At 64.2% G+C, this 53849-nt stretch carries 65 protein-coding genes and 1 tRNA gene (2 of these 66 only partly in view); 32 read left to right on the forward strand and 34 right to left on the reverse strand.

Annotation, left to right across the window (positions count from 1 at the left end; all coding sequences use genetic code 11):
• Window positions 1-417, forward strand: partial view of a CAP domain-containing protein gene (locus AV929_RS17985; RefSeq protein ID WP_064288901.1) — the 3' portion only. The gene continues 333 nt to the left of window position 1, outside the view; 417 of the gene's 750 nt are visible here — the last part of the coding sequence; the start codon falls outside the window, past its left edge; the stop codon is at window positions 415-417.
• A 19-nt stretch (window positions 418-436) separates the two neighbouring features.
• On the opposite strand, the gene AV929_RS17990 is transcribed toward AV929_RS17985, so the two are convergent.
• Entirely contained in the window at window positions 437-2440 is a 2004-nt protein-coding gene (locus tag AV929_RS17990; protein WP_064288902.1) for a PKD domain-containing protein, read from the reverse strand.
• Window positions 2441-2486: 46 nt separating this feature from the next.
• Window positions 2487-3068: a DUF2150 family protein gene (locus AV929_RS17995; RefSeq protein WP_014040970.1), complete on the reverse strand. Its 582-nt coding sequence runs from the start codon at window positions 3066-3068 to the stop codon at window positions 2487-2489.
• Window positions 3069-3281: 213 nt separating this feature from the next.
• On the opposite strand from AV929_RS17995, the gene AV929_RS18000 reads away from it, so the two are divergent.
• On the forward strand, window positions 3282-3590 hold the full coding sequence (locus AV929_RS18000) for a hypothetical protein (protein ID WP_050007027.1): 309 nt from the start codon (window positions 3282-3284) through the stop codon (window positions 3588-3590).
• 1 nt (window position 3591) lies between these two features.
• Here the strand turns inward: AV929_RS18000 and AV929_RS18005 are convergent, their stop codons facing one another.
• Together AV929_RS18005 and pdxS are read right to left on the reverse strand one after the other, a co-directional pair.
• The gene (locus AV929_RS18005; protein ID WP_008312620.1) at window positions 3592-4815 is read right to left on the reverse strand and encodes a mechanosensitive ion channel family protein; all 1224 of its coding nucleotides are present in this window, start codon (window positions 4813-4815) and stop codon (window positions 3592-3594) included.
• 93 nt (window positions 4816-4908) lie between these two features.
• Complete coding sequence (gene pdxS, locus AV929_RS18010; protein WP_050036890.1) at window positions 4909-5817, reverse strand: pyridoxal 5'-phosphate synthase lyase subunit PdxS; 909 nt, start codon at window positions 5815-5817, stop codon at window positions 4909-4911.
• A 166-nt stretch (window positions 5818-5983) separates the two neighbouring features.
• Between pdxS and AV929_RS18015 the strand changes: the two genes are divergently transcribed.
• The gene (locus AV929_RS18015; RefSeq protein ID WP_064288903.1) at window positions 5984-6754 is read left to right on the forward strand and encodes a DUF1405 domain-containing protein; all 771 of its coding nucleotides are present in this window, start codon (window positions 5984-5986) and stop codon (window positions 6752-6754) included.
• A 35-nt stretch (window positions 6755-6789) separates the two neighbouring features.
• Here the strand turns inward: AV929_RS18015 and AV929_RS22475 are convergent, their stop codons facing one another.
• The 7 genes from AV929_RS22475 to AV929_RS18045 form a co-directional block, all read right to left on the reverse strand.
• On the reverse strand, window positions 6790-6966 hold the full coding sequence (locus AV929_RS22475; protein WP_008312626.1) for a hypothetical protein: 177 nt from the start codon (window positions 6964-6966) through the stop codon (window positions 6790-6792).
• 96 nt (window positions 6967-7062) lie between these two features.
• Window positions 7063-9735: a valine--tRNA ligase gene (locus AV929_RS18020; protein ID WP_064288904.1), complete on the reverse strand. Its 2673-nt coding sequence runs from the start codon at window positions 9733-9735 to the stop codon at window positions 7063-7065.
• Between the two features lie 230 nt (window positions 9736-9965).
• Window positions 9966-10883, reverse strand: coding sequence for a DUF6293 family protein (locus tag AV929_RS18025; RefSeq protein ID WP_014040964.1), 918 nt, complete (start codon window positions 10881-10883; stop codon window positions 9966-9968).
• A 72-nt stretch (window positions 10884-10955) separates the two neighbouring features.
• A complete protein-coding gene (locus AV929_RS18030) occupies window positions 10956-11381 on the reverse strand; it encodes a DUF2892 domain-containing protein (protein ID WP_008312632.1) in 426 nt (141 codons plus the stop codon).
• A 102-nt stretch (window positions 11382-11483) separates the two neighbouring features.
• The gene (locus AV929_RS18035) at window positions 11484-13010 is read right to left on the reverse strand and encodes a sodium:solute symporter (protein WP_064288905.1); all 1527 of its coding nucleotides are present in this window, start codon (window positions 13008-13010) and stop codon (window positions 11484-11486) included.
• 1 nt (window position 13011) lies between these two features.
• Window positions 13012-13221: a DUF3311 domain-containing protein gene (locus tag AV929_RS18040; protein ID WP_004957724.1), complete on the reverse strand. Its 210-nt coding sequence runs from the start codon at window positions 13219-13221 to the stop codon at window positions 13012-13014.
• A gap of 75 nt (window positions 13222-13296) precedes the next feature.
• On the reverse strand, window positions 13297-13641 hold the full coding sequence (locus AV929_RS18045) for a tRNA-binding protein (protein WP_050036887.1): 345 nt from the start codon (window positions 13639-13641) through the stop codon (window positions 13297-13299).
• A gap of 51 nt (window positions 13642-13692) precedes the next feature.
• Between AV929_RS18045 and AV929_RS18050 the strand changes: the two genes are divergently transcribed.
• Together AV929_RS18050 and dnaG are read left to right on the forward strand one after the other, a co-directional pair.
• Window positions 13693-14403 (forward strand): sugar phosphate isomerase/epimerase, encoded by a 711-nt coding sequence (locus AV929_RS18050; protein WP_064288906.1) that lies wholly within the window; start codon window positions 13693-13695, stop codon window positions 14401-14403.
• 178 nt (window positions 14404-14581) lie between these two features.
• Window positions 14582-15919, forward strand: coding sequence for a DNA primase DnaG (gene dnaG / locus AV929_RS18055; RefSeq protein ID WP_064288907.1), 1338 nt, complete (start codon window positions 14582-14584; stop codon window positions 15917-15919).
• Here the strand turns inward: dnaG and AV929_RS18060 are convergent.
• Together AV929_RS18060 and AV929_RS18065 are read right to left on the reverse strand one after the other, a co-directional pair.
• Entirely contained in the window at window positions 15916-16332 is a 417-nt protein-coding gene (locus AV929_RS18060) for an N-acetyltransferase (protein WP_014040959.1), read from the reverse strand. The two genes, dnaG and AV929_RS18060, sit on opposite strands and share 4 nt — an antisense overlap.
• Window positions 16329-17687, reverse strand: a complete 1359-nt coding sequence (locus tag AV929_RS18065; protein ID WP_064288908.1) for a DUF92 domain-containing protein — start codon at window positions 17685-17687, stop codon at window positions 16329-16331. The genes AV929_RS18060 and AV929_RS18065 overlap by 4 nt, the downstream gene beginning before the upstream one ends.
• Window positions 17688-17782: 95 nt before the next feature.
• Between AV929_RS18065 and AV929_RS18070 the strand changes: the two genes are divergently transcribed.
• A complete protein-coding gene (locus tag AV929_RS18070) occupies window positions 17783-18391 on the forward strand; it encodes an undecaprenyl diphosphate synthase family protein (protein WP_064288909.1) in 609 nt (202 codons plus the stop codon).
• A 4-nt stretch (window positions 18392-18395) separates the two neighbouring features.
• Here AV929_RS18070 and uppS read toward each other — a convergent pair whose 3' ends face one another.
• Window positions 18396-19322, reverse strand: coding sequence for a polyprenyl diphosphate synthase (uppS, locus tag AV929_RS18075; RefSeq protein ID WP_079980806.1), 927 nt, complete (start codon window positions 19320-19322; stop codon window positions 18396-18398).
• 115 nt (window positions 19323-19437) lie between these two features.
• Between uppS and AV929_RS18080 the strand changes: the two genes are divergently transcribed.
• From AV929_RS18080 to AV929_RS18090, 3 genes are all read left to right on the forward strand, one after another.
• Window positions 19438-19632, forward strand: a complete 195-nt coding sequence (locus AV929_RS18080; protein ID WP_004517065.1) for a cold-shock protein — start codon at window positions 19438-19440, stop codon at window positions 19630-19632.
• A 2-nt stretch (window positions 19633-19634) separates the two neighbouring features.
• Window positions 19635-19829 (forward strand): cold-shock protein, encoded by a 195-nt coding sequence (locus AV929_RS18085; protein ID WP_004591449.1) that lies wholly within the window; start codon window positions 19635-19637, stop codon window positions 19827-19829.
• Window positions 19830-20003: 174 nt separating this feature from the next.
• Window positions 20004-20414, forward strand: a complete 411-nt coding sequence (locus AV929_RS18090) for a DUF5778 family protein (protein ID WP_004591450.1) — start codon at window positions 20004-20006, stop codon at window positions 20412-20414.
• 87 nt (window positions 20415-20501) lie between these two features.
• Here the strand turns inward: AV929_RS18090 and AV929_RS18095 are convergent, their stop codons facing one another.
• Window positions 20502-20792 carry a hypothetical protein gene (locus AV929_RS18095; protein WP_014040954.1) on the reverse strand — a complete coding sequence of 97 codons (291 nt, stop codon included), beginning with the start codon at window positions 20790-20792 and terminating at the stop codon, window positions 20502-20504.
• Window positions 20793-20892: 100 nt separating this feature from the next.
• On the opposite strand from AV929_RS18095, the gene AV929_RS18100 reads away from it, so the two are divergent.
• The 6 genes from AV929_RS18100 (at window position 20893) to AV929_RS18125 (ending at window position 25491) form a co-directional block, all read left to right on the forward strand.
• Complete coding sequence (locus AV929_RS18100) at window positions 20893-21948, forward strand: Lrp/AsnC family transcriptional regulator (protein WP_014040953.1); 1056 nt, start codon at window positions 20893-20895, stop codon at window positions 21946-21948.
• A 46-nt stretch (window positions 21949-21994) separates the two neighbouring features.
• Window positions 21995-22642 carry a bifunctional precorrin-2 dehydrogenase/sirohydrochlorin ferrochelatase gene (locus AV929_RS18105; RefSeq protein ID WP_050036883.1) on the forward strand — a complete coding sequence of 216 codons (648 nt, stop codon included), beginning with the start codon at window positions 21995-21997 and terminating at the stop codon, window positions 22640-22642.
• The gene (hemA, locus tag AV929_RS18110) at window positions 22639-23985 is read left to right on the forward strand and encodes a glutamyl-tRNA reductase (RefSeq protein ID WP_064288910.1); all 1347 of its coding nucleotides are present in this window, start codon (window positions 22639-22641) and stop codon (window positions 23983-23985) included. Before AV929_RS18105 ends, hemA begins: the two co-directional genes overlap by 4 nt.
• A gap of 41 nt (window positions 23986-24026) precedes the next feature.
• Window positions 24027-24305: a 4a-hydroxytetrahydrobiopterin dehydratase gene (locus AV929_RS18115; RefSeq protein ID WP_008312658.1), complete on the forward strand. Its 279-nt coding sequence runs from the start codon at window positions 24027-24029 to the stop codon at window positions 24303-24305.
• Between the two features lie 10 nt (window positions 24306-24315).
• Window positions 24316-24735, forward strand: coding sequence for an LWR-salt protein (gene lwrS / locus AV929_RS18120; protein ID WP_014040950.1), 420 nt, complete (start codon window positions 24316-24318; stop codon window positions 24733-24735).
• A gap of 108 nt (window positions 24736-24843) precedes the next feature.
• Window positions 24844-25491: an HAD family hydrolase gene (locus AV929_RS18125; RefSeq protein ID WP_064288911.1), complete on the forward strand. Its 648-nt coding sequence runs from the start codon at window positions 24844-24846 to the stop codon at window positions 25489-25491.
• On the opposite strand, the gene AV929_RS18130 is transcribed toward AV929_RS18125, so the two are convergent.
• Window positions 25479-26405 (reverse strand): molybdopterin-binding protein, encoded by a 927-nt coding sequence (locus AV929_RS18130; RefSeq protein ID WP_064288912.1) that lies wholly within the window; start codon window positions 26403-26405, stop codon window positions 25479-25481. The two genes, AV929_RS18125 and AV929_RS18130, sit on opposite strands and share 13 nt — an antisense overlap.
• 111 nt (window positions 26406-26516) lie before the next feature.
• Between AV929_RS18130 and AV929_RS18135 the strand changes: the two genes are divergently transcribed.
• From AV929_RS18135 to AV929_RS18145, 3 genes are read left to right on the forward strand one after another with little or no spacing between them, the layout of a single operon-like run.
• The gene (locus tag AV929_RS18135) at window positions 26517-27293 is read left to right on the forward strand and encodes a GIDE domain-containing protein (RefSeq protein WP_064288913.1); all 777 of its coding nucleotides are present in this window, start codon (window positions 26517-26519) and stop codon (window positions 27291-27293) included.
• A 49-nt stretch (window positions 27294-27342) separates the two neighbouring features.
• Window positions 27343-27699, forward strand: a complete 357-nt coding sequence (locus tag AV929_RS18140) for an Hsp20/alpha crystallin family protein (RefSeq protein WP_014040946.1) — start codon at window positions 27343-27345, stop codon at window positions 27697-27699.
• Window positions 27700-27717: 18 nt separating this feature from the next.
• A complete protein-coding gene (locus AV929_RS18145) occupies window positions 27718-29436 on the forward strand; it encodes an AarF/ABC1/UbiB kinase family protein (protein WP_064288914.1) in 1719 nt (572 codons plus the stop codon).
• Between the two features lie 21 nt (window positions 29437-29457).
• Here the strand turns inward: AV929_RS18145 and AV929_RS18150 are convergent, their stop codons facing one another.
• The gene (locus AV929_RS18150; protein ID WP_064288915.1) at window positions 29458-29985 is read right to left on the reverse strand and encodes a GNAT family N-acetyltransferase; all 528 of its coding nucleotides are present in this window, start codon (window positions 29983-29985) and stop codon (window positions 29458-29460) included.
• Between the two features lie 220 nt (window positions 29986-30205).
• On the opposite strand from AV929_RS18150, the gene AV929_RS18155 reads away from it, so the two are divergent.
• Together AV929_RS18155 and AV929_RS18160 are read left to right on the forward strand one after the other, a co-directional pair.
• Entirely contained in the window at window positions 30206-31624 is a 1419-nt protein-coding gene (locus AV929_RS18155; protein WP_050036877.1) for a sulfatase-like hydrolase/transferase, read from the forward strand.
• A gap of 6 nt (window positions 31625-31630) precedes the next feature.
• Complete coding sequence (locus AV929_RS18160; protein WP_014040942.1) at window positions 31631-32041, forward strand: GtrA family protein; 411 nt, start codon at window positions 31631-31633, stop codon at window positions 32039-32041.
• On the opposite strand, the gene AV929_RS18165 is transcribed toward AV929_RS18160, so the two are convergent.
• Window positions 32038-32985, reverse strand: coding sequence for a MoxR family ATPase (locus AV929_RS18165; protein ID WP_008312676.1), 948 nt, complete (start codon window positions 32983-32985; stop codon window positions 32038-32040). The genes AV929_RS18160 and AV929_RS18165 overlap by 4 nt on opposite strands.
• Window positions 32986-33070: 85 nt before the next feature.
• Here AV929_RS18165 and AV929_RS18170 point away from each other — a divergent pair.
• Window positions 33071-33155: transfer RNA gene (locus AV929_RS18170), tRNA-Ser, on the forward strand.
• A 227-nt stretch (window positions 33156-33382) separates the two neighbouring features.
• Here the strand turns inward: AV929_RS18170 and AV929_RS18175 are convergent.
• The 4 genes from AV929_RS18175 to AV929_RS18190 form a co-directional block, all read right to left on the reverse strand.
• A complete protein-coding gene (locus AV929_RS18175; protein WP_050036876.1) occupies window positions 33383-35239 on the reverse strand; it encodes a DUF2070 family protein in 1857 nt (618 codons plus the stop codon).
• Between the two features lie 55 nt (window positions 35240-35294).
• Window positions 35295-35864 carry a GMP synthase subunit A gene (locus tag AV929_RS18180; RefSeq protein ID WP_004957654.1) on the reverse strand — a complete coding sequence of 190 codons (570 nt, stop codon included), beginning with the start codon at window positions 35862-35864 and terminating at the stop codon, window positions 35295-35297.
• A 68-nt stretch (window positions 35865-35932) separates the two neighbouring features.
• On the reverse strand, window positions 35933-37030 hold the full coding sequence (locus tag AV929_RS18185) for an ATP-binding protein (protein ID WP_050036875.1): 1098 nt from the start codon (window positions 37028-37030) through the stop codon (window positions 35933-35935).
• Window positions 37031-37101: 71 nt separating this feature from the next.
• On the reverse strand, window positions 37102-37650 hold the full coding sequence (locus AV929_RS18190; RefSeq protein ID WP_050036874.1) for a hypothetical protein: 549 nt from the start codon (window positions 37648-37650) through the stop codon (window positions 37102-37104).
• An 82-nt stretch (window positions 37651-37732) separates the two neighbouring features.
• Between AV929_RS18190 and AV929_RS18195 the strand changes: the two genes are divergently transcribed.
• Both AV929_RS18195 and AV929_RS18200 read left to right on the forward strand, forming a co-directional pair.
• Window positions 37733-38077 (forward strand): DUF192 domain-containing protein, encoded by a 345-nt coding sequence (locus AV929_RS18195; RefSeq protein WP_014040939.1) that lies wholly within the window; start codon window positions 37733-37735, stop codon window positions 38075-38077.
• Between the two features lie 196 nt (window positions 38078-38273).
• Entirely contained in the window at window positions 38274-39782 is a 1509-nt protein-coding gene (locus tag AV929_RS18200; protein WP_014040938.1) for a (R)-citramalate synthase, read from the forward strand.
• A gap of 84 nt (window positions 39783-39866) precedes the next feature.
• Here AV929_RS18200 and AV929_RS18205 read toward each other — a convergent pair whose 3' ends face one another.
• The 5 genes from AV929_RS18205 to AV929_RS18225 all read right to left on the reverse strand — a co-directional run bounded on the left by AV929_RS18205 (window position 39867) and on the right by AV929_RS18225 (window position 45382).
• On the reverse strand, window positions 39867-40835 hold the full coding sequence (locus AV929_RS18205) for a hypothetical protein (RefSeq protein ID WP_050036872.1): 969 nt from the start codon (window positions 40833-40835) through the stop codon (window positions 39867-39869).
• Window positions 40836-41259: 424 nt separating this feature from the next.
• On the reverse strand, window positions 41260-41559 hold the full coding sequence (locus tag AV929_RS18210) for a HalOD1 output domain-containing protein (protein ID WP_014040936.1): 300 nt from the start codon (window positions 41557-41559) through the stop codon (window positions 41260-41262).
• Between the two features lie 99 nt (window positions 41560-41658).
• Window positions 41659-44112, reverse strand: a complete 2454-nt coding sequence (locus AV929_RS18215; RefSeq protein WP_064288916.1) for a bacterio-opsin activator domain-containing protein — start codon at window positions 44110-44112, stop codon at window positions 41659-41661.
• A 90-nt stretch (window positions 44113-44202) separates the two neighbouring features.
• Window positions 44203-44877 carry an HAD family hydrolase gene (locus AV929_RS18220; RefSeq protein ID WP_064288917.1) on the reverse strand — a complete coding sequence of 225 codons (675 nt, stop codon included), beginning with the start codon at window positions 44875-44877 and terminating at the stop codon, window positions 44203-44205.
• A gap of 43 nt (window positions 44878-44920) precedes the next feature.
• On the reverse strand, window positions 44921-45382 hold the full coding sequence (locus AV929_RS18225) for a bifunctional nuclease family protein (RefSeq protein ID WP_014040933.1): 462 nt from the start codon (window positions 45380-45382) through the stop codon (window positions 44921-44923).
• Window positions 45383-45700: 318 nt separating this feature from the next.
• On the opposite strand from AV929_RS18225, the gene AV929_RS18230 reads away from it, so the two are divergent.
• Entirely contained in the window at window positions 45701-46246 is a 546-nt protein-coding gene (locus AV929_RS18230; RefSeq protein ID WP_064288918.1) for a hypothetical protein, read from the forward strand.
• 80 nt (window positions 46247-46326) lie between these two features.
• Complete coding sequence (locus AV929_RS18235) at window positions 46327-46653, forward strand: hypothetical protein (RefSeq protein WP_064288919.1); 327 nt, start codon at window positions 46327-46329, stop codon at window positions 46651-46653.
• Between the two features lie 53 nt (window positions 46654-46706).
• Here the strand turns inward: AV929_RS18235 and AV929_RS18240 are convergent, their stop codons facing one another.
• From AV929_RS18240 to AV929_RS18255, 4 genes are all read right to left on the reverse strand, one after another.
• Window positions 46707-46943: a hypothetical protein gene (locus tag AV929_RS18240; RefSeq protein WP_005537965.1), complete on the reverse strand. Its 237-nt coding sequence runs from the start codon at window positions 46941-46943 to the stop codon at window positions 46707-46709.
• 4 nt (window positions 46944-46947) lie between these two features.
• Entirely contained in the window at window positions 46948-47337 is a 390-nt protein-coding gene (locus AV929_RS18245; RefSeq protein ID WP_004591484.1) for a prefoldin subunit beta, read from the reverse strand.
• A gap of 137 nt (window positions 47338-47474) precedes the next feature.
• A complete protein-coding gene (locus AV929_RS18250) occupies window positions 47475-47984 on the reverse strand; it encodes a hypothetical protein (protein ID WP_014040930.1) in 510 nt (169 codons plus the stop codon).
• A complete protein-coding gene (locus AV929_RS18255) occupies window positions 47981-48283 on the reverse strand; it encodes a UPF0175 family protein (RefSeq protein WP_004517029.1) in 303 nt (100 codons plus the stop codon). Before AV929_RS18255 ends, AV929_RS18250 begins: the two co-directional genes overlap by 4 nt.
• A gap of 144 nt (window positions 48284-48427) precedes the next feature.
• On the opposite strand from AV929_RS18255, the gene AV929_RS18260 reads away from it, so the two are divergent.
• Both AV929_RS18260 and AV929_RS18265 read left to right on the forward strand, forming a co-directional pair.
• Window positions 48428-49264 (forward strand): pantoate kinase, encoded by an 837-nt coding sequence (locus AV929_RS18260; RefSeq protein WP_064288920.1) that lies wholly within the window; start codon window positions 48428-48430, stop codon window positions 49262-49264.
• Window positions 49265-49324: 60 nt separating this feature from the next.
• Complete coding sequence (locus tag AV929_RS18265; RefSeq protein ID WP_014040927.1) at window positions 49325-50053, forward strand: DUF2103 domain-containing protein; 729 nt, start codon at window positions 49325-49327, stop codon at window positions 50051-50053.
• A gap of 21 nt (window positions 50054-50074) precedes the next feature.
• On the opposite strand, the gene AV929_RS18270 is transcribed toward AV929_RS18265, so the two are convergent.
• Both AV929_RS18270 and AV929_RS18275 read right to left on the reverse strand, forming a co-directional pair.
• A complete protein-coding gene (locus AV929_RS18270) occupies window positions 50075-50719 on the reverse strand; it encodes a hypothetical protein (RefSeq protein ID WP_050036867.1) in 645 nt (214 codons plus the stop codon).
• 35 nt (window positions 50720-50754) lie between these two features.
• Window positions 50755-50979, reverse strand: a complete 225-nt coding sequence (locus AV929_RS18275) for a hypothetical protein (RefSeq protein WP_008312705.1) — start codon at window positions 50977-50979, stop codon at window positions 50755-50757.
• Window positions 50980-51054: 75 nt separating this feature from the next.
• Here AV929_RS18275 and AV929_RS18280 point away from each other — a divergent pair, with 75 nt between their 5' ends.
• From AV929_RS18280 to AV929_RS18290, 3 genes are all read left to right on the forward strand, one after another.
• The gene (locus AV929_RS18280; RefSeq protein WP_004591489.1) at window positions 51055-51363 is read left to right on the forward strand and encodes a 50S ribosomal protein L37ae; all 309 of its coding nucleotides are present in this window, start codon (window positions 51055-51057) and stop codon (window positions 51361-51363) included.
• Between the two features lie 26 nt (window positions 51364-51389).
• Window positions 51390-51524, forward strand: a complete 135-nt coding sequence (locus AV929_RS18285; RefSeq protein ID WP_004517024.1) for a DNA-directed RNA polymerase subunit P — start codon at window positions 51390-51392, stop codon at window positions 51522-51524.
• A gap of 107 nt (window positions 51525-51631) precedes the next feature.
• Window positions 51632-51883: a KEOPS complex subunit Pcc1 gene (locus tag AV929_RS18290; RefSeq protein ID WP_014040924.1), complete on the forward strand. Its 252-nt coding sequence runs from the start codon at window positions 51632-51634 to the stop codon at window positions 51881-51883.
• A 64-nt stretch (window positions 51884-51947) separates the two neighbouring features.
• Here the strand turns inward: AV929_RS18290 and AV929_RS18295 are convergent, their stop codons facing one another.
• Window positions 51948-52550, reverse strand: coding sequence for a metal-dependent hydrolase (locus AV929_RS18295; protein WP_023843365.1), 603 nt, complete (start codon window positions 52548-52550; stop codon window positions 51948-51950).
• A gap of 75 nt (window positions 52551-52625) precedes the next feature.
• On the opposite strand from AV929_RS18295, the gene AV929_RS18300 reads away from it, so the two are divergent.
• Both AV929_RS18300 and AV929_RS18305 read left to right on the forward strand, forming a co-directional pair.
• Window positions 52626-53267: a hypothetical protein gene (locus AV929_RS18300; RefSeq protein WP_014040922.1), complete on the forward strand. Its 642-nt coding sequence runs from the start codon at window positions 52626-52628 to the stop codon at window positions 53265-53267.
• Between the two features lie 17 nt (window positions 53268-53284).
• Window positions 53285-53849, forward strand: the 5' portion of a protein-coding gene (locus AV929_RS18305) for a hypothetical protein (protein ID WP_014040921.1). It continues 41 nt past the right edge of the window; only the first 565 of its 606 coding nucleotides appear in the window; its start codon is at window positions 53285-53287; its stop codon lies beyond the right edge, outside the window.

Below are 53849 nucleotides of genomic sequence, written 5' to 3' on the forward strand. Positions count from 1 at the left end.
GGCAACCCGGTTGCCAACGACGCCTTCGACGGCTCCCTCTCGGATGAGACCAAAACCGGACAGACGCTGTCAGCCATGGCCGGCAACCACAGCGAGCGAATGGCCGCGCAGGGGTCGGCCTCACCGATCGCGAACGGGTCAGACACGGCGGACCGGTACGCGGCCGCCGGACTGTCCGAGCAGTGTCGCCTCCGCCACGAAGGAAACGCGTACATCCGCCCGGTAACCGACCTCGAACTGGTCACGAGCGTCGACCCCAACGGCGCGAACGCGACTCGGACGGCCGACGCCGTCGCCGACCATTGGTTCGACCTCTCTGGCCCCCGTGACACGTTGTACGTGGCGAACGCGAACCACATCGGCGTCGGCGCGGCGACCGCTGACGGCGTCGTCTACATTACCGTGAATCTCTGCTGAGGGACGGTGAGAACGGCCGTTACGGAACCTCTTTGCGGACAGTGTCGGCATTCCCTTCCGAGTCAACGACGCGGAGTGCGACCACTGTGCCGGAGTCCACTCTTTTCTTTTCTACTGTCTGGCCGGTCGTTTCGAAGATACCGTCTTCGTCGAAATCCCATTCGTAGGTCACGATGTCGCCTTGCGGATCGCTGGACGGGCTGGCGTCGAAGTCCCACTTGCCATTCGATTCCGACCCGTCAGAGGTTATCGTGAAGTCGGCGTTCGGTTGCTCGTTCGTGTTCGCGCCTCCGGGAGTGACCGTGAACATCTTCGAGTCGGTCCCGCCACTCGACCGCTCGTAGGTCACGGTTATCGTGACGCTCTCGCCGCTCATGTCCACCTCAGAAGAGCCAAAGAAAGTCTCTTCGCGGAACTCGAACAGATGGAACGTCGCAACTGATGTATCAGACAGAACCGGGTTCGGACCGTTCAGGCTGCCATCATCGTCGACGTCAACGGTTCGTGGGACGTCTGTCCCACCACCGAAATCAGTGTACCCGTCAGTGTTTGCCTCGATGTATAGCTCGTTTTCTTGCGGTGCCGGCTCACGGTCGTTGCTAAAGCTATCGCTGAGGCGAATTATGTCGTCGTTGACTGGGTCGATTGCCACTTTCGTTATTGTGATGGTCTCGCCTAATTCATTGGTGACCGTAAACTGGACGCCTCCATCAACGTCCCCGTTGCTGTCGAGGGCAACAGCGTCCTCGTTGTAGATGAGCCCGTTGTTGCCGGACCCGCCCCCGGATCCTGGATTCGCTTCCGTCACCGTCACCGGCACTGAGACGTCTTCAGGAGACTCGCCGTCGAACGAACCGTTGATCTCGTCGAGGCTGAACTGGACGGTGGCTGTTCCAGTTGTCGTCGACTGGCTTGTCTCGTAGACGAACCTGACGCGACCGTCGCTGTCGGATGACTCTGTGTCCGTGGTAAGCGACCCCGCGTTACTCCCATCGACTGAGCCGTTCACTTCGACATCGCTTACGGGGTTGTTGTACGCGTCCCGAACCTCCAGCACAATCTCTTCGTCGTCGCCCTTTGCGACAGTAACGTTCTCACTGCCGACAGTGGTGAGGTACGCGTCACTTTCAGAGGCAACACGAGTGCCGACGCCCGCTTTCGCCATCTTCAGGCGATATGTGGCTCCCCGCTCGAAGACGACTGTGACGTTGTAGAGCGAGCCTGGCCCCTCGGCCTCGATGACGTTTGCGATGTACCGGTCGTTGCTTTTGTTACCCGGACTTGGGTCGATTTCGTCTTCGAGAAGCACTCTCCACTCCTCCGCCGGGAGCCGGGAGAGAAACGAGACCGACACGTTCGACGTCTCTGTCGCGTTCGTGACGCGAACCGTTCGGGACGACTGCGATGTCGGACGCACGTCGACCGTAACCGAATCGCTCGCCGAGCGGCTCATCGACCCGTTGAGTGCGACGAGCGTGATGTCGCGCCCATCGACCATCGCCTGTTCCGAGAGCGTGATGTTCCCCTCGCGGAACTGGTTGTAGACGACCGAGTGCTCGTACACGGTCTCCGGGGCCTCCCCGTAGACGTTGTACTCCGGCTTGTAGGCGATGGCCCCTGTGTTGTAGTGCCGCGGTGCGGTTCCGTCCCAGTAATCTGCCGTCTCGGGGTTAATCGCCTCGGCGTTACGAACCGTGAGGTTCTGCGACTCGTTGGTCGTTCCGTCCGTGTACAGCAGCCCCGACGGCGGCCCGGGATTCGTCGCCACCAGCCGACTCGGGTATCGCGTCCCCAACTGCACTGAGACGGCTTGCTGACTCGGCTGTCCCGGAACGGAGACGATAGCGTTCCGCAGGTCCTGTAAATGCGTCTGTACCTGCTGATTGTGGTTGAACTCCACCTCCCGGTTTTGCTCCGGCACGGCAAACGCCTGGTACGAGGAGAAGGCGATGATAAGCACGCCGAACAGCAGTACAGCCCCGACCTGTACTGACTGCGCGCGCTCATCGCCCGTGAAAGTCATGCCGATGAGTTGCGGAGACGGCGGTAAAAACCTGACTGCCGAATTATCAACTCTCGTCTTCTTCGACGACTTCCGGGTCGCTCATCGCGGTCTGGAGACTGTCGAGTCCGTTGACCCACTCGGAGACGAGTCCGTATTCGAGGTCCTCAGCGACCTCCATCGGGAGCTCCGACCCGCCAATGATCTGCGTGCCGGCCTGCACACAGTAGCCCAGTGCCGCGTCGAGGTCCTCTTCGGCTTCCGCGTCCGCGGCGGCTTCGATGTAGTCCGTGATGGTTGCGTCGTCCGCGGGACCTTCCGCGACGAACTCCTCGGCTGCGTAGAACACGCACAAAAGCGAGGTCTGGACGCCGTCGATCAGCATCACGGTCTCCTCGTCGTCGATGTCGATGTCGTCGAGGACGATCTCCCGGACACCGGTAAGCTCGTCGATGGTCGCCTCTTCGTCGAGCGGTCCGTCCTCGTAGTCCGTGAGGATCTTCGCGACCGCAATCGCGGCGTCGTCCTGGAGGTTCAACAGGAGCCGCGCCGAATCCTCGTCTTCAGGGTCGACTTCTTCTTCCTCGATACGGTCTAGCCAGTTCTGCCAGCGTTCTTCGGTGTAATACTCCCCCGGCGGAGTGCTCATATCACTCCGTTCGTCCCGTTGGGGATAGTAGTTTCGACCGGCGGCCGTTCCGCCGCGGCGTGTCTACCGTCCAGAGCGAACAGCAAACACCATTTTTAGCGCCTAAGACAGCTGTTCTGTGTGATTACCGGATCGGCTGTGCACTCCGAATATGTGTCACGGTCTCCGTCGAGGAACGCACTTTTATGTCATTCGAACATGTTATGAAGTAGCATGGCACAGCGGCAGCCGGTCCCGACTTGTGGCCGATCCCTCGACCCGGCTGTAGTCGCCGCGCTGGCCGAACGTGTCGGTCTGGTGCTGATCGCCGTGGCGTTACCGGTCGCCGTCGGCACATTCGCCGGTATGGTTCTGACCTCTGGGTCGCTCTTGGCCGCGAGCGATGCCGCGACTGCCGCGATGAGTGGGCCGCTGACAACAGAGCATGGGCTGTCTTTGCTGTTCTATGTCAGCACGCTCGGGACCGCACTGGGATGCTGGGTTCTCGGACTGGGACTCCTTCTCGACGGCCTCGACCTGTAGGTCAACCGTCGCCGTCCGGACGCATCTCCACGCCGCCTTCCAGCGACTCCTCGTCCGCCGCGTCCACGCGATTCGAGAGGGTCCGCTGGGGGAACGGGATCGTGATGTCCTCGTCGTCGAAGGTGGCTTTCACACCTCGGACGACCGCCGAGATGGCGCGCCACTTCCGTGGTGGCGTCGGATGATCGATCCAGAACCGGAGTTCCATCACCACAGCGGAGTCCCCGAAATCTTTCGGGACGACGTCCGGCGTCGGCGAATCGACGACGTGTTCGATGTCGGCCATCGCCTCGCGAGCGAGGTCCATCGCCCGGTCAACGTCGGTGTCGTAGTCCACACCGATGTCGACCGTGAGACGCAACAGCCCCTTGCGGCTACGGTTCGTCACCGCGCGGTCACTCACGCGGTCGTTCGGAATGATGACGAACTCGCCGTCGAAGTTCTCCAGCCGCGTGTTGAAGATGGTGATATCGGTCACGATCCCTTCTTGGTCGCCGACGAGCACCCAGTCGCCGATAGTGAACGGGCGGGAGAACATCAGGACGAAGCCGGCGATGAGCGACCCGAGCGTCTGTCTGGCGGCCAGACCGACCACGATACCGAGGAAGCCGGCCCCGACGAGCAGGCCGCTGAGATCGATGCCCCAGACGGCGAAGATCGTCGCGCCGATGGTGACGAACACAGTGACCTGCCCCAGTCGGAGGAGGATCTCTTCCTGGTGTTCGGTGAAGCCAGTGACGGCCTGGCTGAACCGGCCGATCCACCGCTGCATCTGGTCGGACAGGACAAAGGCCAGCATGACGAGGACGACCGTCTGTATCGTCGCCAGCACCGACTGGTCGCTCCCGTCGAGGTACGGACCTACTGTCTGGACTACATCGAGGACTCCCCAGACGATGAGAAACGAGACGACGACGAGGACGACCATCGAGAACTGGGCGATCCGGAGAAACACACCCCGGATGGTCGTCGGCGTGTAGTCGGCCATGACCTGCAGCCAGTCGCCAGTTCGGTCTGACGTGACAGACCGAAGCCGGGAGAGGGCTGCGGGAACGACGACGACACTGAAAAGCAGGACGACCAGGAGGATGAGCGTCGCGACGAGTCGCCCCTGCGTCGCGACCAACTGGTCCAGCGACCGCTGTAACACGGTAAAGAGCTCCAAAAGGCCTTCACCGGTGTCGTTGGCCGCTGGCGTCGGCGTGGCCGTCCCCTGCACAGCCACCTATCGCCGCCGTAGGAACTTGTGTCTTCGTCTTTGAGCGGCCGTCTGTAATGAACCTGACACCGGAGAAAATACGGCTGGTCGCGGCCCCAGTTAGACGCCGCGGCCCTGCAACTGCTCTTCCTCGTCTAGGTCCGCGTTCGCCTGTCCCTTCATGCCCTTGCCGGGGTTCTTCGCGATCTCCTTGAGCTGTTCGGGGTCGTCGTAGTTGTTGACCGCCGCGACGATGGACTCGCCCATGGCCTGTGGGTTCTCCGCGCCGAAGATGCCCGAGCCGACGAAGATGCCGTCACAGCCGTGTTGCATCATCAGTGCGGCGTCGGCGGGCGTCGCGATACCGCCAGCCGCGAAGTTGACGACCGGCAGCCGACCGCGGTCCGCCGTCTCGTGGACGAGTCGCCGCGGTGCGCCGTGTTCGCGTGCCCACTCGTCGCGCTCCTCGTGGGCCATCCCCTCAAGCATCCCGATGGAGCGCTGGATGTTGCGCTGGTGAGTCACGGCCTGGTTCACGTCGCCGGTGCCCGCCTCGCCCTTGGTGCGAATCATCGCCGCGCCCTCGTCGATGCGGCGCAGCGCCTCGGCGAGGTTCCGCGCCCCGCAGACGAACGGCGCGGTGAACTCCCGCTTGTCGATGTGGTAGCGGTCGTCGGCCTGTGTCAGCACTTCCGACTCGTCGACCATGTCCGCGCCAGCCGCTTCCAGAATCTGGGCCTCGGCGGTGTGGCCGATACGGGCCTTGCCCATCACCGGAATCGACACTTCCTCGATGATCTCTTCGAGCTTGCCGGGGTCCGCCATCCGGGCGACACCGCCTCGCTTGCGGATGTCGGCCGGCACCGACTCCAGGTGCATCACGGCGACTGCGCCAGCGTCTTCGGCGATTCGGGCTTGCTCGCGGTTGACGACGTCCATGATGACGCCGCCCTTCTGCATCTTCGCGAAGCCGCGCTTGACGAGGTCAGTCCCGCGACGGAGGTCCTCGAGGTCGGTCTCTTCAGTCATTACCCAGACTTAGGACTGGATTTACTTAACGCGTGTCCTTTCGAGGGACAGAACGGCGTTTGACCCACGCGCAGAGGCCCCGATATCGCGCCAGCGACCACAATATTCTCCAGGGGACGGGGCTGAGACCACTACCGTTTTCATCGCGTCTCCCCACTGCATCGACATGGCTACGGACGAGGGTGTCGGCGGGCGCATCGACGCGGCTGTCGCACGGGTGTTCAGCCGTCGGCTCCCAGACGCCGAAGGGCTCCCGCGGTACGTCGCGCCGCTGCCGGCGTGGCTGGAGAACGTCGGGCTTCGACTCGCCTGGCCAATCGCGCTCGTCAATCTGGTCGGGACGCTGTTCGGCTTCTGGTACTACGCCGGCCGCCCGCTGAACACAGCGCCGCCGCTCGTGGAGGGCCAACTCGGCGCGGCTCCGCTGGCCGCCTACCCCCTGATTCCGGACTCGCCCGTCGCGACGATGTTCATCGGGCTCTCGCTTGTGGCCTGGCGGCTCGACTGGGATACAAAATGGCTCCACATGCTCGGCTTCTTCGGCTGTATCAAGCTCGGTCTGTGGACGCCGTACGTCCAACTCGTTCTCAACGGCCCCGGCGGGATTCCGCTGTGGCTCTACTGGTTCCTGATTCTGAGCCACCTGGCGATGGCCGCCGAGGCCTTCCTCATCCACCGCTACGCGAGCTTTTCCGTCGTATCCGTCGCCGTTGCGGTGTTCTGGTACGGCTTCAACGACATCGTGGACTACTTCGTCCCGGTTCTCGACGGGCCACACCACACCTGGCTGCGGGCCGAGCCGCTGGCCGCAGCTGGCGGGTTCGACCACACGGTGCTGGCCCACGACCTCGCGGCCGGCTGGGCGGTCGTGCTGACGCTCATGGCGACGTTTCTCGCACTGGCGACGCGCGTAGAGAAAGTGAAGCGGCAAGCCTGACCGGCGCTGTCCTCAGCTAGTGGTTTCCTCGGGTCTCAGGTCGTGAACCCGTCCTCGGCCTCGCGCTCGTCGAGGACCCACTCTAGTTCCTCGATAGCGCGCAGGATGGCGACCTCGGCCTCGTCTTCTAGCTCGGTCGACGGCGGGTCGTGCCTGTCGTACTCGTCCTGCAGCGCCTCGATGCGGTCCCGGATCGTCTCCTCTGTTCGCATGGTTCCAATGACCGGACCCACAGGTCTTGATGCTACTGGTCGCGGCGATGGGTGCGACCGGATAGGAGTGCCGGATGTCGGAAAAACGCGGCGAGCTTACCGAACGACGACGACTGCGCTCTCGGTTTCGGTCATCTCGCCCTCGCCGGAGTAGGTCCGGGACTCCTCGACGGCGAACATCTCGTCGTCGAGTTCGACGCCGGCGACCCGCAGCGTGTCGCCGTCGATCTCGTAGTCGCCGCTCTCGATAGCGTCGTCAATCGAGCCGACTTCGCTGCCGAACTCGGGGCCGACGATGGAGTAGTCGAGGTCGATGCCGCTGACTTCGGTCGTGATGTCCGGGGCCTCATCGTAGGTGTCCAGCTGGGTGACGTGCATCGCCTCGGCGACAGCATCCTCGAAGCCGGCGATGTGGCCGAACACCTCGACGTGGTCGAGGTCGGCGTTCAGCGGCAGCCCGTTCTCGGTCTTGTACCGCCGGAGCGCGGAGACGACTTCCATCGCCGTCTCGCCCGCTTCGAGGTCGGCGTCATAGCCGCCTGCGGTCGGCCAGTCCGTCGTGTGGATCGAGCTATCTTCGTCATAGCACCGCTCCCACAGTTCCTCCGTGATGTGCGGGAGGAACGGCGCGAACAACTGCAGGAAGGTCCGGTGGGCCTGCAGCAGCGTGAACTCGGTCGACGCGTCTTCCCCGTCCGAAAGCCGCTGCTTGGCGATTTCGAGGTAGTCGTCACAGAACGTGTTCCAGAAAAAGGACCGGAGTTCGTTCCGAGCCTTCGAGAACTCGTAGTCCTCGAACTTCGTCGTGACCGACTCCACGGTCGCATCGAGTTCGGCAAGCAGCCACTCGTCGACCGCGGCCAACTCCTCGGGCTCGTCGGGCTGGGCGGCCGGCGTGAGCTGGTCGACCAGCCGTGAGGCGTTCCAGAGCTTCTGGAGGAGCCGCTCGCCGGCTTCAAGATCGCCCTCCTTGTACGGGAAGTCGTCGCCAATGGAAGTGCCAGCGGCCCAGTAGCGCGTGGCATCGACCGGGAACTCCTCTAGGACTTCGCTCGGCGGGATGACGTTGCCCTTGGACTTGGACATCGCCTCGCGGTTCTCGTCCAGCACCATCCCGTTTATCATCACGTTCTCGAAGGGCACCTCGCCGGTGTGCTCGTAGCACTTGACGACGGTGTGGAACAGCCAGAACGAGATGATGTCGTGGCCCTGCGGGCGCAGGTCGAATGGGTACAGCTCGGGGTTGTCCCAGGTGAACTCCTCGCTCTCACTGTCCCAGTCCCAGCCAGCGTTCACGAGCGGGGTCAGCGACGACGTCGCCCATGTGTCGAACACGTCCTCCTCGGGCGTCAGCGAGTCGTGGCCGCAGTGGGGACAGGCATCGACCGGCGGGTCGTCAGACAACGGATCGACCGGCAGCTGCTCGCGCTCGGCCATCACGGGCTCGCCGCAGTCGTCACAGTACCACACCGGAATCGGGATGCCGGAGTCGCGCTGGCGGGAGATGCACCAGTCCCATTCGAGCCCCTCGATCCAGTGCTCGTAGCGGGTGGCCATCTTCTCGGGGAACCACTCCATCTGGCGGCCGGCCTCGATGTACTCCTCTTTCTTGTCGAGTAGCTCGATGTACCACTGCTCGGTGACGAGGTACTCGACTTCCTCCTCACAGCGCTCGTGGACCTGCACGGTGTGGTCGTGGTCGCGGCTCTCCAGCAGCGACCCTTCTTCGCCGAGGTCCTCGATGATGGCCTCGCGAGCTTCGGTGGTATGCATCCCCTCGTACTCACCGGCGAGGTCGGTCATCGTCGCGGACTCGTCGATGGCGAGCCGTAGCGGCAGGTCGTGGGCCTGATACCACTCGATGTCGTTCTGGTCGCCAAAGGTACAGCACATCACGATGCCGCTGCCGGTCTCCATGTCGACGCGCTCGTCGGCGATGATGGGCACCTCCTGCTCGAAGATCGGGACCCGCGCGGAGCCACCGACGAGGTGCTGGTTTTCGTCGTCGTCGGGGTGGACGAAGACGGCGACACACGCCGGCAGTAGCTCGGGCCGGGTCGTCGAAATCGTGAACGTCGCGCCCTCGTCGGCTGGTCCCTCGCCGGTTTCGACCAGATCGAAGGCGATGTCGTTGAACTTCGTGTGCTTGTCCTTGTCCTCCTGCTCGACCTGTGAAATAGCCGTCTCACAGTCCGGACACCAGATGGTCGGCGCGCGCTGGCGGTACTCCCGACCCTGCTCGTAGAGGTCGAGGAAGGACAACTGGGAGACTCGCTGCACGTCCGGCGCGATGGTCTTGTAGGTGTTGTCCCAGTCGATAGAAATCGCCAGCGACTGCACGTCCTCGGTGAACTCGTCCTCGAACTCCGTACACACCGTTCGGCACTTCTCCTGGAATTCTCGGCGCGGGTAATCTTGGTGGCGGATGCCGAGTTCGCGCTCGGTGAGCCGCTCCGAGGCGATGCCGTTGTCGTCGTAGCCGAAGGGGAAGTAGACGGTGTCGTCGCGCATCCGGTGGAAGCGGGCGACGAAGTCCTGCAGCGTGAACTGGTAGAGGTGGCCCATGTGGAGGTTCCCCGACACCGTCGGCGGCGGCGTATCGATAGTAAAGCGGGTGTCGGCGTCCTCGTCGTAGGCGTAGGTCTTGTCGGCGACCCACTGGTCCTGCCACTCCGGCTCTACCTCGCGGGGGTCGTACTCCCCGTCGAGGGCGTTTTCTGATTCGTCTGCGGTCGATTCGTCCTGCGGTGGGTCCTGTGTGTCACTCATATTCAAACTGTGGGTGTAACACCCGGGTCGCATCGGACTGCGGCGTGGTTATCAGCGGTGCGTGCGTCGATAGGTGGGGGTGGTGTGGGGCGTGGGGGCCCCTACACCGACGGGCGCGAGAACCAGCGTTCGGGAGAGTCGACGCACCATCTGTACAATACTCGACCTACGGCAGGATTAATGACTTCGGTTTTCGCCAGCGTCCCGACGGGCTCATACCAGCGACCAGCTCACGGCAGGTCGGACTCGCGGTGCTTGCGGTCCTCGGCGGAGTGGGCCCGGACCCACAGTTGCCCGATGCGGGAGAGCGTCGTCCGGTAGGATTTCCCGTGTTCCTCCTGCTCGATGTACCCCTTTCCGCCGGGGCCGAGCCGGTCGACGTTGTAGATGACCTTCGAGCGGAAGGAGTCGGTGTACTCCTCACCCAGATCCCGGGCCAACTGCTGGGCCAGTTCGGAGACGGACTCGAACTCGCCGTGTTCGCCCAGCGTGAAGAGGATGACCTCCTCGAAGGGCTTGACGTTCGAGAAGGAGGCGACCGGCAGTTCGACGATGTGGGAGCCGTCGATCTCCTTCGCGCCGATGGTTGTCCCCCGCTCGTCGAACTCCGATAGCAGGTCCCGCGCGGTTTCGAGTCGGTCGTCAATTCGCTCGTCGACTTCTTCGCCCGTGCGCATGTCCTCTAGCATGTCGATCTGCTTGCGCAGTTCCTCGGCGAGTTCCGTCTCCAGATACTTCTCGGGGACCGTGTAGTAGGTGTGGATGCGGTCCCGGTCGCCCTCGCGCTCGACCATGATCGAGTGGGCTGCGGTCGCAAAGGCAAACGAGACAGTCCGAGGCATCGCGGAGACGTTGACCCACACCTCGCTGCCCGCGTCGAGTTCGGCGTTGATGAGCTCGAAGGCCTGCTCGAAGGCCTCGTCGTAGTCGTACACGTCGGCGACGACGAACCGCTCGGTTTCCGCTCCGAGCAGGTTCTGGTAGTCCTTCTCTAACTTCTCGGCGAGGTTTCGCGAGTACTCGACGTTGGCCTCGCTGCCGACCGCGCCCTCGAGCAGGATGACGCGGTCAACGTCGAGTTGCTCGCGCACGAGCGGCGCGATGAGCCGGTCGTAGTCGAATCCGACCGGGACGATGTGGGTCTGCATACGTGAAAGACTGGGACGGTGATTATAAAAAGAACCAGACTCGGGCTGCCGAGCGCGTATCGGGGCGGCGCGTTACTCGCAGCTTTCGTGCACGATAGCGCCGTCATCGTTCGGCCCACGGCGCTCCCCGGGAACAATAGGGTCCTCGCAGACGGCGCAGGTCAGCTTACCGCTGGCGTGGCCGTTCGAGGCCTCGGTATCGCCGGAGGAGGTGAAGTCCACGCTCACGTCCGTCGACTCGTCAGCTGCCGGCTCGTCGTCCGCATCCGGGGCAAACACGTCGTCGTCATCGGCCGACGTGTCGATGTCGAGCGTATCGTTGAACCCACAGTAGCCTGTCGAGGCGTTGAATCCCAGGCCGAGCGCGCCGATTCCGGCGAGCAGGCCGCGCTTGCGCTTCCCGCTGCGAAGCCAGCGCAGGGAGACGATTGTCAGAACGACTGCCAGCACCGCTCGGATCAGGCGGTCGCGACCGCCGACGTTTTGGTCGGAGTCCATACCGGCACATTGGTCTGGACGCTTTTGTAGGTTTACATGTCTGCCGACGGCCGCCGTCCAGTGGTTGCCGTGCCGGAGGGCGGCACGCAGACCGACCGTGTCTCAGTCGCTTTCGATACCGGTGACGGCGTAGGCAGTGCGATTCTCGGCCGCGGCGGGGGCAGTCACCAGCGAGACGGCGACTGTCAACACGAGACCGACCAGAATGCCGACGATGCCGGGCGTCCAGCCCAGGTACGCTGTCGGCAGGGCGACGTCGAGGCCGACCAGTCCCCCAACCGTCGCAATGACCGGGAAGACGTGCAGGCCGTAGAACACCTGACTACCCACCACGCCGGCGTACATCCCGGTGCGTGTGGTTCCCTGCCAGTACAGCGCCAGCGCGACTGGGACAGTTAGCTGGGCGAAGCCGCTGAAGGCGGTGTCACCAATCTGGACCAGTGTCCCCGGCGTGTAGAGGCTCGCAATGAACGAGAGGGTGGCGAAAGCGACCACACCGAGGCGGGCGACGAGCGCCTCGCGACGGTCGGTCGCCTCGTCGCTGGCATCGTTGCGGCCGGTCAGCGGCCGGTAGAGGTCACGGGTGAGGTACGACGACCCCGAAAGCAACATCGAGTCGCTGGAGGACATCATCGCGGCCATCGCGCCGGCGATGACCAGCGCGGTGAACCACGTCGGCGTGTACTCGCCCAGCAGCGCCGGGATGACGTTGCCGCCCTCTGGGACGGTGATACCAAGCCCGGCCGCCCACGCCCCCAGCATGAACGCCGGGACGAACAGGAGCAGGACCAGTACCGGCCAGAGCGCGAACGTGCGCTTGAGCACCTTCTTCGAGCCGGCGGCGAAGAAGCGCTGATTGATCTGCGGGAACATCGTCACGCCGAAGGCGATACTGACTGCGGTCGAGATGATGTACTGCGGCGTGTAGAGGCCGCCGCCGAGACCGACAAACGCCGGCTTTTCGGACGCCAGCAGGGCCGTCGCCTCGCCCGCGCCGCCGACGGCCGACAGGACCCAGGCGACGGCGACCCAGATCAGCGAGAGCATGAACAGCCCCTGAAGCGTGTCGGTCCAGGCGACGCCACGCATTCCCGAGAGCGCGACGTAGAGAATCATGAACAGCGTGATGCCGCCGGCTCCGACCCAGAACGGAACCGCGCCGTTCGTGAGGCCGACGATGGCCTGGCCGGCCCCCTTCTGCTGGAGCATCACGTACGGGAACAGCCAGACGAGGCTCACAGCGGCGACGACAACGCGGAGCGCCGTCGACCCGAACCGGTCGCCCAGCATCTCGCCGAGCGTCACGTAGCCGTGGCGCTTGCCGACCAGCCACTGCTTGTATCCCAGCACGTACCAGAGGACGGCGAAGATGATACCGTCCATCAGTCCCATCACGAGAATCCACTCGGGGCCGGCGCTGAACGCGAGGTTCGGGCCGCCGAAGAAGGTAAACGCCGATAGTAGCGTCGCGAAGGTGGTAAACAACAGCACGACCGTGCCGAGCGTCCGGCTTGCGAGGTAGTAGTCCTCGGCGGTGCGCTCGGTGAGCCGGTAGGCGACTGCGCCCACCGCGAGCGCGACGACCATGTACGCGCCGACGATACCCAACTGGAGCGCAGTATCGGCCACGTCAGTTCACCTCCTCGACGCCGAGGCCCCAGTCGGTGCGCGCAAAGACAGCAAAGACGACGCTCGCAAGCGCCATCCATCCAACGTGCCACCACAGCCATACGGGCAGCCCGGCCGCGACCGTGCTGGTGTCCCAGAGGAACCACGGCACTGCCAGCGCCATCAACACGAGCGCGACGACTGTCCACCCAGCGGCCCTGACTGTACTCATATTACGACAGTCTAGCCGCTGGCGGTACTAATGGGTAACGAACCTTCACCGACAGCCGTTGAAGAACTATATTCTTCAATACACGCGGGTCCCGGGTTCGACGTCCCGTTCGGGCGTCAGGTGGACGACGCCGTCCTCGCTGTCGACCCCGGTCACCAGACACTCGCTCTCGAAGCCGGCGATTGAGACCGTCCCGAGGTTGACGACGGCAACGACCTGCGACCCGAGCAAGTCCTCAGGATCGTACACGTCTGTCAGCCCTGCGGCGGACTGGCGCGTTTCGTCGCCAAACGCCACGTCGAGCTTGTACACGTCTTTGCGGGCTTCGGGGAACGGTCCGACGTCGACGATTTCGCCGATACGCATCTCTACGTCTTCGAGGAACCGTGCGGGATCGATCTCGGTTTCAGTGAATCCCATGCGTCCCGGTAGTCCGTCCAGTTATTTTATGACAGCGTTCGCAACAACGGTATGGAGACAGCGATCCAGCTCTGGACGCTCCGCGAGCTCCGGGAACCGCTATCGGACGTACTCGACCGCATCAGCGCCGCGGGCTACGACGGCGTGGAGTTCGCCGGCATCGGCGACCCGGGCGCGTCCCGACACGCGCTCGACGAAGCGGGACTCGGCGTTGCCGGCGTCCACGTTCAACTGGAAGACCTGCAGTCCGACACCCGCACCGTTGGCAATCAGGTCCGGACACTTGACGCGCCGTATTTGATTCTCCCGTATCTCGATGACGATCACTTCGCAAGTGAGAGCGCAGTCGAGTCGACGGTGACGCTACTCGAAATGCTTGCGGCGGAGTTTGACCGACCGCTCCTGTACCACAACCACGACCACGAGTTCGTCCCGCTCGGCGACGGGACCGCCTTCGACGCGCTCGTCGACCAGACGACGATCGGGTTCGAGTTCGACGCCGGGTGGGCGCACGCGGCGGGACAGGACCCCGTCGAACTGATTCGGCGACTCGACGGGCGCGTTCCAGTCGTCCACCTCAAAGACATGACTGAGGACGGAGAGCCGACGGCCCTCGGTGACGGCGTGGTGCCGCTCCAGGGGGTGGTCGATGCAGCCCGTGAGGCGGGGACTGAGTGGCTGGTCTTCGAGCACGACAACCCCGAGGACCCGGTTGACGCCATTCAGGCCGGTATCGACGGCATGACTCCGCTACTGAGGTGAGTGGCCGACCTTTCGGGAATAGAATGGTATACAGAGGCAGTGTCGGAGCGCCGCGTACCTGCGGGAAGGTTTGACTTCGACTCGCGTGCGCAAGGTTATTCCGCTGTACTACCCAACATCAGTATAGTGACAGCAGTCCGTCGGAACACCGGGTGACGGGCTGGAAAACAGGACAATCATGCAAGATACGGCGAAATATCTGATACATGCCGACATCACGGCGGCGGGAGTCGTCGAGCGGAGCGATGTCGTCGGCGCGGTGTTCGGCCAGACGGAAGGATTACTCGGCGACGAACTGGATCTGCGGGACCTGCAGGACTCGAAGAAGGTCGGCCGCATCGACGTGGAGATACGCTCCGAGGGCGGACAGTCTTTTGGAGAGATTACCGTCGCGAGCGGCCTCGACAGGGTCGAAACAGCGATCCTCGCTGCGGCACTGGAGACCATCGAACAGGTGGGGCCGTGTCGTGCCGAGATCGAAGTTTCCGAGATCGAGGACGTACGGAGCGCCAAGCGGCGCGAAGTCGTCGAGCGCGCGACGGAACTCCTGAACGACTTCGAGGAGAAGTCGATCCAGACCGCGGACATCGTCGAGACGGTCAGACAGCAGGTCCGGGTCGCCGACGTGACCGACTACGAGGGACTCCCGGCCGGCCCGCGGGTGGCCGACTCCGACGCGATTGTCGTCGTCGAGGGTCGCTCGGACGTGATGCAACTGCTCAAATACGGCATCAAAAACGCCGTCGCAGTCGAGGGAACGGACGTCCCCGACGCCATTGCGGACCTGACGGCCGGCCGGACGGTGACCTCGTTCCTCGACGGTGACCGCGGCGGGGACCTCATTCTGAAGGAACTCGCGCAGGTCGGCGACGTTGACTATGTCGCTGTCACTCCCACCGGCAAGTCCGTCGAGGACCTCTCACGCAGCGAGGTGATGTCGGCGCTCCGGGACAAGGTTCCCTACGAGACGGTCGCAAGCGCCAAGAGCCTCGACAGCATCCGCGAGGAGATGTCCCATCCCGAGGAGTCGACGACCGCTGACGGCGGTGCCGTGGCGGCCGCGACGTCGGAGGACACCGCAGACAGCCAGCCCGCGCCCGCTCCGCAGGCCGGGTCGGCGCAGGCCGAAACGACCGAGGGGGCGACGAGTGTCGCGGACAACTCGAACGCAACCGCTGTGGCGGATGCCGCAGCCGACGAGGAGTCGACCGAAAGCGGCGACGGACCGACCATCCCCTCGCTTTCGGACCACATCGAAGCCGTTATTCAGACCCACAGCGGAACCGCCAGGCTGGTCGACGAGGATGCGACGCTGCTTGCGGAGGGTGACGCAGATGCCGTTGTTTCATTGCTTGAATCCACCGAGGACGTTCCCAAAACTGTCGTCATCGATGCCAATTGCTCGCAGAAGCTCCTCGACGTTGCCGCCCAGCGCGGCGTCGATGTCGTCGTCGCTGCCGGCCACGGCGAGTACGTCAAACAGCCGACGGCCGTACAGGTTCGCATCGAGGACTAGAGTTCGCGAACGAGCAACACACCGTCGCCGTCGTCGTAGTGGTCGGGTAGCTCGTCGGCGACCGAGAACCCGAACCCGTCGTAGAACGAGCGTGCCCGCTCGTCGTCAGCGCGCGCGGTGAGTCTCGCTGTTTCGAACCCACCAGTCCGGAGCCTGTCCAGAAGCCCGTGCATAAGTGTCGTCCCGAGGCCCTGCCCCTGTTTGCCGGGCGTGATGGCGAACTCCGCCAGGTACGCGACCGGGTGGTCCGGCACGACAAGCGCGTAGCCGAGCGGTTCGCCGATATCGAGGACCAGCACGAGCGGCGGGCCGTCGATTCCGACGCCGAGGAGCTCCGGCCACGGCTCGTCGAGCGCGTCCGTCTGGATCGCCCGGAGACGGACCTCGTCTTCGGGGCGAGCCTCGCGGATCATAGGAGGCCGGCGGTCAGCACGACGCCAGCGCCGGTCAGCGCGGCCGCCAGGGTTGCGAGCATATTGACGCCCTGATTGCCGACGACCGAGCCCTCGACAGTCGCACCCAGCAGGCTGTCGACGGTCATGCCGACCAGCCCACAGAGGAGGATGACGCCGCTACCGACTGTACTGATGTCCTGCGTGAGCGCGGCGATGCCAGCGATGATGCCTGCCCCGATGGCCCCGGCGGCCACGCCCTGCCAGGTGACGCCGCCGTCAGTGCCCGGCTCGACGGGTTTGAGCGTCGTAATGAGTCGCGGGTTGTCGTAGAGCCCGCCGAACTCACTGGAGAACGTGTCGGTCATCGCGGCGGCGACGGCCCCGGCGAAGGCATAGAAGAACAGCAGCGGGTCGACGGCGATGTGGCTCGGACTCGCCGCCGCGGCGACGACGGCGAACAGCGCGACGATGGAGTTCGCGAGCACGTTCCCGCTCCCGCGTGCGCCCTCGTTCTCCTCGGCGATGCCGCGGTCCAGTTTCTCCTCGTAGCGGAACTTCGTCGAGAGGCCACCGAGCGCGAAAAAGGAAATCAGCATGGCGAACCAGCCGAAACCGCCGAGAACGATGGTCAAAAACGAGAGGAGAACGCCGGTGAGCATCCCCGGGAGGGACGCCGTGTCGAGCGCGTAGGAGAGATAGCCGAGCAGTACTGTCACGGCGAGCGCGATGACGACGCGCTGTGCAGTCACCGACGGGTCGAGTTCGAAAAACAGCCACAGCAGCAGTCCCACCGTGAGCATCACCAGCGGGTCGTCCCGTTCGAACAGGACCGAGCGAAGCAGGGCAGCGACGAACGCGCCGCTGGCGGCGAGAAACAGCACGAGTGGAATGTCGACGGCGGCCGCTCCCTCGCTGACGGCGGCCTGAATCCGCGTTCCCGCCACCTGTCCCGCGACGCCGGCGACGAAGCCGACGAGCACGAAGCCTGCGGTTGCGACCACCTCGTCGGAGCGGACGGTGTAGGCGAGTCGCTGGCCGAGGTTCCCGTAGGCGACGATGACGACGACGCCGACGAACACCGGCACCGGTAGACTGAATCGGACGGCAAGCAGCGCGAGCCCGGCGGCGGCAAGCGAGAAGGCCGCCAGGCCGTACAGTTTCCCGTCCTCGTAGTCGCCGGGACGGGCGAACAGGTCGAACAGCCGCGAGTCCTGCCCGATGACCGTCACGCCGAGCGCGGCGACGAGGACGAAGGGTGCGATAGCGGCGACAGTCGCGAGTTCGAGCGAGCGAAAGCCCGTTGCGGCCGGGACGGCGACCGCGAGGGTCCCCACGGCGGCGAACGCGCCTGCCCGACGGACTGTGCCAGTCACGTCCCACCGGTATCCCCGAGAGGCACTTACCCTTTCCGAACTGCGGAGGCGACGGTACCGTGAGATTTACTGGGGCTGTCAGCATACCGGCGGGCGTGGGACTATACGACCGATATCTCGCGATGCGCGTTCGGCGCAGCGACGCCGACCTGCCCGAGACGGTCGCGCTGGTGATCACCGAGCGGGACCTCCTGGGAGACGGTGCATACCGGACCTTAGAGCGATTCTTCGACTGGGCCGTTCAGTACGGCACCGATACCGTCGTCGTCTACGTGAGTGTCCTCGACGAGGAAGCGATCCCGACGCTGCAGCGTGAACTCGAAAGTGCCACCGCGCCACGGGAGATAGCGGTCAGAGTACCGGACGACGAGACGACGGCCGACGCCCCGATCCAGATTTCCATCGGCCTCGGCGGACAGTCGGAGTTCGCGACGGCCGTCCAGAAGCTCGCGGAAGACGTCGATGCAGGCTCACTCGACCCGAACGATATCGACGAGGCTGCGGTCGAGGAGCATCTCGTCTTCCCGACCGACCCGGATCTGGTGATCAAGACCGGGGCCGAGCGGCTCTCCGATTTCATGATCTGGCAGTCCGTGTATTCGGAGCTGTATTTCACTGACGTGAACTGGCAGAACTTCCGGCTTCGGGATTACTTGCGGGCGTTGCGGGATTACCAGGAGCGCCAGCGGCGGTTCGGTCGGTAAGAGGTCAGTCTGCGATTTCGTACTCGTCCTCAAGTTGCTCGCGCTCGGCGCTCGGGAGCGCGTCCCGGAACCGTCCGAGCATCCGTTTGGCCGTCGGGAGTTCCGACTGCTCGATGGCACGAACCAGTGCCAGCGAGCGCTCGGCACGGGTCGTCCGCCAGGACTGCTCTCGGTTCTGGTACGTCCGAATCGCTCGCAGGAAGTCGACCTTCCGGAATTCGGGCCAGTAGGGCGTACAGAAGAACGTGGCAGCCTCGTTGCCGTTGGCGTGCCACGGCAGGAAGTTCGAGGTGCGTTCGTCACCGCCGGTTCGAACGATGAGATCAACGTCGCGGGTCGGCCCCTCGTAGAGCCGCGCTTCGATAGTCTCCGCGGAGACGTCCGTCGGGTCGAGGGTTCCGTCTTCGACGGCAGTGGCGACGTTGCGGGCCGCGCCGAGCAGTTCGGCCCGGCCGCCGTAGGCCAGCGCGATGTTGAGGTTGAGCTGGTCGTACTGGGCGGTTCGCCCTTCAGCGTAGTCGACAGCGTCTCGGACCCGGTCGGGTAGCATCTCTGTCTCGCCGATGGCGCGGATACACACGCCGGCCTCGTGGACCCGGTCGGCGTCGGCAAATGTTCGGAGCTTCTGTTCGACGAGGTCGAAGATGTGTTCGCGTTCCTCGGGGTCGCGGTCGAAGTTTTCCGTCGAGAACGTGTACAGCGTCACCTCACGAACGCCGAGTTCGTCACACCAGTTCAGCAGCGCCTCCGTTGTTTGGGCTCCTTCTCTGTGGCCTTCCTGTTTTTTGGCGCCCTGCTTTTCCGCGTATCTTCGGTTCCCGTCCATAATGACTGCGACGTGGTCGGGCGTCCCTGACAGTTCCCACTGGAGCAATCGCTCGTAGGCCGCATATCCCAGTCGCTTCCCCCTCGATAGCATCGTTGTGTACATTTCAACCACTCAATAAGGGCTTTGTGGAAGGGACTGGGTACAGTTATTTCCCACCTAATCTATCGAAATATATGCGCATAGTTTTAATATACCCCGGCTTAACGTTCAAATTGCAATGGCGACCGGTACGGTAGACTTCTTCAACGACACAGGCGGTTACGGGTTCATCGATACCGAAGACTCCGACGAGGACGTCTTCTTCCACATGGAGGACATCGACGGTCCTGACCTCGAGGAGGGGCAAGAAGTGGAATTCGAGATCGAGCAGGCCGACAAAGGCCCGCGCGCGAAAAACCTCACGCGGCTGTAACCATGGCGACAGGCACTGTCGACTTCTTCAACGATACGGGTGGCTACGGTTTCATCGAAACCGACGATGCCGACGAAGACGTGTTCTTCCACATGGAAGACGTCGGCGGCCCGGACTTAGAAGAAGGGCAAGAAGTCGAATTCGACATCGAACAGGCAGACAAAGGCCCGCGAGCGAAGAACCTCACGCGACTGTAAGCGAGACCGGCTCGCTTTTCAACGGGTTCACGACTGACCGAGCGGTGCGACTCGGCAGCGCGTGGGTTCCCACCGCTGTCGCTGTGCCGCCCCTCGAACCGAATATCTTCGGGTAGAGCCGACCAGCGTTTGGAATCCGAAGTGTCTTAGGGACAGCAACACCGACCGCATGGTATGAGCGAGGCCGACGCACTTGACGACGACCTTTACCGCCGGACTAAACAACTGCTTGAGCCCGGCGAGATTCAGCTCAACGGCGCTGTCGTCCACACGGAGTACGACGGCAGCGACGAGATCGAGATGATGCAGGCCACCATCGAGGTCGGCGAACTCATCGCCGAAGGCGCGGGCCTGGACCCGAAGGATACGTACGTTTACTCCGGCAGCGACGACCCCGAGTTCGCGTCGAACCAGCACCAGGGCCTCACGCTGGACGGCGAGGAGTTCGTCTGGGAGTGCCAGCAGCTCCTGCGCAACGGCTCCTTCGATCTGGTGTTCTACTACGAGGCCAGCGCCGACCACGACGGCATTCTCGAAGCTATCGAGGACGCCGGCTACGCGGTAACCGGTGTCGAAGGCGAGTAACCGCGTCGTACTGTCGGACGGAAGCCTTTCAAGAATGTCGCCACTCCCAGGGTGGCGAATAGCTGTACGAAGTTACGTCCAACAGTATCAGTCGCCGGCCGCCAGCCGTTCCTGGCAGTTGTGACAGTAGGTGTAGTCCGGGCCGTTCGCTGCGCCACAGATACGACAGGTCGTGGCCTCGACGGCGGCCTGTTCGAAGTAGGCGTTGAGCTGGCCGGTGTCGCGACCGTTACGTCGACCACTGAACTGCTCGACCAGCGTATCGTGTGCGGCGTAGTCCATGAGCCGGAACATCAGCACGAACCACAGCGGTACCCCTATCAGGACAAACAGGTAGACCAGCAGCCGGACCGCCAGCTCGGCTGTCGAGATTGCCACGCGCGGGTTAGGGGCGCAAGGGGGTAAAACGCTCCGGCGACCCGGACATGGTACCGGCTGTCCCGGACTGTTTTTATTCGCAGGCCCCCCAGCTTTCGGCATGAGCGAAGACCTCGGGACGGTAGACCGGGCGGTGTTGAACGCCTTCCAGGGCGGCTTCCCGGTCGTCGAACGGCCGTTCGAACCGGCCGCGGCGGCCCTCGCCGACCACGGCGTCGACATCGACGCGGACGAGCTGTTAGCGCGTGTACAGGACCTCGACGACGCGGGCGTTCTCACGCGGTTCGGGGCACTCATCAACGCCGAAGCTATCGGCGGTACCGCCACCCTTGTCGCAACTCACGCCCCCGAGGACAGCTACGACGAACACGCCGAGATGATAAACGCGTACCCGGAGGTCGCGCACAACTACGAACGCGAACATCCGCATCTGAACATGTGGTTCGTCCTCTCGGTGGCAGAGGAAGGCCGGGTTGAGGAGGTCCTGGCAGAAATCGAGGCCGAAACCGGCGAGGAGACGTACAACCTCCCGAAACAGCAGGAGTTCCACGTCGGCGCGAAGTTCCCCGTCGAGGGGCCACAGACGCAAGATATCGACTGTTCGGACCTGGGGCCGGACGTGACGCCGACCGACAGCCAGTCCCTGACCGCCGACGAACTGGACCTCGTGCTGGAAATCCAGGACGGCCTGCCGATTACCGCCACGCCCTACGCCGACGTGGCCGACGAAATCGACGCCGACGTCGACTGGGTGCTGGAGACGATACAGCGGTTCAACATGGAAGGGAAGGTCCGCCGCGTCGGCGTCATCCCGAACCACTACGCGCTGGGCTACAGCGAGAACGGGATGACCGTCTGGGACGTGCCCGACGAGGTCATCGACGAGGTGGGGCCGGCCATCGCCGAGTTCGACTTCGTGACCCACTGCTACGAGCGGCCGCGCCACGACGGCGTCTGGCCGTACAACTTCTTCGCGATGACCCACGGGCGAAGCGAAGCGGAGAGCCAGGAGCGCATCCAGCAGGTCCGCGACCGGATGGCCGACCACTGGGACGTGTCCGAGGACGACTGGGACACGCTGTTCTCGACGCGCATCCTGAAGAAGACGGGAATCAGGCTGGACGAACGAGCGCGGCAGAACACAGAGACGGCGTGACCGTGTCCGCTTGGTGTAGCAGCGCCAGATCAGGAGGGGAGCACCGATGATTCCGCTCATGCACGACTTCGAGGGCGAGACAGTGCTCGTCGTCGGCGGCGGTCCGGTCGGTGCGCGCAAGGCCCGAACGTTCGCCACGGAGGCGAGCGTCGTCGTCCTCAGTCCCGAGTTCGCCGACCGGGCGTTCGCGGACGCCGAAAAGGTCCGGGCCGCCCCGGACCCCGAGGATGCCGAAGAATGGGTCGAGCGGACCGACCCGGCACTGGTCGTCGCCGCGACGGACGACTCGGCCCTGAACGACGCCTTCACCGCGGTTGCCGAGGAGCACGGCGCGCTCGTCAACCGTGCCGACGACCACGGTGACCAGTCGTTCGGCAATGTCGTCGTCCCGGCGACAGTGCGGGACGACCCGGTGACGCTGGCGATTGCGACCGGCGGGCGCGCGCCGGCGCTGTCGAAACACCTCCGCGAGCGTTTCGAAGACGAGTTCGGAAACGCCGGTCTGATGGCGGAACTCGTTGGTGACCTCCGTGAGGACCTTCGCGACCGGGGCGTCCCGCCGGCCGAACGGCGTGACGCCGTCAGGTTCGTTGTCAGGTCACGGGAAGTTTGGAAGGCTTTAGATAGTGGCAGGTACAAGGGAGAGCAAGTAGCTAGAGACGTGATCGGAGAGTTACCTGGTGATCAAACGTGAGAGGGGACACTGGTGCAATCGTTGGGGTCTGTATCTCCCATGAACGCGCAAGCGTCGACCAATTAGAGACCGCTGCGGCGGACAGCGAGCGCCACGCCGTCGAATCCCTGCTCGCGAATCCCGCAGTGGAAGAAGCGATTGCGCTGCAGACGTGTAACCGTACCGAGGGGTACGTCGTCGTCTCTGATCACGAGGACGGGCTCGACGCACTCGAACTGTTTACCCGCGCCGTGCCCGACGATGTCGTCGTCGAGATGGGTCACGAGGAGAGTCTCCGCCACTTGCTCCGGGTGGCCGCCGGACTCGAATCGATTGTGCTGGGCGAGGACCAGATTCTCGGCCAGCTCCGGACCGCCTACGAGACCGCCCGCGGCGTCGGCGGCATCGGACCGATGCTGGAAGACGGTGTCACGAAAGCAATTCACGTCGGCGAGCGCGCCCGCACGGAGACGAAAATCAACGAAGGTGTCGTCTCGATTGCTTCCGCCGCGGTTCGCCTGCTCGAACAGGAGTGCTCGCTGGCGGGCGAGACAGCGCTCGTCGTCGGTGCGGGCGAGATGGGCCAACTCGCTGCAAAGGCACTGAGTGAAGAGGCAGACCGGCTGCTCGTGGCTAACCGAACGGTGCCCCACGCCGAGCACGTCGCCGAATCAGTCGACATCGACGCCAGCGCCGTTGCACTTGACGGCATCGAAGCGGCCGTCTCCGAGGCCAGTGCCGTCATTTCGGCAACGGGGAGTGGCGACCAGGTATTCGACATCGGGACCTTCAGCGACGCCGGTGACGTGTCTATTGTCGATATTGCCCAGCCGCGCGATGTCCCGGCCGGCGCGGACCGACTCCCGTCAGTGACGGTGTACGACCTCGACGCGCTTGAGTCGGTGACTGCCGAAACACGGAACAAGCGACAGCGAGCCGCTGAAGCGGTCGAACGTATCGTCGACGAGGAGTTCGACCGCCTGCTCACGCAGTACAAGCGCAAACGCGCCGACAGGGTCATCTCGACGATGTACGAGAGCGCCGAACAGGTCAAGGCGGCCGAGATAAACAGCGCGCTCTCGGCGGCTGACTTCGACGATGACCAGGCGGAAGTCGTCGAAGCGATGGCCGACGCCATCGTCTCGCAGATCCTCGCCGCGCCGACCAAGAGCCTGCGCGACGCCGCGGAGGAGGACGACTGGTCGACGATTCATACGGCGCTCCAGTTGTTCGACCCGGACTTCGGCGGCCCGGACCAGGCCACCCCGCCCGAGTTCACCCAGGGCATGTCGGTCGACGACATCCCCGACGGCATGCGCGACGAGATCCCGAACGCGATGCTCGACCGACTCTCTGACGACTGACCACGCCCACCTTTTTGCCCACGCCGTCCGACGTATCCGATATGGCAGACCTGCTCTCTGATGCAGAGATTAGCGACCGGCTACCCGAGGAGTGGACCCGCGACGGCGACGAAATCGTTCGCGTCTTCGAGTTCGACGGCTATCTGGACGCGTCGGGCTTTCTGAGCGCCGCCGCTGGCCTCGCCGAGGACGCGTGGCATCACCCGGAGATGACCATCCGCTGGGGCGAGGTCGAAGTCCGACTCACGACCCACGACGCCGGTGGCATCACCGAGAACGACATCGATCTCGCCGAGCGGCTGAACGGCATCCACGACTGACGGTGTGACCGTGGACACCGCCGATGGACTCGCGTCGCTCCGGCCGACCGACCCCGAGGGGGCGACCGCACGGTACGTCTTTCGGGTCGAAATCCGGCTGGAGCCGGACGCGGATGGGCTGTGGACTGACCCCGACCGGTTCGAGACGACGCTGTATCGAGCGGCCGACACCCCGGGGACCGGCGGCTGGCTGTTCTTCCGGGACACGCTCTGGCGGGGCGAACTGGCCGACGAACCGCACTTCCGTCGGCTTGTCGAGGACGAACTCGGGTGTCCGGTCGTCTCGGCGTCGTTCCGTGAACTCCGGACCGAGGAGGCGTACCTCGACGCGCTACAAGCCGAAATCGCCGACGACCTGGCCCTGTTCAACGCTGATTCGGTCAGCGAAGTGCTCAACAAGTACCTCGGCAGTTCGATCCGTGTGGCGTGAAAAGAAACGTCGCTGCGTAGTCAGTGTTTACAGCGGTGTTATACGCATCAAAACTGGTAGTAGGGCCCGAAAGACTTTATTAGAAAATCCCCAATAAAATCACCCCTCATGACCACCGACTATGATTTCTGGCTGTTCGACCTCGACGGGACGCTCGTCGATATCGAGCCAGCCTACCCCCGGAAAGTGATGGGTGCCGTCGGCGACCGCCTCGGCGTCGAGTTCACGGACCGGGAGCGGGATGCGCTCTGGTACGGGTTCGGTGGGACACGGTCACAGACACTCGCAGAGCGCGATGTCGACCAGCAGGAGTTCTGGCGGCTGTTCCACGAGGAGGAAGATCCCATTTCCCGGGCCGAGGCGACGTATCTCTACGACGACGCCGAGGCGTTCCTCGCCACCCTCGACACACCGGTCGGACTGGTCACACACTGCCAGCAGTACCTCACCGAACCGGTGCTTGCCCATCTCGACATCGCCGACTGGTTCGAAACGGTCGTCTGCTGTGACGACGATATCGGCTGGAAGCCCGACCCGAAACCGGTCGAACTGGCGATGCGGGAGCTGGGTGTCTGGTACAACGGCCACAGCGGCGTGCTCGCCGGCGACAACCCGTCAGACATCGGTGCAGCGTGGAACGCGGGCCTCGACGGGGTCCACGTCGGTCGGCGGTCCCCGGCGGAGATGGGTCGGTGCGTGCGCGGCGACAGGCGCGTCGCCTCGCTGCTCGATCTGGCGTCGTCTCAGGGGAGGTAGTCCCAGTTTTCCACCCTGACGGTCGTCCCGGCATCGATACCAGTTTCGTCTGCAGGCACGGATACCCAGCCGTCGGCTCGGGTCGCCGTGGCAAGGTCAGCGCCCGGCAGTGGCGCCGCTGTCCCGTCGGTCACGGTGACCGGCACGAACGAACGGACGGATGCAGGGCTGTCTACCCCGTCGCTCAGTGAGGCTGATTGGTGGGGGTGATCCGACAGCGGTGCATCGGCAAACGCCTTCAGTAGCGGACGAAGGAGTTGTACCGCGCCGACGCGGGCTGCACTCGGCGACTCCGGCAACAGCAGGACCGGGCGGTCCTCGACGACGGCGACTCCCGTCCGCTGGCCGGGGTCGATATCGACGTAGTCGGTGAACACTTCGCCGAGGTCCGCAACGACCTCTCGAAGCGTGTCCCCCGGCTCGGTTCCGGTGATGACGAGCGCATCACGGGTGAGGTCGCGCTGGACGGCCATCCGGAGCGCCGGTGCGTCGTCGGCGACGGGGTCCCGGTAGGTCACTTTCCCGCCCCACCGGTCGGCGTACTGCGCCAGCGTGAACCCCGCTGTCTCGACCTCGCGGGCCGCGCTGGCAGCCGCTCGGAGTTCGTCGCCCGTCGGTACGATTCCGACCTGTGGTCGCTGGCGGACGAGCAGTTCGGAGACGCCGCTTGCCCGCAACAGTCCCACATCGCCGGGCCGTACCTGATGCCCCTGCTGGAAGACGGTGTCGTCGACCGAGATATCCGCCGCTTCCACGGGTTCGTTCGCCGTCGCATCTGTCGCCAGCACTCGTCCGACAGCGACGGAGAGCGGAATCCTGTCTGTCCGGTCGACGGGGACAGCGAAGCTACCGAGCTGTCTGCGGGCAGTCTCCAGCGCGAGCGACTCGGCCTCCGACGGCGGGGAGCCAGCCATACCCTTGCTAGTGGGTACTGTGGCAAAAACGCCCCGAGTGGCCACGTCCCATCAGTCACTCGCCTACATGGACTGGGAACGCTTTTGTTCGGTCCGACGCGGAGTGGCCGTATGGTCCTCCCGCAACTGGTCGCCATCGTGTTCCTGGTCATCGGCGGCTTCGTCCTCCTCCGCGGTGGCCGGGAACTCCGAACGGTGTTTCACATCCTCCGGAACGATCCAGTCCCGGTGCGCTCGCTCGACGGGCACTCCGGTCCCGTCGAAATCACCGGCACAGCCGTCGCCGACGAAGACGCCGGCACGGTCACAGCCCCCTTCACCGGCAGCGAGTGTCTGGCCTACACCTACGAGGTCGAGGAGTATCGGTCGTCGGGGAAACACTCCAGCTGGGAGACGCTAGACGAGGGGCAGGCCGGCGTCGACTTCATCGTCGACGATGGGAACGCTCGCGTCCGCGTGAATCCCGACGGCGCGGACGTACGGTTCGAGTCCCAGTCCGTGACGGTATCCCCCGGGACTGAACTCCCCGAGCGCCTGGCCGACTACGTCGAGCGGACGGAGGGCGTCGAGGCACAGGACGGGTCCGTGAACCTGCTCGTGACTGAGATCAGCCTGGGGAACAAGCAGCGCTTTACCGAGCGCCGGCTGGACGTTGGCGAGGACGTGTACGTCTACGGTCAGGCGATGCGCGGCCCCGCATCGGAGTGGGGAAGTAATCTGGTCGACGCCGTCGTCGGGGATGGCGATGGGACGCCGGTGTTCGTCATCTCCGACACCAGCGAGCGTGGCACGGCCCGACGGATTGTTCGCGGCGCTATCGCTGAAACTGTGTTCGGACTAGCGGCTGTCCTCATCGGTGCTGCCGTCCTCCTCTCCGTACCCCTGTAGAGTAGCAGAGACCGTCGGGTTTACCACTGCGTACCACTTAGACAGGCGTATGCCAGCCCTGCGTGAAGCGCTTCGGGATCTTCCCGACGCCGTGTTCGCGGACGTGCTCGAATCCGAGGACGAATACCTGCTCGTGCTCGACCTGCCGGGTGTGACCGCGGACACAATCGACGTGACCGTTGAAGGGGGCCGCCTTCGTATCGACGGGCAACGGACCAAAGACGTGCCCGGGGAGTTCACGTTCGTCCGCGAGGACCGCTCCGTGTTCCTCGACGCCGAGCTCCCGCTCCCGCCGGACACGACCGGGCAGGGCGGGGAGGGGACCGTGGAAAACGGCGTCCTCGAGCTCCGCCTGCCGAAGGCGACAGCCGCACCGAGCACTACAATCCCGATCGACGGGGACTGACCCAGAGGTGGCAAGCCGGTGAACCTTCGCGCGTACTGGCGGTTCCTCGTCGTCGCTCGCCACTTCCTGCCCCTGTTGGTCGCGTACGCACGAGACCGAAAGCGGTTCTTCGTGGTCGGCTCGTCGCGCCGTGTCACGCCTGAACAGCGTCGCAAACGTGCACAGCAACTGCTCGACTCGCTGCTGACGCTCGGCCCGACGTTCATCAAACTCGGACAGATACTCTCGACCCGGCCGGACGTCCTGCCGCCGGAGTACATCGAGGAGTTCTCGAAGTTGCAGGACCGCGTGCCACCGGCGGACTGGGACGAGGCACGGGTCGTCATCGAGGACGAACTGGGCTCCGTCGACGACCGCTTCGACGAGTTCGAGACAGAGGCGATAAGCGGCGCGTCGCTCGGCCAGGTGTATCTGGCGGAGGTCGACGGCGAGAAGGTCGCCGTCAAGATCCGCCGGCCCGGTATCGAGACGCTCGTCGAGGCCGACCTGCGGGTCGTCCGCTGGTCGCTCCCGCTGTTGATGTATTTCATCGACGACTCCCGGTCGTTCTCGCTGGAGACGCTGGCCGACGAGTTCTCGAAGACCATCCGCGAGGAGATGGACTACCAGCGCGAGGGCCGTATGCTCACCGAAATCCGGGAGAACTTCAGGGACAACGACCGCATCTGTATCCCCAAGGTCAAGGAGTCACACTCCACGCGGCGCGTCCTGACGATGGAGTACGTCCCCGGTACGAAGATCAACGACATCGATAGCCTTGACGCGGGCGGAATCAATCGAACGGAACTGGCCGAGACGCTCCAGCGGGCGTACCTCCAGATGATCATCGACGACGGCGTGTTCCACGCGGACCCGCATCCCGGAAACCTCGCCGTACAGGACGACGGGACGCTCGTCTTCTACGACTTCGGGATGTCCGGCCGGGTCGACCCGTTCGTCCAGGACAAGATCATCGACTTCTACGCCGCCGTCGCCGACCAGGACATCGACGCCATCCTCGATGCGCTCATCGAGATGGGGACGCTCTCGCCGGAGGCCGACCGGCAGGTGATGGGCGACGTGATGGAACTGGCCATCGCCGACGCCCGTGGCGAGGACATCGAGCAGTACCGCGTCCAGCAGATCATTCAGCAGGTCGAGGACACCATCTACGAGTTCCCGCTTCGCCTGCCGGCGAATCTGGCGCTCGTGTTGCGTGTCGCCACGGTCGTTGAAGGCGTCTGTGTCACCCTCGACGAGGACTTCGACTTCATCGGCGTCGCCACCGACTATCTCCGCGAAGAGGGGTACCTCGCCGAGGGCGTGCGGAACTTCGTCGAGGACCGGGCGACCGAAGTATCCGACGCCGCTCGGTCAGCCGTCCGAATCCCGCCGAAACTGGAGTCCGCTCTCGACAGGGTCGAGCGGGAGGACTTCCGCGTGCAGGCCGACATTGAGGACTCCGATGGCCTGCTCGCGACGATGACCAAGCGGCTCATCCTCGGGATGTTGCTCGCGAGCACGCTGTTCTCGACAGCGTTCCTCTACACGCAGGCGTCGCTGCCGGCCACTGGTGTCGGCATCGCTGGAACCGTCGGGCTCTCTCTGGCGCTGTGGTGGTCGTTCCGCTCGAAAAAGGCCGTCCGCGCCAAGCCGCAGTTCACGCGACAGAGTATGCGTGAGCAGGACCGGGAGAGCCCGAGTGGGCTCAACACCTCCTTCGGCGAGGACACCGACGACGCCTACAGCGGTGACTGAACGCCGCGTCCGATTGTTGGGTCAGAGCCGTTTCTCGAAGTGGACGAGTTCGTACTCGCCCTGTGTTGACTGGTCTACCTCCTGGTATCCTTCGTCGCGGTAGAACGCGACCGCGGCGGGCTGGCTCTGTGACGTCGTCGCAAGCAGGACCTCGTACCCCCGCTCGGCCACTTGTTGTTCGAGCTTGTGGAGGAGGCTGCGACCGTAGCCGCGCCGCTGCCGGGACGGGGCGACCCGCATTCGGTGGAGTTCGGCCGCGCCGGGCACGGTTCGCTCGTCCGCGTGGCCGACCTCGTTCGGGAGGAACCCGCCCATCGCGGTTAGGCCGCCGTCGAACGTCTGTGGGAGGTCATCGTCGGCATCGGGAACGACGCCGACGAGAAACGCGCCGCCAGTGTCGAAATACCGCGTCTCGATGTTTTGCAGGTCCGACGTTCCGGGGATATCGCTGGGGTCGTTGCCGGTCGCTCGCATCGCCCACTCGTGGAGACACCAGACAGCGTCGGCGTCCCGGTCGTCGTAGGACCGAAGCTGAATGGAGTTTGTCATCGAATATGTTCTGGACAGCACATTATCGGAGAACGGGTTTAATTCTACCTTATCAGAGTATGGTTCTATTATAGCCCCCTGAATTTATCCGGAACGTTCAGTATTCAGTGTCTGGTATAGGGGGTATGAGAAAATACGGTGGCACGTACCGGGTGCAAACCCCGGATCGCGGACGCGATACGTCGATACCATTACGATCACGGAGGAGTGTGGGCCGACAATGACGGCCCCGGCAACGAACAACGTGGTGCTGGTCACGGTTGATTCGCTGCGAGCGGACGCACTGGGTGGCGCTGACAGCGTCTCCCCAGTCCTGGACTCGCTCGCTGAGTCGGGCGTTGTCTTCGAAAACGCCGTCGCACAGGGGAACTGGACGCCGTTCTCGTTCCCATCCATCCACGGCTCGCGGCCGGTGTTCGCTGAGAGCGACGACATCGGTCTGGCGTCGACGCCGACGCTGGCCGAGCAGGTGTCCGATGCCGGTATCGAGACGGCAGGGTTCAACGCCGCAAACGGTTTTCTCACCGATCACTGGGGATACGACCGCGGGTTCGACGAGTTCGAGCCGTTCGTCGACAGCGGCGGCTACAGCAAGTACTTGGCGGCCCACCCGACCATCCAGGCGTGGGTCCAACTCGGCACTTCACCGTTCCGTCGTGCTGCGACCGTCCTCAGCGGCGGGTCTGACGAACGGCCCTTCGCCGACGTGTCCCGGATGGGCGACCTCGAAGACCGCGCCACCGAGTTTCTGGCGACGACCGACGGACCGTTCTTCCTGTGGGTCCACTACATGGACACGCACACACCGTACGTGCCGGCCCCGCGGCACATCCGCGAGGTGTCGGACAACCACTTCGGTGTCCTCCGAATGCTCACCTCCCACCTCCGAACCGGGCTGGGCTGGGAAGTCGACGACCGGACGCTGGAGACGCTCCGGACGCTGTACGAGGCGACGGTTCGGCAGGTCGATGCCAGCGTCGGTCGGCTACTCGACACCCTCGAAACAGAGGGCCATCGCGATGATACGGCCGTCGTCGTCGCCGGCGACCACGGTGAGGAGTTCCTCGAACACGGCCATCTCGCTCACTACCCCAAGCTCTATCGGGAGCTCATCGACGTTCCCTACATCGTCTCGACACCGGACAGCGAGGGCCAGTCGGTCGAGACGCCGGTCGGCCTCGACACGATCGCGCCGACGGTGTGCGATCTGCTGTCGCTCACGCCGGCGACGGAGTGGGACGGAGCGTCCGTCGCCCCGGCGATCCACGGCGCGGACATCGAGGACCGCGGCCCCATCGTCTCTGCAGCGGTCCGGGGCGAGAGCGTGACCAGCCAGCCGATCCCGCGGAGCCGTGCGGACGGGGAGCTCCTCCTCAGCGCACGCGACGAGCGCTACACGTACATCGAATTCACGGAATCGGGGCGTCAGGAACTGTACGACCGGACGAGCGATCCCGAAGAGCAGGTCGATCTGTGTTCGGACTCGGCGGACGCCGATCCGCCTGTGACCGTTCTCGACCGGCTCTCGGATGCAGTTGCCGAACACCTCGCAGAACTCGATAGCGACGGGACGGGGGCGGAAAACACCGAGGCATCCGACGAGATAACAGCACGGTTAAAGGCGCTCGGTTATCAGTAAGGCTGTATGGCGTCCGCTGTCGTCACACCGGCCCGACGACAGCAACTCGTCCGGTTCTTCCTCGTCGGTGTGTTTGCTGCGTCAATTCAGCAAGCGCTGCTATGGTTGTTCAACGATGTCGGTGGCCTGAATTACATTCTCGCGGCCGCTATCGCAATCGAGTGTACGATTCTGCTTCAGTACGTCCTCAACAACGCCTGGACGTTCCACCGGTCACAGCACTCGGATCTGCGAGAGTACGTAGTCGGGTTAGGGAAGACGAACCTCGTTCGTGGGACGGCGATCCCGCTCCAGTTGGGCCTCCTCTACGCGTTTGTCACTTGGGGCGGCGTCGTGCCGCTGGTCGGCAATGGCGGGGCTATCGTCATCACGGGTGTGTACCGGTACGCGCTTGACGCCCGCTGGACGTGGGGTTAGACGGTCGGGACGGGGACCTCGTCGAGCACGCTCTGGATAACGGTCCCCTTGTCGACTTGCTCGACGCGGGCGTCAGGCGTCAACACCAGTCTGTGTGCCAGCACTGGCTGTGCGACCCGTTTGATGTCGTCCGGTGCCACGTACTCCCGGCCCGCGATGGTCGCCATCGCCCGCGCTGCCTCGAACAGCCGCTGGGTCCCGCGCGGTGAGACCCCGACGTCCACGCGGTAATCGTCTCTGGTCGCCCGGGCGAGGGCAGCCATGTACTGCAGCAGGTCGTCGTCGACGGTAACCGTCTCCGGAACGCTCCGGAGTTCCGTGACCGACTCCGCGTCAAGTATCGGCTCCACGGTCGGACTCTGTGTCGTCCGGCCGGCACGCCGCCGGAGGAGTTCGACCTCGCCTTCGTCGTCAGGATAGCCGAGTGATGTCTTTGCCAGGAACCGGTCGACCTGCGCTTCGGGGAGTTCGAAAGTCCCCTCCATGTCGACTGGGTTCTGCGTGGCGATGACGAAGAACGGTTCGGGAAGGTCGTAGGTGTCCCCGTCGACGGTGACCTGTCCCTCTTCCATCGCTTCGAGCAGGGCGGACTGGGTCTTGGGCGGCGCGCGGTTGATCTCGTCGGCCAACAGAACGTTGGCGAACACCGGTCCTTCGGTGAATTCGAAACTCCGGGACTCCTCGTTGAAGATGTGCGTTCCCGTGATGTCGGCCGGCAGGAGGTCCGGCGTGAACTGGATGCGGGAGAACGACAGCCCCAGCGCGGTCGCGACGCTGCGGGCGGTCAGTGTCTTTCCCGTGCCGGGAACGTCCTCGAGCAGGACGTGGCCCTTCGCGACGACCCCCAGCAGCACTGTCTCGAAGAAACCGCGGTCGGCGATGACGGCACTCCCGATCTCGTCGAGGATCTGACTCGACACCTCGCTTGCCTCGGTAGCGTCCATAGCCTGTCATGTTACGGGTCCGGTAAAGGGGTGTCGAGTCTGAAATCGAAACCCCTAAAGAGCAACCGGCGGTACTGATGGGTGAGCCGAGGTAGCCTAGCCTGGCCAAGGCGGTTGCTTCGAGAGCAACTGTCCTCACGGACTCAGGAGTTCAAATCTCCTCCTCGGCGTTCTCTGCAGCCATTCCGACGAGCGCAGCGAGTCGGCAGTGCTGCAGGACCGTGATGCGTGGAGAGTTGGAGTAGACCAGTCGCAGCCCGGAACGGCGCACCGCGCCGCACGCCCGGACCGTCTGGGCGTGGTTCAAATCTCCTCCTCGGCGTTCTCTGTACCAGAGTCGGCGAGCGTAGCGAGTCGGTAGTGCTGCAGGAATCGGATCGTATCCGGCCGACCGCCGTCAGGTCAGCAGGAAAATCAACACGCTGATCGTCATTACGACGAGAATGAACGCCCCGGCCAGTGCGCCACCCATCGAGACCATCGCGTTGGCAGTCGAGGCCAGCGTCTCGGTCCGGTCGTTGCCGAACACCGTCACGGTCGCCTGTTCGCTCGCCATCCCGGCCTCGACGGGTTCGAGGTCGGCGACGGCTCTGTCGACGAGGTCCCCGATGAGCGCAACGATTTCCTTCTCGGGGATGACCTGTCCGACCTGATTCTCGGCCTCGACGGTGTTGACGATGTGGGTGTCGCTGGTCATCACCTCCATCATATCCACGCCGTCGGCGGCGTCGATGATGCGCTGACGGAGGCCCGGCTCCATGTTGTTGCCGTCGATGAGCACGTACGCCGTCCGCTGGCCGTTGACTTCGAAGACACAGACCCGGATTCCGAGCGGGCCGATGCCCTCCTCGGGCTCCCAGGGGGTCCTGTCCCAGGCGACTCCACAGCGGAGTTGGCCGGTTTCGGCATCTGTGAGCAAGTTTCCAAGCTGACCGGCCCCGTGGAGCATGTCGAATGACCGCTGACTGCCGGGAACGACGTGGCCGAGGTCGTCGCCCTCGAGCCCGTCGTTGCAGTTGTGTGCGTCGACCAGGAGTACGTCGTCGAGCCCGTCGGCCCGCGCTTCCGACATCGCTGAGAGACCCACGGCGTACTCCACGTCGTCGGCACAGCCCGGCGCGTACGTGTTCACGACGAGCGCATCGGAGCCGAAGGCCTGCCCCGTCAGCGTGGCCTCGCCCTCTGTGACACGGAGGCCCGCCGTCGCCTGGTCGTCGTATTCGAGGTTCTGGTACGCCGTCTCTGCGGTCGACAGGATCGTGTCGACCTCCCGCTCCGTGACGAGGTTGAAGTCGTGGCCGGCGGTCGCGTGTGGCGGGAAGGCCAGGCCGTCGGCCGATTCGGCGACGCGTCTGGGGAGGTTACCGCCGCCGATTTCACCCATCGGGCCGGGGTGAATCATCGGCAGGACGAACCGGGCTTTCTCCTCGCCGCCCGGCCGACGGACCGACAGCAAGGTGACCGGGACGACGGCTTCTTCGCCGATGTCCTCGAAAAACTCCTCCAGTTCGCGCGTGCCTTCGGCGATGTGCCCGATGAAGCCCCGGAGGAAATCCAGCGCGGAAACGCCGAGCGAGGAGCGCCATGGTTGGTCGATGACGACCAGGAACAGCCAGACTGCTAGCGCGTAGATGACACAGATAACCGCGAGAATAATGAAGTCCTGCGGGATAAACCCCTGTACCTGCGGCGGGACCTCCTCCGGGCGGGAGAGGTACTCCCGAAGCATCGGGTCTTCGAGGATGAACGCGGTCGCCCCGCTGTATATCGCCAGCAACACGGCGGCAGTGACCGTCTGGACGCTCGCCGGAATCGCCGCCTTCAGCAGTGAGTGCCGCGAGACGGCCATCAGTATCAGCAGCCGGAAGGCGAATATCGACGCCAGCGCGACTAACAGCACGTCGAAGACGAAGTTCTGCCCGAGGCGGACGGTAAAGATGGCGATAACGCCGGCGACAGTCAGCATCGCGATAGTGATCAACTCACAGATGACCGCAAGCAGCGTGGCCCGGTTCGGGGTTAATTGTCCGCCCAGCTGCCGGTCGACCCACGGCGTCACGGCACTGGCGATTGAGGTCGGCAGGCCGATGAGAAACACGCCCTGCCAGGCGTCGTCGAGGATGAACCGCGAATCGAACGCAACGATACCAGTCATCGCCGCGATGACCAGTGCAAAGGCCAGGCTCGTATACCAGGTCGGAGCCCTGAAAATAAACCGCGAAAGGCTAGCGAGATTCCCCTGTGTCGCCGTCATTTATGTATCACATCCTACGCGTGAATATAAAACCAGTTACATCACGCTTCAGCGATTACTGGCGAGCGACAGACTGCTGGTCACAGACCGACAGGAAGTTCTCGAACACTTCCTCGCCCTCTTCGGTGTGAGCGACCTCTGGATGCCACTGGACGCCGTATATCGCTTCGTCTGTGTTGCTCATCGCCTCGACGCCACAGACATCGGAGGTCGCGGTCCGCTCGAATCCGGGCGGGACTTCCTTCACTTCGTCAGCGTGGCTGGCCCACACACGCGTTTCGGGATACAGCGAGCCGAGCAGCGGGTCGTCATCATCGAGGATGTCCACCGTCACGTCCGCGTAGCCGCCGTACTCGCCGCCGCCGACCCGACCGCCGAGTTCGTCGGCGATGAGTTGCATCCCCAGACAGATGCCGAGCACGGGCACGTCGAGATCGAGATACTCGGGACAGTTCCCGATATCGTCCATGTCGGGGCCGCCGGAGAGAACAATGCCGTCGGCGTCGATCTCCTCTGGCGGGGTCGTGTTGTCCCTGAGTGAGACGTCGACGCCCATGTCCCGGAGCGCGCGCTGCTCCAGATGTGTGAACTGTCCGTGATTGTCGATAACGTCGATTCGGGTCATTACTGACGCGAAGGCTACGAAGGCGTATATATCTCCTGATGCGGTCGACGGTTCCCCCGCGTCCGGTTTCAGGGCCACTCTCGAAGGGTTTGGCGAACCCCGTCGAGAACTGTCGGGCCACGCAGTTCCAGCGTCACGGTGTTGCCGCCGTCCGAGGTCGTGAGGTGTACTGCCCCGCCGTAACTCTCGACGATCCACGTCGTCAGCCATAGCCCGATCCCTTTTGAATGGCACAGTTGTGTCTCTACGCCGCTATTGAGGACATCCCGTTCGTGCTGTGGAATCGACGGGCAGTTATCCCCGACGTGAACGAACACGGTTCGGCCGTGTTCTTCGACTGAGATATACAGCGTCGGGGTATCTTCGCAGTGAACGACCGCATTTTCGATGACGTTCCGAAGCACAGTGTCGAGCATCCAGTCGGCGTACACCTTCGACTGATCCGGGAGGTCGAGTTCAACAGTTGTCTCCGGGTGCGATTGCGTGATCTTTTTCGCCTGTTCTCTGACACACGGCACGAGGTCGATCGGTTGCTGTGCGCGACGGTCCGCGTCGAACGCGAACTCTATCTGCCTCGCCTTCTCCGTAGTGGCGATGATATCGTCGATAGTACCGTTCAACTGCTCGACGTGCGCACGCGACTTGGAGTCGCCACGCTCTGCTGTCTCCCGCTGCAGTTCGCCGAGATGCCCGAGTGCGACGTTGAGGTCGTTCCGGAGGTCGTGCCTGAGCACTCGAAACAACACCTCGTTGCTCTGGGTGAGTCTGCGCCGGGACCGCCGGAGTTCCAGCAGCCACCCGAACAGAACCCCGCCAAACCCGCCGACTGCGACCCCGCTCGCGAGTATCGACGGGATCATCGAGGACTGCGGTACTGGGGCGAGCAGCACGACGATTTTGATGAGCGTAAACAGCGCGATGCCCAGTCCGCACCACTCCGCGGCAGTCCATATCTGATCTCCGGACAGTCCACTCACCGGGAGCCAGTAGTTCGCGGCTACCAGGGCTAGCGCCGGTGTCAACCCCACGCTGAGGATGACCACGTCTATCGGGGACGGCCGGACGATAGCCATGCCGTGGGCGAGTAACGCGCCGGAAATCACGAAACCCGTTGCGACGACATATCCCGTCCCCAGCGACTGCTTCGTGAGCGCCGGAGAGGTCACTATACTAATCAGTTACTGTGTGCCTACTTATCCGTCTGCCACCAATTATCGGGTTTGATAACTGGGTGGCGCTACGAGTCGTCGTAGCGGTCAGCAGCCGATTCAAAGCCCAGTTCGGATTCCTCCTTAGAGCGGCGCTGTTCCCGCTGTGCAATGGCTTCAGGGTCCGGATTCGCGTCATCGTCGAGCCGCGCCCACGACTGATGAATCTTCGCGTGACACCACCGGCAGAGAAAGACCGTTATTTCGTGTGATAGCTCGTTGCCGCCTTCGCGGTACGAGAGGTGGTGTTCCTCTAGCAGCGGTCGGTCCTCGGAGTGGGCCATCCGCCGCTCTTCGAGTCCGCAACGAACACACTCCCGGTCGTGGTTCCGGGAGCGGAAATGCGGGCAGTCGACCCAGTCCCATTCCGGCTCCGCGTCTGCGTCCGCGTCATCGGGTGCAATCGCTGCCGGACAGCGAAAGTCGTCGGCACTACGGGTGTTGGCGAACTCGGGGTCGTGGTGGCCGTGTTCGCGCGCCCAGCGACACTTCCCCTCGCCGGTGACGAAGTCACACCGCTGAACGTGGTCGTATGGGTCGTCGACGCCGACGGACGTTCCCCCGGGAGCCTTCTCCATGCGACATAGTGAGTGGCCGTGCCCCCTCAAACCCTCCGTTCCGACAGAAGACTTTTTGCCTGCCTACGACTTCCGCGGTGGTATGCGTCTCGTCCACGACCCCGACGGCGCGGCTCGCTCCCTCGCGACGGAGGTGGAGTACGCCGAGTCGATGCTCGAACAGGGCCGGGGGCTGATGTTCCGGTCGTCGATTCCCGACGACTACGCGCTGGTCTTCCCCTTCGACCGCGCGAGCCGACAGTTCATCCATATGCTGTTCGTCCGGTTCCCACTCGACGTGCTCTGGCTCGTCGACGAGGAGGTCCAGGCCGTCGAAACCCTACAGCCCTGGCGCTCGGTCGGCTACGCGAACGCGGATACTGTCATCGAACTGCCCGGTGGCGCGGCGTCGGACGTTTCCGAGGGCGATACGGTCCGTCTTGAATAACGAGTCTCAATAGCATGGGTCGTGGTAATCAGTTCCGTCACCTTTTAGACCGTGAAGAGTAGAGTAGACACCACTATGTCGGAATACCCGACGGAGGATAGAGGAAGTCGCCGCGAGGCGGCTGGCCGCGAAATTCGTGGCGCGTGATGGAGCATCTTCTGTGAGTCAGAACACATTGTTCGAGGGGCACCCAGCGATGCGTGCGCTCTCAGATGTCGGTGAGGTACAGTTTCTCGACACGACACTTCGCGACGGTGAGCAAGCCCCCGGCGTGTCGCTGACGCCGGACGACAAGGCCGATATCGCCCGCTCGCTCGACGCGGCCCGTATCGATGTCATCGAAGCCGGGAGCGCCTGTACCGGCCCCGGCGAGCGCGAGACGATCTCTCGCGTCGCGGGGCTCGACCTCGACGGTACCGTCACTAGCTTCTGTCGCGGTATCCGGAACGATATCGATCTCGCACTCGACTGTGGTGTCGATGGCATCAATCTCGTCGTTCCGGCCAGCGACAAGCACGTCGAGCAGAAGGTCGGCACGTCCAAGTCCGAGAACGTCGACAACACTGTCGAACTGGTGGAGTACGCCGCCGACCACGGGCTCTGGGTCGAGGTCATCGGCGAGGACGGCTCGCGAGCCGACCTGGACTACCTCGAAGAACTGCTCGGAGCCGCCGTCGAGGCCGGCGCGGACCGCATCTGCTGGGCCGACACCGTCGGTCACGCGACGCCGGACCGCGCACTCGAATGCGTCTCCCGGCTCTCCGACCTGGGCCCAGTCAGTACCCACACCCACGACGACCTGGGGCTCGCAGTGACGAACGCTCTGGTCTCCATCGCGGCAGGTGCAGACCTCGTCCACGGGACGATAAACGGCATCGGCGAGCGCGCCGGCAACGTCGCCCTCGAAGAGGTCGCTATCGCGCTTGACCACGGGTACGGCGTCGAGTCGATGGCCCTGACCGAGGTGTACGACCTCGCCCAGCTCATCGCCAACCGGACCGGCATCCCGCTGGCTCCCAACAAGGCGGTCGTCGGCGAGAACGCCTTCACCCACGAGTCCGGTATCCACACCGACGGCACGCTCAAGGACGACTCGATGTACGAGCCGTACCCGCCGGAGAAAGTGGGCCGCGAGCGCCGCCTCGCACTCGGCAAACACGCGGGCCGAGCCGGTGTCGAGGCCGCCCTCGACGAGCACGATGTCGAGGTCACCGATGACCAGCTCTCGGAAATCGTCAGCCGCGTCAAGGAGATCGGCGACCGCGGCAAGCGCGTCACCGACGCCGACCTGCTGACCATCGCCGACGAGGTGACCGGCGACGCGCGCGACCGCCGGGTCGAACTGCTCGGCCTGACCGCCGTTTCCGGTTCCGACACGCCGACGGCGAGCGTCCGACTCGCGGTCGACGGCGAGGAACGCAAGGAGGCAGCGGTCGGCTCCGGGCCGGTCGACGCCGCGATGAACGCCGCCGAGGTGGCACTGTCCCACACCGCCGACGCGACGCTCGAAGACTACCACGTCGACGCCATCACCGGCGGAACGGACGCGCTCGTCACGGTCGAAATCGAGATGTCGCGCGGCGACGACCACGTCGTCGTCTCCGCCAGCGACTCTGACATCACACGGGCGTCCGTGCGCGCGATGGTCGACGCGATGGACCGCCTCGTCACCGACGACGAGGACCCGCTCGTCGCCGACGACTGACGGCACAGCACCTCCCGTTTCGACTGATATTCCGTAGAATTAGACGCCAGTGTGCCCGTGGACCACGGGGCCGATCCCGGTACGTTACTTGTGTCCGCGGCTGGCTTCGTGGTACTGGAACACGGTTTCCATGCCCTCCACCAGCGCGTTGAGGTCGACGCTGTCCGTATCGAACTCGCGGTCGCGCACGGACTGGTAGATGTCGGCCCACCGGTCCCGGAACCGGGCCTCGAACTGTTCGGCTTTGATTTTGTCGATGAGTTCGGCCTTTCCGTCAGGGTTTTCCAGTTCTTCGGGAGTGACGAACCCTTCTTGAAGGGCCAGCACGACGATTCCCGCGGTGTAGTCTCCCTCCCTGACTTCTCGTTCCCAGGTCGTGAGCCAGTTGCCGATGCGGGCCATTTCTTGCAGGTCCCAGATCAGGTCCCGGACCGTGCCGTAATCGGCGAGTTCGAATTCCGGCGAATACATGAGGTCAACGGCCGCGTAGGGGAACATTACCATGTTATGTGCCCCGTATGTTTCGGCCCCGCTGAGGTTCGCAATCCGTGGGTTCTCGTTGACGACGGCGCTGTAATCCATCGCGTTCAGCGTCTGTCGCATATCGTAGGTGAACACGTCGTAGAACTCGTCGACCCGGGGCGCGTCAGCTAGTCCCCCCTCGAACTCTCGCCACACACGCTCGATAAAGGAGAAATATTCCTCGCTTACCGCCGCACGGCTCGGGTCAACGGACGACGGATCCTGCACGAGTCGTCGGGCCTCTTCGAAGGTGTCTCGGTCCCCGTCGTTCTCGACGATGTCGTCCAGAATCGTGACGTACATCGTGAGTACCGTCTTCTGCGTCCGGACGTGGTCTGCGTGGTCCGGGTGGACGGAGGAGAGCGTGAACTCGGGGAACAGCGAGTAGATCCACTGCCAGAGGAATCGGTCACGCTCGCCACAGACCCGCTCGTACTCGTCTGCCAGTTCTGCAACCCGGTCGGGGAGACTGGTCGTCCGAACCTCTTCGAGAAGGTCCTGTGTATCGACCGAGGGTGACTCAACACTCATTGTGACTGTCCCCCAACGCTTGCACCCTGCATCTCGGCAGTGGAATAATGTTTGATTAACCGACTTTTGGGTGATTCTACTTCTTCAGATTGGCCGGTCACTGCCTCGACGCTCTTGCCCGACTGCGAGCCGGTTTCGATCAGTTGGTGTCCGAGGTCCATACATTCGAGAGGCGAAGTTGCGCTTATAGTGGTACTGACCTGTAGGGTGCTGGTAATGTGCTATTAACGGTATACTTACACAATTTTACTCCAAGTTACGTACCAGTTTTTCAATTGCTACTGCAAAGGAAATATCTGCTTACTGAACTTTCTCAATGATATTCAAATGAGTGAGGAAAATAAGGCGATAATAATGCACCTCTTGACGAGGGCCACGGGTAAGGGTACACAGCGCCAGCAGAACACCCGCACACGGAGTCGAGTTACGCTTCGAGTCCAGTTGCCGCCGAGACGTCGCGGGACGGTGTCACCAGCACCGAACGGTTCCCTTCGACTTCGATACGACAGCCAGCCATACTGAACACGACCAGCCCGTCAGGGCTCGGGGTGCCGTCCGTATCCGGACGGAACAGCCGGTCCAGCGCATCAGGGTCGATACAGTCACTGATTCGGTCATCGAGGTCGACGGGGTCGATACCCAGCGTGTCGGCCACAGCGTGGACGATGGTTTCGCTCAACGGTTCGTTGGGTGTCGGTCTGTAGACCAGTTTTGCCTGGGACATAGTTTGTCGCTGTTTGTCCCTTGATGAGTGATTGAAAAGGTGATTGTGGCTATACAGATACAGCCCGCCGGACTGGTCACTAATACTATAGCGACGGTCTCAGCTATCGCCGAACACGAGTTCGAGCAGTTTTCGCTCGCTGACGCGGAGATGCCGGTTGACCGTCGGCTGTGACACGTCCAGGCTGGCCGCGATTTCCTGGCCGGTCGTCTCCCGAGGCCAGTCGAAGAAGCCACTCAGATACGCCGTCTGGAGTACTTCGAGCTGTCTGTCGGTGAGTTGCTCCTCCAGCGCCGACCGGACTGTACTGTCCCGCTGGCCATTGGACTGTGCGCCGTCACGGCGCGCGATCAGTTTGACGTCCGCGTAGCGCTCGCCGAGTTGTTCGACGAACTGGCGGACATCAGTTTCGCCCGAGACGACAACTGTCACCGTGAGTCCGCCCGTCGACGTTCGGATCGATTTCAACCGCCCGCCCTGCTCCAGTAGCGTCTCCGCGACAGTCTGGCCGGTCACGACAACCTCATAGAGCCCGTCCAGTTGGTCGGTCGAAATCGCTCGCGCGGTGTCGACGCGAGCCATCGACAGCATCTGCTCCTCGACGACAGCCGGGTCGCAGTCCGAGATAGCGAGGAAGAGACGGATCGCACCGTCGCTCCGCTGGACGGCCCCTTCACAGACGACCGGGACGCCGACGCGATCCGAGAAGTGCGTCAAGAACGACTGCGGGGCTGACAGTGATAGTTCGAGTTCGACAGTGCCGTCGCCGGCCCGGCGTTGCCGGGACTCGACCTCCCGTATCGCGTTCGCGATGGTCTCACCGAGTTCGGCAAACACCTCCTGAAGCATCTCGTCGAACCCGTCTTCTTGCTCGGCGTACACCGTCAGGACACCGTAGACGAAGTCGTCGTATTCGAGCGGGATGCTGAGCGCCGACTGGAACTCGCGGGAGAGCGCCTCCGTCCGCCAATGGTCGCCTCGGAGGTTGTCAGCCACCGACGGGACGATAGTCATCGCTTCGGACTGTGCAGTCTGGACGGCCGGCGGCCCGCCCTCGCGCTCCAGCGACAGCGAGATGGCGTCCAGATAGCTGGCGGTGTCGCCCGCCCACGCTCTGGGGACGAGTTCCGTCGCGTCCTGTCGGCCGATCCAGGCGAAGGAGAACCACTGGGATTCGGCCAACTGGTCACACACGGCTTGTTCGATCTCCTCGGTGGTCTCCGCTTCGACCAGCACCTGATCGATCCGTCGAATGATCGCGTTGACCTGCTTGAGCCGCCGCAGTTCGCGGTTCTGTTCGCGGCGCTCGGCCTCGCGTTCGCGGAGCGTCGTTTCGCGGTCGACGCGCGCAAGCGCGGCTTCCGCGCTGGCGGCGAGCAGATCCACCATCTCTCGGGTCCTGGCGTCGCTGTGTTGCTCGCCCAGTTCGACGTAGAACACGCCGTGGTCTTCGAGCGGGAGGCAGAGCCGCTTCGCGTTCGCCGTGACCGGTCCCGCTCCGAGGTCGATGCTTTCGCCGGGGGCGACCTCGACGGCGCTGTCCTGCACGAACACATCCCACACTGTGCTCTGACCCGGCCCGACCGACGCGCTTCGGTCCGCTTCGGCGTCGCCGACGCTGCGAAGGGTGTTGTCGCTTCGGTCGAACAGGTAGATCTCCACGTCGGGGAGTTCCAGCACGTCGACGGCCGTGTCGAGTATCTGTTCGGCCACGGCTGTCTTGGTTTCCGTGTGCAGCAGCTTTCTGGTCGACTCGTGCAGCGCCGCGAGCGTCTCCTCGAACCGCTTCCGGTCCGAGATGTCCCGAACGACGCCGACCTGCCGATAGCTTCCGTCTTCGCGGTCGTACGTCGTGAACTTGGTCTCTATCGGGAGCGTGTCCCCGTCAGCAGTTCTGAGGTCCGTCGTCAGCGTCCCGACGTCGCGCTCGCCCTCGATGAACTGCCGGGACATCTCCGCGGCCTCCTCGATAACGGATTCGTCCGCCAGTAGCGTCGCGTTCGACCCGACCAACGTGTCCTTGTCGTAGCCGGTCATCGACTCGACGGCGCTGTTGACCGTCTGCATCGTGAACCCCTCGTCGAGCGTGTAGATGCCGTCCTCGATGGTCTCGACGATGCGCTCGTACTGTTCGAGCATCTCCGTCCGCTCGTGGCGCTCGGTGATGTCGTGGACGATACCCAGGTACAGTTCCTCGCCGTCCCACTGCTGGGGTTCGAAGGCGATTTCGACCCACCGTTCCGTGTCGCCGGCGGAACACGACGACGTCAGCGGTGTTCCTGGCGACTGATTGCAGTGGGTTCCGAGGTCAACGTCACGCAGATCCGGGCAGAACTCGGCTATCGGACGCCCGAACACGTCCGACGGGTCGGAGTCGAGGAGGTCACAGAGGTGATCGTTCCCGGTCCGTATCTCCCCGTCCGCGGCGGTGACGACCACTGGCTCGGGCATTCGCGCGGCGAGAGTCTCCAACAGCACAGGGGGAGACTGCTGTGCCGGTGTGTCGCGTGCCGCTTGTTCGTTCTCGTCCGTTCCACCGACCGGCTTCTCCATACCGTTTCACGGCACTTGCCATGGGAAAGGTTGCTTTCAGTATACGTACCAGAATGTGCTGACTATGTATCTGTTAGGTCCGGATACGGCTCAGTCGCTCCCGCTGCGTCGGCCAGCGAGCCGAACTACGTCTTCGAGGCCGGACACGTCGTGGTCCGGCGTCACGTCGAGTCGGGTGTCGGTCCGATGCGGACGACGGATGATCGCCGAGTCGATTCCGGCCCGGTGTGCCGCCTCGATGTCGGATTCGTTGTCGCCGACGAACAGCGCGTCACTGACATCGAGGTCCGCCATCGCCCGCTCGATGTAGTACGGCCGGGGTTTCTTCCGGCGGAGGCTCTCGACTGTCGGCTCGCGCGCCCAGACGGTGTCGAAGTAGTGACCGATATCGAAATGCTCGAACGCGAACGCCACGGTGTCCCGTTGATTCGATGAGACCACGCCCAGCGGACAGTCCAGTCGGTCGAGCATGGACACGTCGCTGTAGGGCTGTTTCTCGCCGGCCCGGATAAGCGCCCGCTGGACCGTGGTCAGTGCCTCGTCACGGGCCCGGAAGAACCGCTCGGGGTCGATATCGTACTGGGTACAGATGTCGGTGAGTTCGGGCACAGTCACGCCGATACTCATGGCCTCGACGTGGGCTGTCGACGGCGACGGCACGCCGAGTTCCTCGAAGGCCCGGCGCGCGCCGACGTAGTGTGCGTCCATGTCAGTCAGCGTCAGCAACACGCCGTCGTTGTCGAAAATGACCGATTCGTACCCCATCAAGGGTATCAAGGGCGGACAGACGCAGAAATGTTTCGTGTTCTCACAGTCCGAGGTCTTCGCTGCCGCTCCCACTCTGGTCGAACTGTTCCGGCGGTCGCCCGGCCTCGTCGATAACATCGTCTGTCACGACGACCGGACAGTCTACCCGGAGGGCAATCGCGATGGCATCCGAAGGGCGGGCGTCGAACACCATGTCCTTCCGCCGGTCGTCGGTGTACTGCTCCGCGTCGATCTTCCCGTAGAAGGTCCCGTCGGCCAGATCGTCGATACGGACCCGGTCGATGGCGCCCCCGAACTCCGTCACCATCTCGACCAGCAGATCGTGGGTGAGCGGGCGCTCGAAGGGCTCGCCGGCCATCGCCAGTTGCATCGACTGGGCCTGGTCCTTGCTGACGAAGATGGGGACAATCTCTTCGCGCGCACGGAGCAGGACGACCGGCGTGCCACTCCCTTCTTCGCTGACGCCGACGCCGACCCCTTCGACCGTGGCATCGTGTTCCATGGGCCAGTGTTGGGTTTGCGGGTATGAAAAGCTACCCCGGCGGCGGTTTCAGGGGTCTATCCTGTCCGTTATTCGCTTGGCCGACTCCGGCTACGCCTCCGTCGACCGGACCGACCGCGTGACGCGCACGCCAGCCATCCCGCCCAGCAGTCCAGTCTGGACGCGACGGCCTGGTGAGCGCACACTGAATCGCGATTAAACCGAATTAAAACGGGAAATAGAGCATCCAATTCGGATAAATTCGACTTAATTCGCCTTTTCGGCTTGCCCTCTTCATATGCCACTGGGCCAGAGAGACGAGCGGAGGCAACGATCACAATGAAACTCACTACGATTGCCGGCGGCTTGCTTGCCGTGCTCGTCATCACGGGCTCGGCGGCGGCACTCCCCGGCGCAGCAGGCGCACAGGCCGATGACCACGCGGACAACGCACAGGCGGACAACGCCGCCGAGCAGGCAGCGAACGAAACAACGACCGCAGACGAGAACGAATCGGGCGGCGCTGCCGAGGCAGCTGACCGCCGCGGCCCGCCCGCTGACGCCGGCCAGGCAGGCGACCAGCGCGGCCCGCCGTCGGACCTCCCCGGACAGGTCCCTGACTTCGTCAGCGAGATCCACACGCTCATCGGGCAGAAGCAGGCCGGCGAACTCGCGGGCGACCTGGGCGCACAGATCAGCGACCTGACCCCCGGTGACGAGAGCGACGGGGCCGTGAACGAAACCGAATCCGCGTCCGAGGACGCTGACGCGGACGACACCGACGAGGAGTCCACTGACGACGCGGATGCGGACGAGGACACCGACGAGACGGACGCGGACGACGAACAGTCCACTGACGACGAAAGCGACGACAGCGACGCGTAATCCCCCCCTGACCTGACGGCTCTTCCTTCGACGATCGACCAAGCGCGGTTTTTTTGCTTGCTGAACTCCGAGTGACGGGTATGGATGACACCGCCGAGTCCAGCGTCCACGCCGACGACGGACCCCGTGACCGTACGACTGCAGACCTCCTTGCGGGTGACGAGGACTCGTCGGCGTCGGAATCGTCGGACGGGGTGAACCGGAAGCGCGCCCTCCTGTTCGTCTCGCCGTTTCTCGCTATCGGGCTGTTCGACCTGGCCCTGCTACTTGGCTGGGGACTGGACCCGCTATGGGGATTCATGATTCTCCCGCCGATACTGTTCGTCTCAGTGCTGGGCTGGATTGCGTTCCGAACCGGGTTCGCGAGCGACCGGACCGGGGACCCAGCCGTCGAGAGCCACGACTGACGGTTCGCGGCGTCGGTAGAACACCGAGTGACTGCCCGCTCCGTTGCGAGTGCCTATTCTTCGAACAGGTCGTCGACGGCGGCCCGTGCGGCAAGGGCAGCGTCGTCCGCGACCTGTGCCTCGTCCTGACGACTGTCGGGCGCGTTGACGTACACGTCGACGTCTAGTACGCCGTCTTCGAAGGTGACAGTCACGTCGAGGTCCTCGACCGCGCTGACATCGTATCGCGAGAAGACAACGTCTTCGGCTGCGGTCGAGGCTGTCTCGACGACCTCATCGTCTGTCGGCATCGCCTTATGCGCCGCCAGCGCCGGGGCCGCCGGCCGGACCCGCGCCGCCTGCGCCACCGAGCATCTGCTGGAGCTCGCTCTGGAGCTCTTCGAACTGCTCCTGGACGCGCTCTTCCTGCTTTTCGAGCGTCTCGACGCGGACTTCGAGGCTGTTGACCTTCTCTTCGAGGTCGTCCTGTGCCTCGTCGAACTCGGTCTTCACGAGGAGTTCGCCGACCTCGCGGTACATGGTCGAGTCCTCGTCGATGTCGTCGAGCTCGTCCAGAGCCGTCTGGGACTCCTGGAGCTCTGTCTCGGCCTGCTGTTTCTGTGCGGCGACCTGCTGTGCTGTCTGCTGAAGGTCCTGCAGTTCCTCGAGCTTCTCCTGTGCTTCAGGCGGAAGATTACCCTGCATACCTCCAGAGTTGGGTGCCGCACTGTTAAACCCACGCTTTCAAGTCCAGCAGCGGGGTGGCAAGGGGCTGAGAGCACAGTCGTTCTGTCGAAAACCCGGCGCTAAAAGACATGAACCCACTATTCGCGGCAGTGAACTCAGGCGACCTCTCCAACCGCCCGCTCCCGTAGCTCCCCGGTCAGGTGCATCCCGTGTTGATCAATCCGCCTGACGATCCGCTTCGCCTGGGTCGGTTTGAGGTACTTGTCCTCGATAGCGGCCCGGACCACGACGCCGAAACTGCTCGTCACCTCTGCCCCCAGGCCCTGCGCCATCCGGCGGACAGTGCGGTCCTCGGAGACGACGGCCACGGCGGAGCGGTCGTCGCTGTCGCGGTGGGCTAGCACGCCGGCGAGCACCGTCACAGCGGCTCCGAGATCGGAATCGCCGAGCAGGGACTCGGCCTGGTCGACGTAGTCCTCGTCGACGCCGGTGTCGATGCCGTTCTCGCGGTACTCGGTCAGGTTCGTTGCGGTCGGTTCGACCTGGACCTCGTCGATGACGGGCTCGGGAATGACGATGTCGCCGTCGAACGCGTCCAGCAGCGACAGTTCCCCCACCTGTCCCAGCGAGTACAGCGACGTCGGCCCGACGTAGATGCGGGTCATAGCTCCGCGGCCGTGTCGGCGTCGAGCTCCAAGTCGGACAGCTCAAGCTGCGTCGTCAGGTTTCGCTCGCGGGCCACGTCGAGCCACTCGGCGATGGAGAGGTCCGCAAGCTGTGCGGCTTCGGCCGCCGACACGTCGCCGGACTGGTACTGCTCGACGGCGACGCGGAGCCGGAGCGTTTCCAGTCCCTCCCGCAGGGCTTTCCGAATCGTGGTCGACCGGTCCTCGGAGAGCAACTCGGCGACGTCGTCCAGTTCGTCTTTCTCTTCACTCGGGAGCCGCGCGCTGATTGTCGGCATGTTTTCACAGTCATCTCGTGTAAACATACATCAAACTACGGGTCGGAGAATCGCCTGTCGGTCTCCTGAAACTCTGGGCGGAGCGTGTGCGGACGGAGCGGGCGACCACCAATCCTTAACGCCACTGGGTCCCACGAGGAGGCAATGACCGACGAAGCACACGCGTTCGTCCCCGGCCACATCACGGGCTTTTTTACCGTTGACCGTGGCGATGACCCGATCGAGACCGGCTCCCGCGGCGGCGGGCTGGCCCTGTCTGACGGCGTTTCTGTTACCGTCAGCCGCGGGGCTGAAACCAAGATAACGCTGAACGGCGAGGAAATCGAGGTGGAAGCCGTCGAGCGAGTGCTGGACGCGCTGCGAACCACGGCGACTGTCACTGCTGAAACGCCGCTCCCGCTCGGGTCGGGCTTCGGCGTCTCCGGCGCGCTGGCGCTTGGCACCGCACTGGCGGCCAATGCCGTCTTCGGCCACGGGCTCTCGTACAACGAACTGGTGACCATCGCCCACGGCGCGGAGGTCCAGGCCGGTTCCGGGCTCGGCGACGTTGTCGCGCAGGCCCGCGGCGGCGTGCCGCTCCGGCTCGAACCCGGCGGGCCGCAGTTCAACTATCTCGACGCCATTCCGGCCCGCAGCCGCATCGAGTACGTCACACTCGGGGAGCTATCGACGGCGGATGTCGTCGGCGGCGACACGGAAACGCTGACGGCCGCCGGCGAACGTGCACTCTCGACCGTCGTCAAAGAGCCGAAGCTATCGACGTTTATGAAGGCCTCCCGGCAGTTCTCCCGCGAGGCTGACCTCCTGACGCCGGAGGTGAAAGGCGTCATCGACGATGTGGCCGAGGCGGGCGGGGACGCCGCGATGGCGATGCTCGGCGAGACAGTGTTTGCGCTGGGGACCGGCCTCACCGACGCGGGCTACGATGCGACCGTCGCCGCTATCTATCCACCCGGTGCGACCATCGAAGACGAGGGCTGACCACACGTCGCAAAACCACCGAACCGGCTTCCTTATCAGCGCGCAGCCGTAGCCACAGCTATGGACTGTCGGCAGTGTGCCACGCCGCTCGACCGACCGGGCGACTACTGCCTGGTCTGTCACACTGCCAATACGGACGCCGTCGTCCTCGAACTCGACCGCGAGCGGGCGACAGTGACCTCGCTGCTGGACGGGTCGGTCGTCGGCCAGCGGACGGTGACGACGACGCCGGAGGGCGAGGGGAGCGACGAAACGGTCGTCGTCGAGCTCCGCAACTTCGCCGGCCTCGTCGCGGACGAGGTGCGACGGAAACGACCGGAGGAGGTGTACGTCACGGGCGACCGCGACGTCATCGCCGCCGTCCGCCCGCAACTGCACTACGAGTTCTTCCGCGTCGAGGGCGACGACCCGGTTCAGCGGGTCATCGACCGCCAGGGCGAGCCCGCGCTGGAAGTGGTCGACGCCGCGCCCTCGGAGAAACTCGGCGGGAGCCACTCGACGCTCATCGGCGGCCGGTCGGGCCAGCGAGTCATCCAGACCGTCGCCGGCCACCCCCACGTCAAGAAGGTCATCCCCGGTCCCATCGACGCTGGCGGCGCGAGTTCGCCGACGGGCGTCCGGGCGAAGGCGACCCGCGCCGACGCCAACGGCAACGTCCGGGTGCTCATCCGCGACGGCTCAAGCGTCCAGGAGAACCGCGTTGTCACGACGGCCGGCGACCGCGAACTGGGCGAACACGTCCGGGCCGATCTGAACGAGGCACTCAAGGAAGCCGAACTGCAGGAGTAGCACCCGCGCCGGGACCGGTTGTCACGCCACGACAACGCCGACAACGAGCACAGCGGCTACCGCGGCTCCAACGACACCAGTCCGGTGAACAGCCGGTAACGCCGTCCGCACGTCGAGTACCATCGGACCTGCATGGAGCGCGGCGAGCGCCAGATAGCCGGTCGGGGCGACCAGCGGAAACGCGACGGCCCCGATAGTCAGCAGACAGAGGCCGACGACGCCCGCTCCGAGGTAGCCGCGTCCGCGCGCGGGCTGACCCGCCCCTTTCAGAACGCCGCCGGTCCAGCAGTAGCCGATGGCCGTCGCGCCGACCCACGCGTGCCAGTACGCCAGTTGTTCGGGGACGACACTGAGGAGGCCGCCGACCGTCAGCGCCGTCGCAGTGGTGTTGACCGTTCCCCAGGCGAGCATCGCGTCGGAGAAGCGGACCGAGTCCGGTGCGTGCAGGACCGTCAGGCCGACGAAGCCGCCGATCAAGACGACCCACAGCACCGTTGCGAGCAGCTGGCCGTTGGCGTGGTCGAGCCAGGTGAGCGCCTGGGTGCCGCCCCAGCCGAGCAGTCCGGCTGCTGCGCCCGAGAGCAAGAACTCCGAGGCCGTAAGCCGCCCGCTCGTGGCCGGTGCGACCCGCTGGAGGCGACTTCGAAGCCCGTCGAACGCTGCCATCGACCGACGGTTTGCCCGCCTCCCTCTTGAGTTCTCTAGGCTAGCTCCGCGGTCAGCAGGAGAATGCTGGGCGCGACGAGCAGGACCATACCGGCGAGTATCAGCACTGCCGGCACGACGAGCAGTCCCATCTCGGTGAACAGCCACAGCCCGAGCCCGCCCAGCAGCGCGACGAGACCGACGATTCGCACGAGCCATGTGACGATACCCTCGAACCCGGAGTCCGCGACGAGGTCGACGACGTCGAGTAGCTCGTCCATGTCAGTCGGTCGTTGCCGGCCGGGCCTGTTAATCCCTGTGGCCGTCGGTCGACCGGGCCGCATCTCGAAGGCCTTATGTGGCCGCTCGGCGGACAACAGACCACTATGGCTAGCAAGAGCGGAAAGACCGGCAGCTCGGGCCGTTTCGGCGCTCGCTACGGTCGCGTGTCCCGACGCCGCGTCGCGGAGATCGAATCGGAGATGAACGAGGACCACGCCTGTCCGAACTGCGGCGAAGACCGAGTCGACCGCCAGGGGACGGGCATCTGGCAGTGCAGCTACTGTGACTACAAGTTCACCGGCGGCAGCTACAAGCCGGAGACGCCTGGCGGCAAGACCGTCCGACGCTCCATTCGGGCCGCACTGTCCGAAGACGAGGAGTAAAGGACCCCCGTTCCAATCTCTCAACTATGAGCTACAAGTGTTCACGCTGTAAGCGCGACGTGACGCTGGACGAGTACGGCGGCGTTCGCTGCCCGTACTGCGGACACCGCGTCCTGCTGAAGGAGCGGTCACCCGACGTCAAAGAGATCAACGTCAACTGAGACTGTCGGTACGCCGTTGACGGTCGACGGCCGACTGCGCCACGTTGCAAACGGCTTTTCTGGGGCAGTCCCGCGACTGATACGACGACGCTCCCATTTCGAACAGTATGACTGCACCACATCGGACCCACCTGACTGCGGAGTACGACAACGCCGACCGGGCTCGCGCCATCGAGCGGAGCATCCGTCCCGAAATCGACGACATCGAGGGGGACCGAACGACGGCGCGCCTCAGCCGGGACGGACAGCGGGTCGAACTCACGGTCGAGGCGAGTGATCTCGTCGCACTGCGGGCCGGAATCAACACATGGCTGACGCTACGCGGCGTCGCTGAAGACGCTGTCGCGGGACCGCAGTGAGGAAAGCGGCGCGGAAATAACGGCGGCGTCACAGAAATATCGGAAACGGGTCAGTAGCCGAGCGCTACTGCCGGTAACGGTCCGGGACGTGGGCCGAGATCGACTCGGGAACGTTGCCGAACACGACCGGGGCCAGGGTTGCCAGTCGACGCCGGAGGAGGCTGTACGTCGCACCGGTGACGAGGGCCGCGGCGACGACCCACCGGAACGGCCCGTCTAGAACGACGAACAGCGGCGAACCCACGAGTACCATCAGCCCCACATCCGACGGTGCACCGTCGTACTGTATCCATCGCTTGGGCGACCGCCATTGCCCGCGGACGTGGTCGTACACGGCGCGTTCGGACGTGCCTTCCCACGGGCGGAGTTCAAGGCCGCCGCCGTACCGGTCCATCCGGCAGTGGAGGGCAGCGCCCAGCAGTACGAACGTGAGCGCGACGAGCAGCGGTGTCTGGAGGATAGCGGCGAACCCGGCGGTCGGGAGCGCCGCGAGCGTGTACCCGCTTGGGTAATGCAGCGTACGCCGATGGCCCGAGTACAGGTCGAGGTCGGGCAAAACGCCACCGACGAGGCCGCCAGCGAGCGCTACTGCGGCGTGGTCTGGCGCAAGGACGAGCAGCGGTGTCGCGATTGCGAGCCCCGCTATCGCGTGCGTCGGCAGCATCATATACCTGTACAAGGGGCCGTAGCCGGTATAAACACGTCGCTGGGTTTATTCTCCGTCGTACCCCAGTCCACTGCAATGAGCGATGGTGCCGGCCGTCCCGACAGCAGTCTCGGGGCTATCGACCTCGATGACACGTTCGAGAAGCTCTTTCGTGACGGGCGAACCAACGCGATCATCGCGTGGGTGCTCGTCGCGATTCTCACGGCTGTGTTCGTCGAAAGCGTCCTCGATATCGACTACCAGTGGATACTGCTCGTCGGTGTCGTCGGCTTCGTCGTCCTCGTGCCGCCGGTGGCGTTCCGCGAGTGGCGCGTCATGCTGCCCTGGGAACTGCTCTTTCTCGCCTGCCTGCCGATCCTGGTCCGCGGCCTCGTCGGGGGGACGGTCGGAACCTTTGCCACGTATCTCTCGCTGGCAGCGCTGTCGCTACTCGTCATCGTGGAACTGCATATGTTCACCGAGCTGGAAGTCACACACTGGTTCGCCGTCTGTCTCGTCGTCTTGACGACACTCGCCGCCGTGGCGGCCTGGACGGTGTTCCGGTGGAACGCCGACCGGTTTCTCGGGACGTCGTATCTCACGACCAACGAGGCGCTGATGACCGAGTGGCTGTACGTCACCCTCGCCGGACTCGCCGCGGGTGTGTTGTTCGATGGCTACTTCAGACGGCGGGACCGCCGCCTCTGGCGTGGTCTCCGACGGATGGTGCGGCGATGAGGCTGCCCCGACCGTCGATGCGGAACCAGCGGCGGATCACCCGCGCGATGCAACTCGTCTTGCTCGGGCTGGTCGGCTACGGCATCGTCGCCGGCCAACCGAAGCCGATCACGAACGGCGGTATCGGCCTGCTCGTCACGTTTCTCCCCGCAGTGATGCGGCGAAACTACAATCTGGCCCTGGACCCGTGGCTCGCCCTCTGGATCACGACCGCGGTGTTCCTGCACACCCTCGGGTCGGCCGGGCTCTACGGACAGATCGGCTGGTGGGACCACCTCACCCACGCGATGTCAGCCTCGCTCATCGCCGCGTTCGGGTACACGACGGCCCGGACCATCGACCTCCACAACGATTCGATTCACATCCCCAAGCGCGTCTTCTTCGTGTACATCTTCGTCGTCGTGCTGTCCTTCGGCGTGATCTGGGAACTGTTCGAGTTCGCGCTCGACATCGTCGCCACCGAAACGGGTGTCACGATGCCGCTGGCGCAACACGGCCTCGATGACACGGTCCGGGACACGATGTTCAATTCGCTCGGGGCGTTGCTGGTCGCGGCGTTCGGACAGGCTCATCTCACTGACG

The organism is Haloarcula sp. K1 (assembly GCF_001647155.1).
Classification (GTDB): Archaea; Halobacteriota; Halobacteria; order Halobacteriales; family Haloarculaceae; genus Haloarcula; species Haloarcula hispanica.

Excerpts from the sequence above, each read along its gene's own strand:
- AV929_RS17990 (WP_064288902.1), bottom strand. The coding sequence starts at position 2,440 with ATGACTTTCACGGGCGATGAGCGCGCGCAGTCAGTACAGGTCGGGGCT.
- AV929_RS17995 (WP_014040970.1), bottom strand. The coding sequence starts at position 3,068 with ATGAGCACTCCGCCGGGGGAGTATTACACCGAAGAACGCTGGCAGAAC.
- AV929_RS18000 (WP_050007027.1), top strand. The coding sequence starts at position 3,282 with ATGGCACAGCGGCAGCCGGTCCCGACTTGTGGCCGATCCCTCGACCCG.
- pdxS (WP_050036890.1), bottom strand. The coding sequence starts at position 5,817 with ATGACTGAAGAGACCGACCTCGAGGACCTCCGTCGCGGGACTGACCTC.
- AV929_RS18015 (WP_064288903.1), top strand. The coding sequence starts at position 5,984 with ATGGCTACGGACGAGGGTGTCGGCGGGCGCATCGACGCGGCTGTCGCA.
- AV929_RS22475 (WP_008312626.1), bottom strand. The coding sequence starts at position 6,966 with ATGCGAACAGAGGAGACGATCCGGGACCGCATCGAGGCGCTGCAGGAC.
- AV929_RS18020 (WP_064288904.1), bottom strand. The coding sequence starts at position 9,735 with ATGAGTGACACACAGGACCCACCGCAGGACGAATCGACCGCAGACGAA.
- AV929_RS18025 (WP_014040964.1), bottom strand. The coding sequence starts at position 10,883 with ATGCAGACCCACATCGTCCCGGTCGGATTCGACTACGACCGGCTCATC.
- AV929_RS18030 (WP_008312632.1), bottom strand. The coding sequence starts at position 11,381 with ATGGACTCCGACCAAAACGTCGGCGGTCGCGACCGCCTGATCCGAGCG.
- AV929_RS18040 (WP_004957724.1), bottom strand. The coding sequence starts at position 13,221 with ATGAGTACAGTCAGGGCCGCTGGGTGGACAGTCGTCGCGCTCGTGTTG.
- AV929_RS18045 (WP_050036887.1), bottom strand. The coding sequence starts at position 13,641 with ATGGGATTCACTGAAACCGAGATCGATCCCGCACGGTTCCTCGAAGAC.
- AV929_RS18050 (WP_064288906.1), top strand. The coding sequence starts at position 13,693 with ATGGAGACAGCGATCCAGCTCTGGACGCTCCGCGAGCTCCGGGAACCG.
- dnaG (WP_064288907.1), top strand. The coding sequence starts at position 14,582 with ATGCAAGATACGGCGAAATATCTGATACATGCCGACATCACGGCGGCG.
- AV929_RS18060 (WP_014040959.1), bottom strand. The coding sequence starts at position 16,332 with ATGATCCGCGAGGCTCGCCCCGAAGACGAGGTCCGTCTCCGGGCGATC.
- uppS (WP_079980806.1), bottom strand. The coding sequence starts at position 19,322 with ATGTACACAACGATGCTATCGAGGGGGAAGCGACTGGGATATGCGGCC.
- AV929_RS18080 (WP_004517065.1), top strand. The coding sequence starts at position 19,438 with ATGGCGACCGGTACGGTAGACTTCTTCAACGACACAGGCGGTTACGGG.
- AV929_RS18085 (WP_004591449.1), top strand. The coding sequence starts at position 19,635 with ATGGCGACAGGCACTGTCGACTTCTTCAACGATACGGGTGGCTACGGT.
- AV929_RS18090 (WP_004591450.1), top strand. The coding sequence starts at position 20,004 with ATGAGCGAGGCCGACGCACTTGACGACGACCTTTACCGCCGGACTAAA.
- AV929_RS18100 (WP_014040953.1), top strand. The coding sequence starts at position 20,893 with ATGAGCGAAGACCTCGGGACGGTAGACCGGGCGGTGTTGAACGCCTTC.
- AV929_RS18105 (WP_050036883.1), top strand. The coding sequence starts at position 21,995 with ATGATTCCGCTCATGCACGACTTCGAGGGCGAGACAGTGCTCGTCGTC.
- AV929_RS18115 (WP_008312658.1), top strand. The coding sequence starts at position 24,027 with ATGGCAGACCTGCTCTCTGATGCAGAGATTAGCGACCGGCTACCCGAG.
- AV929_RS18125 (WP_064288911.1), top strand. The coding sequence starts at position 24,844 with ATGACCACCGACTATGATTTCTGGCTGTTCGACCTCGACGGGACGCTC.
- AV929_RS18130 (WP_064288912.1), bottom strand. The coding sequence starts at position 26,405 with ATGGCTGGCTCCCCGCCGTCGGAGGCCGAGTCGCTCGCGCTGGAGACT.
- AV929_RS18135 (WP_064288913.1), top strand. The coding sequence starts at position 26,517 with ATGGTCCTCCCGCAACTGGTCGCCATCGTGTTCCTGGTCATCGGCGGC.
- AV929_RS18140 (WP_014040946.1), top strand. The coding sequence starts at position 27,343 with ATGCCAGCCCTGCGTGAAGCGCTTCGGGATCTTCCCGACGCCGTGTTC.
- AV929_RS18150 (WP_064288915.1), bottom strand. The coding sequence starts at position 29,985 with ATGACAAACTCCATTCAGCTTCGGTCCTACGACGACCGGGACGCCGAC.
- AV929_RS18155 (WP_050036877.1), top strand. The coding sequence starts at position 30,206 with ATGACGGCCCCGGCAACGAACAACGTGGTGCTGGTCACGGTTGATTCG.
- AV929_RS18160 (WP_014040942.1), top strand. The coding sequence starts at position 31,631 with ATGGCGTCCGCTGTCGTCACACCGGCCCGACGACAGCAACTCGTCCGG.
- AV929_RS18165 (WP_008312676.1), bottom strand. The coding sequence starts at position 32,985 with ATGGACGCTACCGAGGCAAGCGAGGTGTCGAGTCAGATCCTCGACGAG.
- AV929_RS18175 (WP_050036876.1), bottom strand. The coding sequence starts at position 35,239 with ATGACGGCGACACAGGGGAATCTCGCTAGCCTTTCGCGGTTTATTTTC.
- AV929_RS18180 (WP_004957654.1), bottom strand. The coding sequence starts at position 35,864 with ATGACCCGAATCGACGTTATCGACAATCACGGACAGTTCACACATCTG.
- AV929_RS18190 (WP_050036874.1), bottom strand. The coding sequence starts at position 37,650 with ATGGAGAAGGCTCCCGGGGGAACGTCCGTCGGCGTCGACGACCCATAC.
- AV929_RS18195 (WP_014040939.1), top strand. The coding sequence starts at position 37,733 with ATGCGTCTCGTCCACGACCCCGACGGCGCGGCTCGCTCCCTCGCGACG.
- AV929_RS18200 (WP_014040938.1), top strand. The coding sequence starts at position 38,274 with ATGCGTGCGCTCTCAGATGTCGGTGAGGTACAGTTTCTCGACACGACA.
- AV929_RS18205 (WP_050036872.1), bottom strand. The coding sequence starts at position 40,835 with ATGAGTGTTGAGTCACCCTCGGTCGATACACAGGACCTTCTCGAAGAG.
- AV929_RS18210 (WP_014040936.1), bottom strand. The coding sequence starts at position 41,559 with ATGTCCCAGGCAAAACTGGTCTACAGACCGACACCCAACGAACCGTTG.
- AV929_RS18215 (WP_064288916.1), bottom strand. The coding sequence starts at position 44,112 with ATGGAGAAGCCGGTCGGTGGAACGGACGAGAACGAACAAGCGGCACGC.
- AV929_RS18220 (WP_064288917.1), bottom strand. The coding sequence starts at position 44,877 with ATGGGGTACGAATCGGTCATTTTCGACAACGACGGCGTGTTGCTGACG.
- AV929_RS18225 (WP_014040933.1), bottom strand. The coding sequence starts at position 45,382 with ATGGAACACGATGCCACGGTCGAAGGGGTCGGCGTCGGCGTCAGCGAA.
- AV929_RS18230 (WP_064288918.1), top strand. The coding sequence starts at position 45,701 with ATGAAACTCACTACGATTGCCGGCGGCTTGCTTGCCGTGCTCGTCATC.
- AV929_RS18235 (WP_064288919.1), top strand. The coding sequence starts at position 46,327 with ATGGATGACACCGCCGAGTCCAGCGTCCACGCCGACGACGGACCCCGT.
- AV929_RS18240 (WP_005537965.1), bottom strand. The coding sequence starts at position 46,943 with ATGCCGACAGACGATGAGGTCGTCGAGACAGCCTCGACCGCAGCCGAA.
- AV929_RS18245 (WP_004591484.1), bottom strand. The coding sequence starts at position 47,337 with ATGCAGGGTAATCTTCCGCCTGAAGCACAGGAGAAGCTCGAGGAACTG.
- AV929_RS18250 (WP_014040930.1), bottom strand. The coding sequence starts at position 47,984 with ATGACCCGCATCTACGTCGGGCCGACGTCGCTGTACTCGCTGGGACAG.
- AV929_RS18255 (WP_004517029.1), bottom strand. The coding sequence starts at position 48,283 with ATGCCGACAATCAGCGCGCGGCTCCCGAGTGAAGAGAAAGACGAACTG.
- AV929_RS18260 (WP_064288920.1), top strand. The coding sequence starts at position 48,428 with ATGACCGACGAAGCACACGCGTTCGTCCCCGGCCACATCACGGGCTTT.
- AV929_RS18265 (WP_014040927.1), top strand. The coding sequence starts at position 49,325 with ATGGACTGTCGGCAGTGTGCCACGCCGCTCGACCGACCGGGCGACTAC.
- AV929_RS18270 (WP_050036867.1), bottom strand. The coding sequence starts at position 50,719 with ATGGCAGCGTTCGACGGGCTTCGAAGTCGCCTCCAGCGGGTCGCACCG.
- AV929_RS18275 (WP_008312705.1), bottom strand. The coding sequence starts at position 50,979 with ATGGACGAGCTACTCGACGTCGTCGACCTCGTCGCGGACTCCGGGTTC.
- AV929_RS18280 (WP_004591489.1), top strand. The coding sequence starts at position 51,055 with ATGTGGCCGCTCGGCGGACAACAGACCACTATGGCTAGCAAGAGCGGA.
- AV929_RS18285 (WP_004517024.1), top strand. The coding sequence starts at position 51,390 with ATGAGCTACAAGTGTTCACGCTGTAAGCGCGACGTGACGCTGGACGAG.
- AV929_RS18290 (WP_014040924.1), top strand. The coding sequence starts at position 51,632 with ATGACTGCACCACATCGGACCCACCTGACTGCGGAGTACGACAACGCC.
- AV929_RS18295 (WP_023843365.1), bottom strand. The coding sequence starts at position 52,550 with ATGATGCTGCCGACGCACGCGATAGCGGGGCTCGCAATCGCGACACCG.
- AV929_RS18300 (WP_014040922.1), top strand. The coding sequence starts at position 52,626 with ATGAGCGATGGTGCCGGCCGTCCCGACAGCAGTCTCGGGGCTATCGAC.